This window comes from Rheinheimera riviphila (genome assembly GCF_004005945.1).
Classification (GTDB): domain Bacteria; phylum Pseudomonadota; class Gammaproteobacteria; order Enterobacterales; family Alteromonadaceae; genus Pararheinheimera; species Pararheinheimera riviphila.
On the sequence record NZ_SACS01000005.1, the window covers coordinates 115,344 to 173,014 of the forward strand.

A 57,671-nucleotide genomic window follows, 5' to 3' on the forward strand; every position below is an offset into this window, starting at 1 on the left:
TCGCCATGCCCGGCTGCTGCAGCCAATATTGCTCGGTGATCAGCAATTGCAGCAATTCAGGTTGTAATTGCCACTCTTGCAAGTGATGCAGTAAATAGGGCAATAAATCAGGTTGTTGTAGTTGCAGCGTCGACAATTCCAGCCGGAATGTCGGCAGCTGACAGCCTTGTTGCCGCCATTGCCAGATCTGCTGACAAAGTTGCGAAAAGCGCCAGCGCTCCAGACCCAACAACAAATGGCTTTGTTCGGCAGCCGCTTTAAACTGCGGCAGCCACAGTAAACCTCTGCCTGGCGAGTGCCAGGCCAATTGCACATCGACTGCCAGTAGTTGTTTGTCCTGTAACTGGTAACAGCCCTGAAAATACAGTTCAAATTGATATTGCTTCAGGCCGTACTGTAGTTCTTCGGCTAAGGTCGCATCGGCGACGTTGGCCATTCCCGATTGCTGCCATAAGCAAATTGATTGCTGCTGCAACAAACTTTGTTGCAGCGCCCAGTCGGCATGTTGCAGTAAAGTCTCTACATCTTCGCCACCTTGTGGAAACAGCGCCACGCCAATGGCGCATTGGCCGATTAAATCAAAATCATCCAGCGGGCAAGGGCCGTGCACCGCCAGTTGCAACTGCCGGGCAATCTGCAGGCTGGCCTGTTCCGGTGCTTGCTGGCAATGCTGCGCCGTTAATAACACCGCAAAACGGCGATCGGTAAACTGGCCCAGACTGGCACCTGCCGGTAAATGGTGCTGCAGTTGTTGTGCTATCCATTGCTCAAACTGCCGGGCTTTGCTGATGCCGAATTGCTGGCGGATTTGTTCCAGTTCCGTCAGTTCCAGCAGCAAAATGGCAAAATGTTGTTGGGCATTACGGCATTGCAGCAAAACAGGCTCAAGCTGCGCCAGCCACAAGGTCCGGTTCGACACACCGGTGAGTGCGTCGTGCGTACTGAGTTGTTGTAACTCAGATTGTTGTTGCTGCTGCTCGCTGATGTCCTGTTGCACAATCAGGTAATAGCCAGGTTGGCGACGGGTTAGTGGGGTAATAGTTAATTGCAGCGCACGGGGCAGTGTTGCGGTCGGCATCCAGACCACACCTTGCCAGCTTTGATTCTGTTGCAGTTCAGCCTGAATATCGGGCCATGCGCTTTGCAAACATTGGCGACTGCTGAATAACTGCGGCCGCAGCCCGGTTGGCCACTGAAAATTGGCCATCGCTTGATTGCTCTGGCGTAATTGAAAATGCTCATCTGCAAACCAGGCCGGGCACGCTAACCGCTGAAAAAATACATCCAGACTGAGCGTATGTGGTGTTGGTTGTAATTGCCGCTGGCGATACCACCAGACGCTGGCCAACAAAGGTAATAGCCATAAACCGTAGGTTGTTGTCAGAAGCCAGAGCCAGCCGCCGAATGTTTCCATCTGAAGTCCTGCATTCCGTTGCCAATGGGTTGTCCCGAAATTATAGGCTGGACATCAAAAACCGCCAGTTTATGGCGAAAGTGATGTGCAGAAAAAACCTGACCCACTGCGCCTACTGCCACTTTTCGATATACTGCGCCTTCCCGTGAATATTCTGAATCGAGCTTATGTTTCACATTGCCTTGTTCGAACCCAAAATTGCGCCAAATTGTGGCAATATTATTCGCCTCGCCGCCAATAATGGCTGCAGCCTGCATTTAATTGAGCCCTTGGGTTTTGATTTCGAAGAGAAAAAGCTGCGCCGCGCCGGGCTTGATTATCATGATTTAGCCAACGTCACCCGTCATGCCAATTACGCGGCGTTTGAGCTGGCGATGGCGGGGCGGCGGATTATCGCCTGTACCACAAAAGGCAGTCGGCCGCATACTGATGTGCTGTATTTACCAGATGATGTACTGTTGTTTGGCTCCGAAACTCACGGTTTGCCGGACGCAGTGCGCGATGCGATAGCAAGTGAGTTGAAAATCCGTATCCCGATGATGCCGGATGCAAGAAGTTTAAATCTGGCCAATGCGGTGGCCATCATTAGCTATGAAGCCTGGCGTCAGCAAGGGTTTGCCGGCGCCGTTTAACGTCAACCAATTCAAGGAAGTCTCATGCCAAAGCAACAACTGCCAGTCACCGACACTGCCCACGCGGATTATGCCAAATGGGTTCGGCGCTCTGGCTTTCTGACGCTTGGCGTCGCGGTGCTGATTGTGCTGCTGAAACTGACGGCGGCGGTGATGACCAACGCCGCTGCCGCGCTGGCGTCCTTTATGGATGCGCTGCTCGACGTATTGGTGTCGCTGTTAAATTTTGCCGCTTTACGGTATGCGCTCAAACCCGCCGATGCTGATCATCGCTTTGGTCACGGCAAAATGGAAGCGGTGATGGCGCTGTTTCAGGCGGCGTTTTTAACCGGCGCTGCGGTGTTGTTGTTCTATCAAGGGGTGAGTCGTTATCACAGTCCGGAGCCAATAGCCGCACTTTCCAGTGGGATCTGGCTCACGGTATTGTGTACCGCTTTAACTATCATGTTGGTGCTGGTGCAAAGATTGGTGATCAAACGAACCGGATCCTTAGCCGTCAAAGCCGATTCAGCGCACTATCGCGGTGATATTCTGATGAATGCAGCAGTGATTTTGGCGCTGTTTTTAGTGGCTAATAGTGTGTTGTGGGCCGATGCGGTGATGGCGGCGCTGATTGCACTGTATTTATTCTGGAATGCCGTGCAGTTGGCGCGGGAAAGTCTGAAACATTTGTTAGATCAGGAATTAACCACAGCGCAGCGGCAGTTGATTGTGGATACGCTACAGCCGTTGCCACAGGTGCTGGCGGTGGATCAGCTGCGCACCCGTCAGGCAGGCCCGAAAGTTTTTGTGCAATTGCGGTTAGTGCTGCCGGACGAGTTATCGCTGGTGCTGGCGCACGATATCGTCGATGACGCTGAGCTCAAGATTGCCGCCTTGTTTAGCGACGCCGAAGTGATTATTCATGCTGATCCGGCATCAGCGGTGACGCAGGCGGAATATCCGCTGCTGGCGACGCAAGCTGTTTCTGGTTAAACCCAGTCAGCTGCCAGTAACCGGCAACGTCTGTAAAAACTGATTGATCTTTGACAGGGCAAGTCCGCGAATCTTATCCGTTTCAAAGAGGATTTCATGTCGTGCATCGGCCAGCAGATGCTGCGCTGATAAGGCTGACCAACCGGAGCTTTGACTAAAACGCTGCCACAGCTTTGTTTGCGCGGCATTATCCACCACCTGATCCGCACCTGCTTGCAACAATAAACAAGGTAGTTGTGGGGCAGGGTCTTTTTGCATCTGCTGGCAAGCCGCCAACGCCTGAGCCAGCCAGCGCCAGCTGATGCCGCCGAGCTGATACGCCGGAAACTGCTGATATAACGATCGAAACCACTGATACCGTTCAACACACTGACTTAAATCATTGTCGAGAAATGGCCGGTTTTGATAAGGGCCTTGTCCTGGAATGTACCAACTTTGCTGACTACACAGCTGATTGAGCTGACTTACCACACGACTCAGCGGCAAAGCCAAGACGTGTGGTAAAGGATGGGTTGGAATACCCCACATCGGTGAACAAAAGATGGCGGCAGCTAAACCATGATGTGGCTGTTGTGGTATCTGTTGTTGCTTCTTTTGCTGCATCTCTAGCTGCAGCTCTTGTTGCCGCTCTTGCTGCAAGTACCGACACAAAATCCCACCGCCCATCGAGTGGGCCAACGCCAGCAGCGGTAGTTTGGTTTTTGGCTTGATGATTTGCTGAATAAAGTTCGCCAGATCAGCGACATAATCATCAAAATCCCGCACATCACCAATCTGGCTTTGGTCATCAAGCCGACCTGAAGCACCTTGCCCCTGATGATCCAGCACATAGACCTGATAACCGGCGTGCAGCGCTTCGTTGATCAGTTCCAGATACTTATGGCCCGCTTCAATCCGCCCCGGGATTAGCACTAAAGCTGCGGTAGCGCCTGCGGGTTGCCAATAGCTGAAATGCAGTTGCAGCTGGTTTGGTGCAGCGCTGTGGTTATTAAGTTTGCTAACACTATCAAAAGTGCCGTGTGTTGCCTGTTGCCAGCGCTTAGCCAGCGCCAGGGTGGCGCGGGTGCTGTGATCATCGGAGCTGGCAAAATCGCCACTAGACAACTGCGCTTTAAATTCAGGCCATTGCATCATGTAATCGCAGTCCGGGGCGGTAAGGTTAGGGTGATACAAAGCCCACCGGCAGGCGGTAAGCTAGCGGCAATCTGGCCACCATGTTGCCGCACCACTTGCGCTGCAATCGCCAGCCCAAGCCCAGTGCCGCCAGTTTGGCTGTTGCGACTGTCCGATACCCGGTAAAAGGGCGCAAAGATTTGCTCCAGACTATCGGTCGGAATACCTGGCCCCTGATCCGCAATTGCAAGCGTGGTGGTGGTCGCCGTTTGCGATAGCACAAAGCTAATTTGCGCCCGGTCGGGGCTGTATTTAATCGCGTTACGCAGCACGTTTTCAATGGCACGAGCCAGTAATTTGGGTTCAATCAAGAGCGGGCAGGGGTTTGGCCCCTGTAAGCTAACCTGCAACTGCTTTTGATCCGCTTCCAGTTGATTGACGGCAATAATTTCTTCAATCAGTTCATATAAATCAACATCCTGGCACTGTAATTGGTATTGGCCAGCATCTAAACGGCTGAAGGTTAACAGCTCGCCAAGTAGTTGATCGACGCGCTCCAGTTCCTGCTGCAACCGTGGTAATTGGGCGCCACCGCCCTGACGTTGCTCCAGCGCAATCGCCAGTTGGGCGCGGGTCAGCGGTGAGCGCAATTCATGCGACACATCACGTAACAGCCGTTGTTGGTTTTGCAGCAAATCGCCGATTTTCGCCGCCATCAGGTTAAAACCACGGCTCAGTTCGCCTATTTCATCATTGCGCCTGGCTGGCGCGTCGGCTCTTGCCGTTAAATCTCCGGCGGCAAAATCGAGATTTTTTTGCTGCAACAGTCGCAATGGTTTGGTGATGGTTAAAGCCAGAATAAAACTGGCAAGGGCTGACACCAACACCAACAAAGCGGGAAGCAGATAATCAGGTAATGACATTAAGTCGAGCCCAGGCGATTGTGGTCTGGGCCGCAGTTGATAAAGCGCCAGGTGTTGACCTTTGAAATGGACTAAAAAAGGCCCGGCCAACACGGTTTTACGGTGAATGAGTAAGCGTGGCCGATTGAGTTGTGACAGCTCGGTCAGCCATTGTTGGTTAAAATTTCTCGGCAAGATGTCGCTATTCAGTACCTGATTTTGTTCAGGCTCGACAATCAACCAGCGATTGCGATCGCGGCGGTTGATCCGTGCCGCCAGCTCTTCAATTGAATCGGCTTTGTGCAGCGATTTCAGCAAAGGTTCGAGCTGTTCGGCGATACCGTGGGGCAGCCGGCGGATTTCGGTGTCGTCGCTTAAGCCGCGCGCCAGCAACCAGGCGCCGCCGAGTGTCAGCAATAACACCAGCCAGAACCAGGCGAAAATCCGAAAGGCCAACAAGCGAAACGGGTTCAGACCGCTAAACTTCATGCCTGCTCCAAAAATAAATAACCGCTACCGCGCAAGGTTTGAATTTTTTCAGTGGGATCACAACTGGCCAGTTTTTTACGGATATTGCTAATATGCATATCCAGACTGCGATCATATTGCTGTAAGGCGCGGCCGAGCACGGCTTTGCTTAAGTCTTCTTTGGTAATCACCTGACCGGCATGACTCATCAGATAATCCAGAATTTGAAATTCGGTGGCGGTCAGCACCACTTGTTGTCCCTGGCACCAGACCTGACGATTTTGCCGGTTCAGTTGTACCTGATTTAATTCCAACAGCGGCGCTGCGACCGGGTTGGCGCTTTGCTGTTGTGCCAGTTCAACGCGACGTAGAATCGCCCGTACCCGGGCGCTAAGTTCACGTGGATTAAAAGGTTTCGCCAGATAATCATCGGCGCCAAGTTCCAGCCCGACAATCCGGTCAATGTCATCACCCCGGGCGGTTAACATCAGCACCGGGCAATAGCTTGACTGTCTTAGTTGCCGCAGCAAGGACAGACCATCGAGACCGGGCAACATCACGTCCAGCAAAATCAGCTGATACAAACCACTTTGCGCCCGTTGCAAGCCGCTTACACCATCGGAGGCAACGTCCAGACTAAAGCCATCCAGTGTCAGATAATCGCTGACCAGCTGGCTTAACTCGACATCATCATCGATTAACAGGATCCTTTGACTACTCACTTCTGATCTCCGGCGGTAGGTTTTGCGTCAGTGTAAATCGGCGACACATTGCGACAAGGCTCTTTACACAACCTTTACCCGTGCTTGGCGTTGCTTTGCATTGCACAGAGTATGCTTGGTTCATCGCTGTTTCGTCCAGCCGGACAAACGGTTTGTGTTTCACAACCTAAGGTAACGATGATGAAAAAATTTAATCTGATGGCGGCAATTTTAAGTTCGGTATTAATGGTCAGCGCGGCGATGCCTTCCTTTGCTGGGGAAGGCGCTGGTGACAGGGAAGGGCATAAACATGGTATGCATCACCAGCATGGCATGAAAATGTTTAAAGGGTTGGATTTAACCGATGCGCAAAAAGCGCAAATTGAACAGCTCACCGCAGCGCATCGTCAGACCATGCCGGATAAGGCAGTCGTTGCAGAAAGTCGCGAAGAGTTACGCACTTTATTGCAGGCGCCTACTTTTGATGAAGCCGGAGTGCGGGTGTTACTGGAAAAACAACAAGCCAAACGGCTGGAAATGGAAGTGGCGCAGTTGAAATTTCAGCACCAGTTACGTGCAGTATTAACGCCAGAGCAGCAAGCCAAACTGGATGAACGTAAAGCGAAAATGCGCCACAAAATACGTGAAAAGGCCGCCTCATCTGAATAATTTGCGAGCTCTGGCTGGTTATTAAAATGTTCATCCTGACTGGCGCTTTGACCTTTGTGGTCAAGCGCCTTTTTTTATCCGGTTTTTGAGTGAGATGATTGAGTATGATGGTTAGCTGCAACCGCTTTGTACAACTAATTTAACCCTTCTCTAAAATAATCTGAGCAAATACTTTAAACCTTATATGACCACTTGATTGTGCCAGCTGTTGCTGCGGATCACGCTGATTTATGCTGTTGAAGTGATATTTATGTATGGAAATTGCCCTTTATTTCAAACAAACAGCCGCTGAAGCCGGCTTTAATTTAACATTTGTTCCCCAAAATGACGATTGTGATTGTATTGAACTGCTCTATCTTAGAAATCGGATCTGTCAGCTGTCTGTTCCGTAAAACTAAAAAGCCAATCAAAATAAAATCAAATCCAGACAAGGGGATCGTAGATGAAAATAACAGCAATGCTGCTGGCCGCAGTATTTTGCAGTATCAATGTCAGTGCTGCAGTGGGCGGCTATCCGGTGGTGTTAATCCACGGTTTTCAGCCCGATAATTTAAAAGATAAACCCAACGCCAGTCAGGTCAAAGTGAATGGCCAGGAATATTGGCAAGACTATTGGGCCAGCCGCGCCGATTTACGGATTGACTGGCCCTCACAAGAGCGGATCAGCGTGAAAATCGCCAGTGACTATGTCTGGCCACAGCTGAAAAAGTTGGCAATAGACGGCACCTGCGCGCGAGGCTGCATTTTCGTTAATCACTCCACCGGCGACTTAATAACCCGTTACATCCTTGATAACCAAGCATTATGGCTAAAAAATGCCGGTTTAACACCGCTGAATATCGTGGCTACTTTTGACTTTTCCGGCGCCGGTGGTGGTTCTGAACTCGCCGATTTAGCGGTGAATGTGGCGACTGGTGGCGGTTTGATTGATGGCGCGCTGAAGTTTGCGGTGTCGTTATGGCTGGGTGAAACGCCATCCGCCGGTAATGTTGGTGTATTACTTGATTTGCGGGTGAATACGGCCAGGCAGTTAGCGCCACAGCCCCTGAGTAAAGTACCAAGACTGCGTTTTGTCGGTGGTGCTTCGGATTACCTTGGCGTGACCAGCCCATTTTTACCCGGCGATGATGACGGAGTGGTCTCCCCGCATTCAAGTTGTGGCGCTTCGCAGGCTGCAGCCTTTGATAGCTGCTCGGCCAGTATTGCGCTCGATGGTAAGTTGGAAAGCCAGTCGGCCGGTGTCCGCAACTTTATGCCTTATCATTACCCATTGCTGATGAGTGATAGTTACAGTCACAACGCCACTATTGGCCTGCAACGGCAAGGGCAAGTGACAGCTGCGCGGAGCCAGGGGAACTATCTTGATCAGCGCGCCCTGAAATTTACGACTTATCAGGAAAATCGCGGCTGGTGGGTCTTCAGTTCGAAGTATCAGTTAGTCACTGGCTCGGACCAGTTCAGCATGACTGATCTGGTGTTTCGTGCTGCGAACTAACCCAAGTTGAACCTGGCAGGCAGTGGGCAAAAGTGTGTTTGGCCGCTGCCGGATCACCGGAGTAAATATGCAACAAAAATCCTGGCTGTTGGCGGTGCTGCTTGCGCTGTTCGCAGTCGTTTGGTGGCAGTGGCCCACCGATCAGCCTGTGTCAACATTGATGAAAAAAGCTGAACCCACAACTACAGTGGTTGCCGAAACTAAACAAGTCACCACTGTGACAACGCAGGCTCCGTCAAAACCAGAACAATTGCCACAAACGATGCAACAAAGTTTCGCACTGGTGGCAACAGCCTATGCCGAAGAACTGCAACTGCCGGATTATGTCAGGCCGCTGACTCTTGCCGATACGCAGTTGCTGGCACCTAATCAGTTTATTGCGCAGCAGTTGCCGCTTGAGGGCGGTGCCAGCGTCAGTATTGAAGCCGACAAATACCGGTTCAGTGCACCTGAACCGGTGGTGGTTCGCTTAAAAGCGCAGAATATCGAGCTATCGCAAGTGCAGGTGCTCCTCAAGAACGAACTCAGCGGTGAGCTGCTGGTTACAGAAACTCTTTCAGGTAGTCGCGGCGAGTATGTTGCAACGTTGCCAGCCGAAAAACATTGGGATGGCCCGTTGATTGTCGAATTCCAGTTTAGCGGGGCAGGGCAAACCCAGAGTGTGCAGACCGGTATTGAATATAGTCAGCCGGTTGCGATCATCACCGCCGTGAAGCCGCTGTTGGCTCGGGGCAGCGATATGGTGATCCCGGTGCAAATTCAGGTGGAATTGGCCGGCACGTATCGGCTGCGGGCAAACTTAATGACCGCGGACGGTCAGCCTGTGGCGCAGCTGACGGCAAGTGCAGACCTGGCAGAAGGCACACAAACACTGGATTTAAAGGCGCATAAACTGGTCTTACAAGGCGCGCCACGTGATTCAACAAGCACCAGGCAGGATGCATTTCATTCGGACCCGGCGGATCACTATCTGTTAACGACTTTCCAGTTAGAACGACGTTCGCCATCGCCGTTTGAACCGGCGCGTTATGGTCGTAGCGCGCAACCTGAATTCGCCTTAGGGGATTTTGACCCGGCACAGCTGACCGATGCTGTAGCCGAGCCAAGCGCTGAGGATCGACAGCGCTTAGAGTTTTTACAAAAAATGGCGGGCAGTGAATAACGGTTTAATGAAGACGTGATGTTGGGTTGCGCTATAACTGCGACAACCCAAACCTTTATTCCATATCCAGTTCTTTTAACTTCCGGGTCAGGGTATTTCGTCCCCAGCCTAACCGTTTTGCCGCATCCTGTTTATGACCATGGGTAAATTGCAGCGCCTGTTTCAGCACAATGCGCTCAAACTCCGGGCCTGCTTCGGACAAAATATCTTCTTCACCGGCAGTCAGTTTTTGCTGTACCCAGGCGGCCAGTAAATCTTGCCAGCTGTGATGCTGTTCACCGCCAAGCGGGCTGAACACTTTTGGTGCAGCGGTCAGTTCCGGCGGTAAATCCGACAGCAATACTTGTTTGCCGCTGGCCATCACCGTTAACCAACGACAGGTATTTTCCAGCTGCCGTACGTTGCCGGGCCAGTCCAGTTGCGCCAGATACTTTTCAGTATCCAAAGCTAAACTTTTCGCTTCAACATTCAGCTCTTTCGCTGCTTGTTGCAGGAAATGCTGCGCCAGTTTTGGAATATCCTGTTTGCGATCTTTCAGCGCCGGAATATGAATGCGAATGACGTTTAAGCGGTGGAATAAGTCTTCGCGGAATTTACCTTCCGCTACCAGTTGTTCCAGGTTTTGATGCGTCGCTGCGATGATCCGCACATCAACGTTCACACCCTGATGGCCACCAACCCGGTAAAACTGGCCGTCGGCGAGCACGCGCAGCAACCGGGTTTGCACATCGAGCGGCATATCGCCAATTTCATCCAGAAATAAAGTGCCGCCATCGGCCTGCTCAAAACGGCCTTTACGCAAATTTGCCGCGCCGGTAAATGCGCCTTTTTCGTGGCCAAACAGTTCAGATTCAATCAAATCTTTTGGTATTGCCGCCATGTTCAAAGCGATAAACGGCTGTTCAGAACGCGGGCTGTGTTTATGCAGCGCCTGCGCCACCAGCTCTTTACCGGTACCGCTTTGACCGTTAATCAGCACACTGATACTGGAACGTGATAAACGACCAATGGCGCGAAACACTTCTTGCATCGCCGGTGCTTCACCAATAATTTCAGTCAGTTGTGACGTGGGTGCTGGCTGCGCTTTGGGCTTTTTCGCCATCGCGTGTTCCAGCGCGCGGCTAATTAGGCCAACCGCTTCATTGATATCAAAAGGTTTGGGTAAATACTCAAAAGCGCCGCGTTTAAAGGCGTTCACCGCACTGTCTAAGTCTGAGTGCGCGGTCATGATAATCACCGGTAGTTCCGGCGCCAGTTCCTGTAATTTCGATAACAACGCCATGCCATCGGTGCCGGGCATCCTAATATCAGAAACCACTACCGCAGGTTGGTCGTATTCCAGCCGCTGCAGCATTAAATCGGCGGAGGCGTAACTTTCACAGACAATACCAGCGCGTGATAACGCTTTTTCTAACACCCAGCGGATGGAGTTGTCATCATCAATAATCCAGACATCCTGATGCATGCTTAAGCCCCTTGCGAGTTGATGGGTAAATACAGAGTAAATTCGGTACGGCCGGGCCAACTTTCACAGTCAATCCAGCCATCGTGTTGATGGATAAGGGTTTGTGCAATCGATAAACCCAGGCCAGTGCCACCAGGTTTACCGCTGACCATCGGGTAAAACAAAGTGTCTTTGATATCCGCCGGAATGCCGGGACCGTTATCAATCACTTTGATGGTTGCTACTAAACGGTGGCGACGACCATGAATGGTGTGCTGATGTAAAATTCGGCTTTGCAATACAATCTGGCCACCGTTTGGTAACACTTGCTGGGCGTTGCGGACTATATTCAACAGCGACTGTTCAATCAGCTCCGGGTCGAGTAAAAAGTCCGGAATGCTCGGGTCATAATCCCGCACAAACTGCACGCCGGAAGGGTTATCCATTTGTGCTAGTTGGCTGACCCGTTCGATGATCTGGTGCATGTTGGACACCAGCCGCTGCGGTGGTTTGTAAGGACCGAGTAACCGGTCGACCAGATTTCGCAGCCGATCGGCCTGGGCGATAATCAGCTGGGTATATTCTTTTTGCTCTTCATTCAGCGTTTCTTCCAGCAATTGTGCTGCACCACGCAAGCCACCCAGGGGGTTTTTAATTTCATGCGCCAGACCACGAATAAGTTCACGCGCCGCCAAATGCTGATGTTGCTGCAGGCTTTCCATACTGATTTTACGTTGCTGGTCGACCTGGCGTAGTTCAATCAATAATGCCGGTAATTCGGTTTCCAGGGCGCTGGCGGTAATGTCGATCAGAATATGGCGGCCATCCGGCAGCACACAATTGACATCGCTGACGCCAAACCCCTGCTTCGTCGTGAGGGTGCTGACGAGATGGCTGGCATGTAAATCGCTGAATTGGAACAGAGCTGGAAAGTAATGATTTTGCAGGCGTTTTTCGCCGATGCTTAATAAAGCACAACAGGCGGTATTAAAATGCTGTACCTGTAGTTGTGCATCCAACACCATGATGGCTGTGGTCAGGTGATTGGCGTAGTCGATGCCGGTTAAATCCAGCGACTTTGGGGTCTGCGTCACAGTGTTGATTCCTCTGCACCACTTTAGTGCATCCTAATCTCCAGTGTAACTGGTGATGGCTGAGAATTCAGCCGCGATGCACTATTTTGGTGAAATAGCCGAAGCTCTATGCAAATAGAAGGTCGTTACCGGACTGGTTGCAATAATCTTGCCGCTTTGATCAAGCAGTTCGAGGGTCAGTTGATGTTCGCCGCGATCGACGTTGTGGAGGATAAAATTGGCGTTACCGGTCGGGCCGGCCACTTGTTTGCCATCGAGATACAGTTTCACCCGCAGGCCTTGGGCGAACATGGGTTTAATTTGGCCAGACACATAGACGGTGCCGCTGTTTTCACGGACAGTGCCTTGTTGTTCAGGTTTGGAGATGGCGACTTCGAATTTAGTACTTTCCTGCACCACTGACGTTGACACACCAGGTGTCGTAGGAACCATTTGCGTCGCAGTATCTTTCACGGTGACTTGGGTAGCGCCAGGGCTTGGGCTGTCAGAAAACACCAGATTGTTATTTTTGTCGACGGTGACAAAAACTTTCTTATCGTCTGCTGCTGTTGCAGCAAGGCATGTGAGTAATAACAACCACAGTGCTTTTTTCATTGGATACCTATTTTCACAACAATAGCTGTTTGGTAATTATTTGTTTACTCTATCGCGCTTTGTTTGATTTGACCAGAACAAAAAGCCCGCAGTTGCGGGCTTTTTCACTAAAAAGTTATATGTTTGAAAATCAATTGATTAACGCTGGTTTTAGCAGCCTAATCTGTTCAAACGCTGTTGTTTATACGCTGTAATACAGATCGTATTCCAGTGGGTGAACAGCCATCGAAACTTTTTTCGCTTCAGCACGTTTCAGTGCGATATAAGCATCGATCATTTCGTCTGACATCACGCCGCCTTTGGTGAAGATAGCGCGAGATTTGTCCAGGTTGTCCAGTGCTTCATCTAAAGAACCACAGACCTGAGGGATCAACGCTTCTTCTTCTGGTGGCAGATCGTACAAGTCTTTATCCATCGCATCGCCTGGGTGGATCTTGTTCTGGATACCATCCAGACCAGCCATCATCTGCGCCACGAATGCCAGATACGGGTTCGCCGCTGGATCCGGGAAACGCACTTCGATCCGACGTGCTTTTGCACTTGGTACCAGTGGAATACGCACAGAAGCAGAACGGTTACGGGCTGAATAAGCCAGCATCACCGGCGCTTCATAATGTGGCACCAGACGCTTGTACGAGTTGGTTGACGGGTTGGTGAAAGCGTTGATGGCTTTCGCATGCTTGATGATACCGCCGATGTAATACAAAGCCAGTTCTGACAGGCCAGCGTACTTGTCGCCGGCAAACAGGTTGACGCCGTCTTTGGCTAACGACTGGTGACAGTGCATACCTGAACCGTTGTCACCAACGATTGGTTTTGGCATGAAAGTCGCAGTTTTGCCGTACATGTGCGCCACATTGTGGACCACATATTTCAGGATCTGTGTTTCGTCAGCTTTTAAGGTTAAAGTGTTGAAACGAGTAGCGATTTCGTTCTGACCTGCAGTCGCAACTTCATGGTGATGCGCTTCAACGGTCTGACCCATTTCTTCCAGCACCATACACATAGCGCTACGGATATCGTGGTGTTGATCTACTGGTGGTACCGGGAAATAACCACCTTTTACGCCAGGACGGTGGCCTTTGTTGCCGCCTTCATAGACAGCGTCTGAGTTCCAGGCCGCTTCTTCTGAGTTTAATTTGTAGAATGAACCTGACATGTCAGTTTTGAAACGGACTTCATCAAACATGAACCATTCTGGCTCAGGTCCGAATAAGACGGTGTCAGCGATGCCGGTTGATTTTAAGTATTCTTCCGCACGTTTAGCGATAGAACGTGGGCAACGATCGTAACCTTGCATTGTGCTTGGTTCGATGACATCACAAGTGATATTTAACGTGGTTTCTTCGAAGAATGGATCCAGTTTCATCGACGCTGGTTCAGGCATTAAAATCATGTCTGAATCGTTGATGCCTTTCCAGCCAGCGATTGAAGAACCGTCAAACATTTTACCGTTTTCAAAGAAATCTTCATTGATCTGGTTGGCAGGGATAGTCACATGTTGCTCTTTACCCTTGGTATCAGTAAAACGTAAATCAACAAACTTCACGTCGTTTTCTTTCATAAAGCTCAGAACGTTCGATGCAGACATGCAATCCTCCGGATTATTCCTGTTAATACTCAAACTGTACTTGAAGATATCGGTTCAACCGACAAGTTGCGCTTACTAAGCTAATAGTATGCCAATTATATAAGTTGTTGATTTTAATTGATTCAGCCAACAAACCTTCCACACACCCTCAGTGCCGTGCATCAATTTGGTGCGCGAACGCCTTGTTATGGTGCGTTGCAGCCTACTGTTGCACCACTTTGGATGCAGCGCTAACCATAGCAAGTTTTTGGGTGATGTTGCGCAGACCGTGCAATTTTTTCACTGGATTGTGTCAGGTGACAGGTCGCTACGAAAAAAATCGATCAATAGCGTGGAATAAGAGGCAGAAAATAGCGAATTCAGTTGCAGCTGAAAAATGCTGCAAACAGATAAATTTCCCTCCGACCCACAAAGCAGGTAAAATGCGCGCACGAATTTTTCGGGTACTTGCTGTGATTTGATACATGCGGGTACACATTAACACTTCACTAAGCGAGCACCACATACATGTCTTATGATCTCAGCAAGTTGCGCAATATAGCCATCATCGCGCACGTTGACCACGGTAAAACTACACTTGTTGACAAATTACTGCAACAATCCGGCACTTTCGATGCCCGCGCGAAGTTACAAGAACGGATGATGGATTCAAATGCGCAGGAGTCTGAGCGCGGAATTACCATCCTGGCCAAAAACACTTCAGTTCGCTGGAACGGTTACCACATCAACATCCTGGACACACCAGGCCACGCCGATTTCGGTGGTGAAGTTGAGCGCGTACTGTCAATGGCAGACTCAGTATTACTGTTAGTTGACGCTGTTGAAGGCCCAATGCCACAAACACGTTTCGTGACGCAAAAAGCGTTCGCCCACGGTTTAAAACCAATCGTTGTCGTGAACAAAATTGACCGTCCAGGCGCACGTCCGGATTGGGTTATTGACCAGGTATTCGACCTGTTTGACAACTTAGGCGCGACTGACGAGCAGTTAGATTTCCCAATCGTTTACGCATCAGCCATCAACGGCTGGGCGACACTTGATTACAACGAACCAAAAACTGACATCAACGACCTGTTCGCAGCGATTGTGGAGCACGTTGCACCACCAAAAGTTGAACTGAACGGCGACACGCAGATCCAGGTTTCTCAGTTAGATTATTCCAGCTACCTTGGCATCATCGGTATCGGCCGCATCAAACGTGGTTCGTTAAAAGTGAACCAGCAAGTTACTGTATTAGGTGCTGATGGTTCAAAACGTAACGGTAAAGTGGGTCAGGTCTTCAGCTATTTAGGTCTGGAGCGGATTGAAACTCAAGAAGCAAACGCTGGTGACATCATTGCATTCACTGGTTTAGGCGAACTGAAAATTTCTGACACTATTTGTGCCACCACCAACCTTGAAGCCTTACCACCATTACAAGTAGATGAGCCAACAGTGACCATGACCTTCCAGGTCAACACTTCGCCATTTGCTGGTAAAGAAGGTAAGTACGTGACTTCACGTCAGATTTTAGAGCGTTTAACCAACGAGCTGAAACACAACGTGGCACTGCGTGTTGAAGAAACTGAAGACGGTGACAAGTTCAAAGTGTCTGGCCGTGGTGAATTGCACTTAGGCGTTTTGATCGAAAACATGCGCCGTGAAGGTTTTGAACTGGCTGTTTCTCGTCCGGAAGTGATCATGAAAGTGGTTGACGGCGCGAAAATGGAACCCATCGAAAACGTCACCATTGACGTGGAAGAGCAGCACCAGGGCTCGATCATGGAGAAAATGGGCGAGCGTAAAGCTGAAATGACCAACATGCAGCCAGACGGTAAAGGCCGTATCCGGATGGATTTCCAGATGCCAAGCCGTGGTCTGATTGGTTTCCGTACTGAGTTTATGACGTTAACTTCAGGCACCGGCCTGATGTACAACAGCTTCGACCACTACGGCCCGTACAAAGGCGGTTCAATCGGTCTGCGGATGAACGGCGTGCTGATTTCTAACGCCATGGGTAAAGCCGCTGGTTACGCGATTTTCTCTTTGCAGGAACGTGGTCGTATGTTCATCGGTCATGCTGATGAAGTGTATGAAGGTCAGGTTATCGGTATTCACAGCCGTAGCAACGACTTAACTGTAAACTGCTTAAAAGGCAAACAGTTAACCAACGTCCGTGCATCAGGTACCGATGAAGCGATCAACTTAGTGCCGCCAATCCGCTACACGCTGGAACAGGCACTGGAGTTTATCGACGACGACGAACTGGTAGAAGTAACACCACTGTCAATCCGTATTCGTAAACGTCACCTGACAGAAAACGACCGTAAACGCGCCAGCCGTAGCTAATAGCTCAGCGATACCCCGAATCTTCAAGGATGAAGGGTATCAGCGATTTCGGAAGTTTAACCAAAGGTCAGCAGCTGCTGGCCTTTTGCATTTATGGTTCTGATGTCGCAGGCCGTCCGCTTAAATCAACGATAGGGGCACGAATCAAGTGGTTGTTGCTGCTGTTGTAATGCGGTTAATTGCTCGCTGATCGCCGTGAGTTGAGGTTGTAGTTGCTGCTGCTGTGCAATGGCGGCATGGATCGCGGCGACTGACTGATGGGTGTGTTGCACAAACTGCTGACATTGATTGTACAGACGTTGTGGTGCGGCGATGATCTGCTGAACTTCAGCTTGCCAAGCCAGTTTAGGGCCAAAATGTTGCTGCACAAAATCGTCGGTACATTGCAGAGCATTTTCCAGTTTGACGGCATAACCAACGCCTTTGAGCACGATCCCAAAGAATTGTTCAAACCCCGATTCACTTTGGATCATCTGATTCGCGATATCGTCGGCATAGCCCGCCAGTGCATCGACGACGGCTTGATCCAGTTGATATTTTTCACCCGCCAATTCGGCGGCCATGGCAGAACAGCCCGGATTTGATAGCAACCCAGGAATTTGCAGTTGCTGAGCGGCAATACCACAACCTTCGTTTCCTAACAGTAGACTGAAACAGATAGCGCCCCCTTCACTGCGGCATTCCGGTTCGGATTGACATTTGGTGAACGGCTCCGCCGGTAATACTTGCTGTGGCGGTACCTGGCAGCTGTTTTCGGCGAATGCCGGGTGCTGTGCTAATGCCTGCATCGTGTTGGTATGAAACTGTCGCGAGTGAAGTTCGGCGTCAATCGCCGCTTGTAGCTCCTGTTCTACCTGCATTCTACGCATCGACAAATCGCGGTATTGTGCCACCAGCGACAGCATGAAATACGGTGGTTCGGCCAGTGACTGTTGTTGCTGCAAGCTCTGCACACTAAAACACTGATCGACAACCAGCTGCGGCGGTAACGCAAAGATCAATTGGTCGCCCGATACGGTGGCCTGGCTAACCAGTTGATCCATCTGATCAACGAGCACATAACTGTCTTGCGGTGTTCCGGACATAGTAACGCGCACACTTTGGTAATCTTGTTGCAGAGTCAGCGGACGTACAGAGCAACCGCTCAGAATGACGACGGACAACAGCAGTAGCGGGAATATCCATTTCATTGAAGATCCTTGTTCAATTATTGGCCATTGACACCCTTCATCGCAGCTGAGGTAGGGCTGATGCAGACTGACATCGAGGCTAGGTTAAGGCGGTACGACGTCCTGATGACTCAGACGGTGCCGCAAAATAAGCATGGTCCAGAAAATGAAAATTGTAAAAATTATGGCCAGCAGCAGCAGAGCTGTGTATTGTTCCGCTGTCTGAATTAACGGGAAGAATGGTAGTGCAGGAGCAGGCATGACATCGCGACGCGCATTCTACAAAACTAAAACCGTGCTCGTGGTTGATGATTCTGATCAAATTCGCAGCTACCTGAAAAGTATGTTGCTGCTGATTGGTTTTGATGACGCGATATTGGCTCGTGATGCCGAGATGGCGCTGGGTCATTGTCGCCGGATGCCGTTTGATTTTGTGTTGTGCGATTTTCATTTAGGCCAGGGCCGTGATGGCTATCAGCTGTTTGAAGTGCTGCGCAGTGAGCAACTGCTCAAGCCCGACTGTTGTTTTCTGGTGATCAGCGCCGAACGCCAACGTCAGGCCGTGCACGGCATGGTCGAATTCCAACCTGCTGACTATTTACTAAAACCCTTCAGTTATGCCGAACTGGAACGCCGGATATCCCGTGCTTACCATATCCGTCAGGCGTTGCAGCTGGCCTATCAGGCGATCAATCGTAAAAATTACGAAGAAGCGGTGCAGGCTTGCGACCATATTGTTGATCACAAAAGCCAGTACGCCATGCATGCGACGCGCTTAAAAGCCGAATTGTTGATTAAACTCGACCGTTATGACGAAGCAGAGCATTTATATACCTGGGCGCTCACCGTACGGGAGTTCGGCTGGGCTCGGCTTGGCCTGGCAGTGACTTACGGTTATCAGGGGCGGCAGGATGAAGCGGAAGCGTTATTGCAGGAGCTTTCTGGTATTGCTGAAACCAAGACCGAAGCTTTAGATTGGTTGACCCGGTTGTACATCAGTCAGAACCGGCCGGCTGAAGCACTCACCGCCGTGGAACAAGTGGCGCGGCATTCCCCGAAAAATTATCTGCGTCAGCATGTATTGGCAACATTATCCACCATCGACAATCAAAAGCAGCAGGCGGTACAGGTGTATCAGCGGCTGCTAACCGCGTCGCGTTATTCGATGTATGACACCGCCGACAATATGCTGAATTACGCCAGAGCCATGGTCGAAGTGGCCAAAGATCAGCAAGAAAAAGATCGCAATGACACTTTTACCCGCATCGACGCCTTTGTCACCACCATCAAAAAACGGTTTCATCCGGCGAGCTTTGAGCATGATCGGATGGTGCTGGATGCCCGGATCTTATTACTGCAGGGCAAAACCGCAAAGGCGTTGGAGCTGCTACAAAACAGTGAAGAGCTGACCCTGGAAAAACCGCTGTCGCCATCCGGCATGCTGGACCGCGCCCGCGCCTATTATGAAGCCGGTAATTTACCGATGTGTGATCACTATATGGCGGCGCTGAGTACCGTGGCGCAGGATGATGATTTGTACTGCAGCGCGCTGAATCTGATGATGCAGCACGAGCAGGTGAAACATCAGCAATTGCGGCAACAGCTGATGCAGCAAAATGCGGCCGGGATGGATGCTTTTGGTAGTGGTCAGTATTCAATTGCGATTGAGTATTTTCGTAAAGCGCTGGAAACCATGCCGGCCAACGTTAATATTGCGTTGAATTTGCTGCAGGCGATTAGTATGCGTGAACGTCTGACCGTCGATTTACGGGCTTTGGCGCAACATTGTGTTGAGGTGATCACCGAAGGACGTTTGCCGATGGAGCAGGAAAAACGTTACCAAGTGATCCTCGGACATCTTGATTTGTAAACAAACCGAAGGTAAATCATTGTTCGGTCGTGATTTTTTTGAAGTGCGTTGTCACTTAGACGTGCTGGTGAAAATCAGCGGGGTAGTTTACTGGCAATTGTGGCGGGGCTTTTGTAAACTGCCGCAGAGTTAAATACGGGGGATTTCAATGATGTGGGCTATTTCAAAGCGGTTGACTACCGTGTTGTGTTGTTGTGCCATTGGTGTTGGCTGCACCCCAGCCGATCCGTTAAAGAAGTTCAGTGGCCCGGCGCAGGGTGCAACTTACAATATCAGTTACTGGAGCGATCAACCTGTTGATCAGGCCGCCTTGCAGCAACAAATCACCGCCGAGCTGGAACGGATTGATCTGGCAATGTCGAATTACCGTCCCGATTCCACCATAGAAAAATTTAATCAGTTGCAGACGATGGAGCCGGTGGAAGTTGGCACTGAACTGGTGCAACTGGTGGCGCAAGCCCGTTTTGTCTCATCGCAAAGCCAGGGTTGTTATGATTTGACCGTCAAACCGTTGTTTGATTTATGGGGCTTTAAAGCCGATCAGTTTCATCACCCGACACCAGAGCAACTGGAGCAGACCATGCAGTCCATCGGGATGGCGAAAATTCATGAATCCGGCGCCGGGATGTTAGCAAAACAGTTGCCACAGTTGCGTCTTGATGTATCTTCGATCGCACAAGGCTGGACCGTTGGCCAGTTGGCGAAAATTGTCGAACAAGCGGGCATTGAAAATTATCTGGTCGAAGTCGGTGGTGAATTGTTAGTTCGCGGGAAAAAACCGGAACAACAGGATTGGCGCGTAGCGATAGAGAAACCGCTGCCAGGAGCCCAAACCTTGCAAAAAATAATTACCGTCAAACAAAATGAACCTCTCGCGGTAATGACGTCCGGCACCTATCGCCATTATTTTGATGCGGATGGTGTGCGCTACAGTCATGTACTGGACGCCCGTACCGGTTCACCGGTGAAACATCAAACAGTCTCCACCACGGTATTGATTGAAGATCCTACGTTGGGTGATGCCTGGTCGACCGCCTTTTTATGTTTAGGCAGTAAAGATGGTAAACCGGTCGCCGATCGGTTGGGTCTCAAAGTGTTATTTATTGATCAACAGGCCGACGAGCTGATTGAAATCAGCAGCGATGCACTGCATAAAAGTCAGGCAGTGTCATTGCAATAACTGGTTGCAACGGTGTCAGACGGAAGATGCCGTCTTGCTTCGCTGGTTGTTGATAGCAGGTAGCAGGTAGCAGGTAGTAGGTCGCAGGTCGCTTGTTAACCAGAGCAGGGAACAGCATTGATGGAACGATATTGTGGTTAAAACCTTAGAATGGCTAAAGCAACAGCTGCAACACGGACTGCAGATCACCAGTTTGTATTTGCAGCGCTGTCAGCGCGATCAGGTCGGCATGATCAGCGGTTACCTGGCCTATATCTCGTTACTGTCGCTGGTGCCGCTGGTGGCCGTGGCGTTTTCAGTACTGAATGCTTTTCCGATGTTTTCCAGTCTGCGACAGGATATCGAAGCTTTTGTGTATGCCAATGTGGTGCCATCGCGTGGTGATGAGCTGCAAACTTATATCAATGGTTTTGTTGAAAATATCGGCCAAATGACCACAGTCGGCGTGCTGTTTTTGCTGGTGGTGGCATTGATGCTGATGCACAACATCGACAAAACGCTGAATAAAATCTGGCGGGTGCAAAAGCGTCCCCGATTAATGATTTCGTTATCTATTTATTGGATGATCTTAACGCTCGGCCCAATTTTACTCGGCGCCTCGATTGCGATGACTTCCTATCTGGCGGCGTTAACCCATCTCGCGGACAGTTACACCCCGATTTTATCGACGCTGTTTCTGACCGTCGCGCCTTATGTGGTGAGCCTGCTGGCATTCTTTATTTTGTATCAGCTGGTGCCCAATACCAGGGTGCGCTATCGCTACGCCTTTTGGGGCGCGTTATTCAGCTCGGTGTTGTTTGAAATGCTGAAACAAGCCTTTGCCCTTTATATTCACCATTTTCCGACTTATCAGGCGATTTACGGTGCACTGGCATTGGTACCGATTTTGTTTGTTTGGGTGTATTTATGCTGGGTTGTGGTATTGCTGGGTGCTGAATTAACGGCTTTGCTGCAGGAACTACATCAGCGTCAGCTTGAAGTTGAAGCTGAAACAGCAGCTGAAGCTGCCAAAGCGGAGGCACTGGATGTATCACCCTGAACCGGTCGAAAGTTACCAGACGTTGATGCTGGATCGCCCGCATCAACAGCAGATTTACGTTGAGCAAAGTGGCAACCCAGCCGGGATCCCCGTGCTGATGTGCCATGGTGGTCCAGGCGGCGGCAGTTCACCGTTTCAGCGCACTTTATTTGATGCCAAACGCTATCGGATTATTTTGTTTGATCAACGCGGCTGTGGGCATTCCACGCCTTTTGCCAGCCTGGACCACAACAATACCGCACAGCTGTTGGCTGATATGGAAGCGATTCGCCAGCAGTTGCAGATTGAGCAATGGGTGGTTGCCGGTGGTTCCTGGGGCAGCACGCTGGCGCTGGCATATGCACAAATGTATCCGGATCGTTGTCTGGGTCTGATTTTGCGTGGCATTTTCCTGGCCCGGCCGGAAGATATTGATTGGCTATACCGGCCCGGCGGCGGTGCCAGTCAGTTGTTTCCGGACTATTTTGCTGACTTTTTAGCGCCGATTGCTGCGATGCCGGGAGTCGACGTGCTGGTGGCTTATCAGCAGTTATTGCAGCATGTTGATTTGCAAGTTCAAACGGTCGCAGCGCAGGCCTGGAGCCTGTGGGAAGCAAGGGTTGCCAGCTTATTACCCAATCCGGCGATGCGCCAAGGCGCAGTGGAGCCTGAATCGGCGCTGCCGTTGGCGCGGATTGAAAATCACTATTTCCTGCATCATTGTTTTCTGGCACCTCAGCAACTGTTACGGGATTTGCATAAAGTACAGCATCTGCCTTGTTACATCGTGCATGGTCGTTATGACATTGTTTGTAAAATGGAAAACGCCTGGACCTTGGCTCAGCAGTGGCCAGGCGCTGTGCTGAAAATCGTCAACGATGCCGGTCATTCGGCCAGTGAAACTGGCATCAGCCGCGGTTTGTATGAGATGTCGGTGCTGTTGGCGGATCGGCTGTTGGCGGATCAGTTAAGCTCAGCGGGGAATACCGCGTGATTGCGTTATTACAGCGGGTACGCCGTGCAGAAGTGCAGGTCGACGATCAGGTGGTCGGCAAAATCGGACCCGGGCTGTTGGTATTGCTTGGGGTGGAAGCCACTGATCAACCGGCGATGCTGAAAAAGCTGGCCGACAAAGTACTGAATTATCGGCTGTTTAACGACGAAAACGGCAAAATGAACCTGAATTTACAGCAAGTTGGCGGTGAGCTGTTGGTGGTGTCGCAATTTACGCTGGCGGCGGATACCAATTCCGGTTTACGACCAAGCTTTACCCCAGCGGCGTTACCGGCGGTGGCTGAGCCTTTGTATCAGCAATTTGTGCAGTATTGCAAAACACAGGGCGTGGCCGTGGCGACCGGGCAATTTGGTGCCGATATGCAAGTCAGTCTGGTCAACGATGGGCCTGTGACTTTTTGGCTGCAGGTCTGAGTTTTTTTCGGATATTTACCCGCCAAGCCATAACTGATTCAGGTAACCTGGCACCTTGTAACAGACCAGTTTAACTGGCTGCTGCTGCCAGAATTGTTGCCATTGCGCTGGCGGTTCGCCCGGCAGATTGATACAAAACCAACCCTTTTCAGCCCGCAGTTGCAGGAGCGCCAGCATCAGCGCTTGCCAGTTTTCCGGCCATGGATAAATATCGACAAAAATCACTTCAAATCGCTCTGGTTTAACCAGTGCGTCGCAGGCAAAACTCGCGGCGTCGGCGCAGATTAAGCTTTCGTTCGGATGCGGCTGTGGCCGGAAAAATTGCTGATAAGCCTCGATGATCAGTGGCTGTTGTTCCACAGTCACCACCTGACGCTCTGGCCAGCGCGCCGCCAACACCCGATTAAATTCACCGCCGCCTAAGCCAATCTGCAATAAACGTTGCCAGGGTTTGTCGGCCAGCCAGTCCAGTAACTGCAGCAAATGCGGGTAGCTCGGACTTGCCGGTTGGTGTAGCTGCATCTGACTTTGCCGCTGGCCATTGAGCACCAAATACCGCCGCTGTTCGTCCTGCTCCACGCGCAAGTCAACCGTTGCTGTGCGTTGCCAGCTGAGAATGGCTTGAGTTCTGTTGTCGCTTTGTTCCACAATGCCCTCAATTTTTATCGCTGCTGCAATCCATACTGCAGTGCTGAACCCAAGGATCAACGATGAAGTGGCAGCTTATTACGCCTTCAACAGAAGCTCAATGGCAGGGCTATTATCAACTTCGCTATCAAGTGTTACGGGCACCGTGGCAACAACCACCCGGATCTGAGCGTGATGAGCTCGAAGCAGAGGCGCAGCATCGGATGATCGTGGATGCGGCAGGCGAAGTACTGGCGGTTGGCCGCTTGCATTTAGTGGATGCGGACACCGCGCAAGTACGATATATGGCGGTAGCCGAGGCCGCTCGGGGCACTGGTTTAGGCGCAGTAATGCTACAGGCGCTAGAGGAACAGGCCGTGATCATTGGTGCAAAGCGCGTCATTTTAAATGCCCGCGACAGCGCAGTGGTTTTTTACAAAAAGTCCGGTTATCAGCTGGGTGCCGAACAATCGCCGCTATTTGGTATTGCACACTGGCAAATGCATAAAGCCCTGTATCTGGCAGGTTCTGCTGCAGAAAGGCAAAGCTGGGTGCAGGCATTAACGCTGACCTGGCAACAAGGCATTCCACTTTCTGAGTTTATGCAGTTACAGGTGCAGAGTTTTGATGGCCATCAGCTGCAATGTAAAGCGCCGCTGGCACCGAATAAAAACCCACATCAAACCATGTTTGCCGGCAGTATTTACAGCATGGCGACCTTAACCGGTTGGGGCATGGTGTTTCTGCAAATGAAAGCTCTGGGATTACAAGGGGATATCGTGCTGGCGGATGCGCAGATCCGTTATCTGGCACCGCTGCAGCAGACACCCTCCGCCAAAGTCGACTTGCTGCAACTCAAAGGTGATTTAACGCCGCTGGCGCGTGGCCTCAAAGTGCGGCAGCACCTTAAAGTACAGATTATGGATGGCGACAATCAAGTGGCTGAATTTGAAGGGCGTTTTGTGGTGTTGCCACTACAGCCAGCACAAGGACATGGACATTGATGCAAAAGATTCAAAACACGCAAAAAGTGGTGATTATTGGTTGCGGCTGGTTAGGGCAGCAGCTTGGAACTTTGTTGGCGGCACAAGGTTTTTTGGTGTATGGCAGTCGGCAAAGTAGTGCTGGCCTGGCGGAGTTACCCGCTGAAATTCAGCCGTTATTATTGCAGTTACCACTGCATGTGCTGGAACTTGAACTGACGGGCATATTAAAAGACAGTTGGCTGATTTGTGCCATTCCACCTGCGGCGCGCCAGCAAAGCGCCGCAGATTATGCGCAGCAGCTACAAAGTCTGGTCGAAGTGGCGACCGTTGCCGGCGTACGTGGTGCGATCCATTGCTCCAGTACCGGGGTTTATCAGGGGCTGTCTGGCGATGTTGATGAACAAAGCTTGCTGCCAAATTTGGAGCAAAGCGAGCTGCAAAGTATGGAACAAAGCCCTGCAGGGAACACAAAACCCCAGAACTGCCGAGCCGCCGCACTGCTCGAAGCTGAGCAGATCCTGCAACAAATCCCGAACTGCTTTACATTAAGGCTGGCCGGACTAATTGGCCCGGGTCGCAATCCGGCGCGGTTTGGCCAGGGGCGAACCTTATCCGGACCCCAACTGCCGGTGAATCTGGTGCATGCTGCTGATATTGGTCGCTTTGTGCTGAATTTACTGACCACGACAGTGGCGCCACACCATCAGCTGTTTAATTTGTGTTGTCCGGAGCATCCGCTCAAAGCCGATTTTTACCATACAGCAGCGGTACAAGCTGGGTTACCGCCAGTGAGTTTCAGTGCAGCGGATGAACCAGCGCGGCGGATTTTATCGCGACGTAGTCAACAACAACCTGGTTTTGAGTATCAGTTTCTATCACCATTACAGGCATTAACGTCCTGTTAAATGAGCAGATCCTGCACCGGGATTTATCAGATTTTTATCACAGCTCAATTAAGTTTCGAAATCCGAACCGGCAGATAATCTGCGGCAACTTCACACAAGGTTGCCGTATGACAAACAAATGGATCCTGGGTTCAGCTTTAAGTACTTTGGCTGGTATTGTAGCGGCAGCAGTTTATCTGGTGTTGCTGCAGCCGATACATGAGCCTCGCGAACTGCCGAATTATCATGCGGAATGGTTGTTGTGGTTTTTTCTGGCGATGGTGCTGGTGTCGATGCTGGTCAATTTGTCGGTGTTGATTGCGCCCCCAGCCAGCTGGCTGAAGTTGTTGCCAAGGATAGCTTCGAATCAGCACAGTCATAAACAGCAATTAAATCAATATCAACAGCAGCTGCAATTGTTTTTGCAGCTGCACCAGTCCCAGCTGCAACGGTTAACCAGTCAGGCAGATATTTATTTGTGGGGGTTGCCACCGCAGCCGGTGTTATTACAAATTGCCGTGAACGGAACACAGCAGGCGGGTATAGAAGAAATGCGACAGTTGTTTCGCTGGATGTTGACCCATCAATGCCGGCAAGGATTTTATCTGTCGCCCCAACCCCCCGATCTGCAAGCCGAAATTTTCGCCAGAGAAGCCGGCATCGACATCGTTGATCTGCAGACACTGCAAAAACTGCATTTAGCAGTGAATGGATAAATTCCTTCGCAAATCAATGATAATATCAAGTTTTCATAAGGTTTTTCTTGTCTCTGTTTTGGCAATATGGAATGGCTTTAACTGAGAAAGGAACAACATAAATCCAAGGTTGGATACCAAACGCTCCCTGCCTGGCTGGACTTAGTCCAGCCTTTTTCTTATACCCGTCATCCTTGAAGATTCGGGGTTGTTGCCTTCGCTCGCCTCAGTCACATAGGACAACTATGCTCCTGAGGTCTCGCTCGTTCGTCGCCTACCCGAATCATCAATGATTTTGGGTATGGACTGGTAACCTATCGAAAGTGAGCTAGCGAAAAATGTGGGGATGCTAAACCTTAAACATATGAATTGATTGCTGCAGCTGCTCGGCACTTTGTGCCACGGCATCGCTATGTTGCAGGGTACGGCTGGCTTTGTCGCTGCTTTGCTCGGCCAGTGTCACCATTGTGCTCATATTTTCGGTAATCGCCTGACCCAGACCCAACTGGTTCTGCGTGGCATCGGCGATGGCGGCGCTAATCTGCTGCATCTGGCTAATCGCCTGATTGATATTGCCAAGCGACTGCACCAGTTCAGCGGTGTGGCCAACACAGGTATCGGCATCGGCTTTACCGCGGGTGATAGCGCTGACGGCGGCGGTACTTTGCTGCTGCAGATTTTGGATCATCTGGCGGATTTCATCGGTGGCACTTTGACTGCGCACGGCCAGCGAACGCACCTCGTCAGCGACCACTGCAAAACCCCGGCCTTGTTCGCCCGCCCGTGCTGCTTCGATTGCTGCGTTTAACGCCAGTAAATTGGTTTGTTCGGCGATACCACGAATGGTCGCCAGAATGCTGCCGATGTTGTTCGATTGGTCATTTACTTTCAGCATAATCTCGGCGGTGCTGCTGAGCTGACTGGCCAAACCGGTAATCAGCAGATTGTTTTCGTTCGAGATGGTATCAATTTGCTCACTTTGCGTGCGGGCATGGTTCATTTCGTTTACTGCCTGATGGGCCTGCCCGGCAATCAGATTGGTATTTTCGGCCAGTTGGACTGTGGTGTCGTTGACCGCCGCAATTTGTTGCTGTTGTTGCTCCAGTGCCCGGTTAATTTCACCCACTTCGCCGCGTGAAAACTCGGCGCTTTGTTGCAGTTCAGTGGCGTTTTCGGCGATACCGCGAATGAGTTGGCTGAGCGCCTGGATCAGACTATTCACTTTGGCCGACAGTGCGCCAAATTCGTCATCATTTTCAATAATAAGCTGCCGGCTCAGATCGCCGGCGGCGACTTGTCCCAGCACTTTGTTGATACTGCCAAGTGGCCGTAACATAGCGTTGATGGTGAAATAGGCCGCACCACCAGCTAAAGCAATTAACACCAACATCAGGATGAACGTGCGGACAGTGCCAAAACTTAAGGTATCCGACATGTCATTTTGCAAACTGGAAAACTGTTGATCGGCACCGCTAACGACTGAATCTAAAGCGGTGACGGCCTGCGAAATGGCCTGCTCTGATGCGGTTAATTGCTGCCGGGCCTGCTGCAGCGCAGTCAGTTGTTGTAGTTTTTTCGCGACCAGGCCATTTTGATCGGCCACTTTTGCCTTCAGTGCAGCGAGCTGTTCATTAAAAGATGCCCACAAATCTTCTGCCCCAACTTCCGGCACCAGATTACCGACGTAATCGAGGTTACCTTGCATGTCGCTCAATGCAAATTCGATATTTTGCTGACTTTCCGTCAGTTGACTGACGTCGGTAAATGCGCCGGTTTCCCGCACCGTCTGCATCATTGCCAATAACTGGCCATCCACGCGACCGGCAGCACCCGCTATCAGCTCAAGCTGTTGTTGTTTGCCCGGAGTTTCCAGATAAGAAATATCGACAAGCGTCGCACCGGCATCGTCGATTAATTGCACCAGGGTCGTCAGTTCGGTTGCGGCAGCTGCGCCAGCAGTTACTGTGGTCAGTTTTGCTTCAAACATAGCCTTTACGGCAGTGACATAATCCTGATAGTGCTTAGCAGCTTCTTTTAATGGTTTATTTAAGGTGGTGTCGGCGGAGAGCAGCGCTTGTAATTGCTGCATATTTTGCTGATACAAAGCTTCGGCGCTGGCAAAATCGGTTTGATATTGCTGAATATCTTTGGTTTGTTCGGCGGTGAAACCTAAAGCCGATAATTTAGCCAGTTTCAGTAATTGAATTTGCGCTTTGTTGCTTTGTTGCTGCGCCGGTACTGCAACTTCGTTCACTCTGTTACTAGAGTCGGAAACGACGGCAAAACTCCACAAGGAGGATAGGCTGGCGATCAGCAGCAAAATTGCGATAAAGCCAAAGCCGATGATCACTTTGTGAGCAACAGTTAATTTCATGTCTAACCCTATTGTCGGTTGTCTTGTATGCAGAAGTCATTGCAACTGCTGTAGTTATTATTGACACTCCTGTTCGAAGGTCAAAGACCTGCACGAAGTTAGCAGAGTTCAAATGGCTGGTCTAGCCAGTTGTTCAGAAATAATGCAATTACGAAGACGGAAGCGAATTTCGGGGAACAGACGGGAAAAGTGGCAGAACCGTTGAGATAAATAGAACACAAAGTGTCAAACACTGCTGCCGCCGCGATGAAACCGGCGACAGCAGTGGCTGATCAATTAGTTTTGGCTTGGCAACATCGCTGCAGGCAACAACGCCGTTAACCTGCCATCGCGCAGCAGGTTGGCTGCGTCTTCGATATCCGGCGCAAAATAACGATCTTCCGCATAAAACGGCACTTGCGCGCGCAAAATGGCTTTCGCTTGTTCCACTTTGGCTGAAGCTTTTAATGGTGCACGGAAGTCGAGGCCTTGTACCGAAGCCAGATATTCCACTGCCAATACGCCTAAGGTATTTTCGGCCATTTCAGCTAAACGACGGGCGGCAAAAGTGGCCATTGATACATGGTCTTCCTGGTTGGCAGAGGTTGGCAGACTATCCACCGAAGCAGGATGCGCCAGTGATTTATTCTCAGAAGCAAGGGCTGCCGCTGTCACTTGCGCAATCATAAAGCCTGAATTGACGCCGCCATTGTTGACTAAAAATGCCGGTAATTTCGACAGGTGCGAGTCAATCAACAGCGCCATCCGACGTTCTGACAAAGAGCCAATTTCCGCAATCGCTAATGCCAGATTGTCCGCCGCCATTGCCACCGGCTCTGCGTGGAAATTACCACCAGAAATAATGTCGTTTTCGGCGGCAAATACTAATGGATTGTCGGTGACGCCATTGGCTTCAATCAGTAACGTCACTGCTGAGTTACGAATTTGGGTTAAACAGGCGCCCATCACTTGTGGTTGGCAACGCAAGCTGTATGGGTCTTGCACTTTTTCACAGTTTTTATGCGAATCAGCGATTTCTGACGAATCCTCTAACAATGCGCGATAAATCACCGCGGCATCAATCTGACCTGGTTGACCGCGTACCGCATGAATACGCGCATCAAACGGCGAGCGGCTGCCCATCGCAGCTTCAACGCTAATGGCACCAATGACTGAAGCAGCAGCATATAAATCTTCTGCGCGGAACAAGCCTTCCAGCGCCAGCGCAGTCGAAGCTTGGGTGCCGTTAAGCAGCGCCAGACCTTCTTTGGCGGCCAGTACAATAGGCGCTAAACCGGCAATGGCTAAACCTTCTTTGGCGCTGTAAATCTGACCTGCGATGGTCACTTCACCTTCACCAATCAGCGGCAGCACCATATGCGATAACGGCGCTAAGTCGCCGGAAGCGCCGACTGAGCCTTTTTTCGGAATACATGGATAAACTTCGGCGTTCACCAGTGCGATCAAAGCGTTAATGACTAAAGGCCGCACACCAGAATAACCACGGGCCAAGCTATTGATTTTTAATACCATCATCAGGCGAACTGTGCTGTCGTCCATCAAGTCGCCAAAACCGGCGGCGTGCGATAACACGATCGAGCGCTGCAATAATTCCAGCTGATCTTTATTAATTTTGGTGTTAGCCAACAAGCCAAAACCAGTGTTGATACCATAGACGGTGCGATCTTCAGCGATAATATTGGCAACCGTTTGCGCTGAAGCTTCGATACCTGGTAAGGCGGATGCATCGAGCGTCAGCTGCACTGCGCCTTGTTGCACTTGACGCAGTTGGGGCAGGGTTAATTCACCTGGCACGATATTCAATTGATAAGTCATTTATTACCCTTATTTGTTTGGATCGGCCGCTGGCAATGGCGGCCTATCGGAATTTTTGGCAGCGGTGGTTTGCCGCACGCCAGCTGTTGGTTGTGTCCGTTATTTTTTACCGTTGGCGCCCGGCACCATTGGTAAATCCAGCCCTTGTGCCACAGCGCAATTTTTGGCGATATCGTAACCAGCGTCGGCGTGACGCATCACACCAGTGCCCGGGTCATTCCACAGCACGCGGCCTAAACGTGCGGCTGCGGCATCGGTACCGTCGGCTAAAATCACCACACCAGAATGCTGGCTGTAACCCATGCCGACGCCACCACCATGGTGCAGCGACACCCAGGTCGCGCCACCGGCGGTATTGAGCAAGGCGTTCAGCAGTGGCCAGTCAGAAACAGCGTCTGAACCATCCAGCATCGCTTCGGTTTCGCGGTTTGGCGAAGCGACTGAGCCAGAATCTAAATGGTCACGGCCGATAATAATTGGCGCGGACAACTCGCCATTTTTCACCATTTCGTTAAAGGCCAAAGCAATCCGGGCACGGTCTTTTAAGCCGATCCAGCAAATCCGTGCCGGTAAACCCTGGAATTTAATCCGCTCACGCGCCATATCGAGCCAGTTATGCAGGTGAGGATTGTCCGGGATCAGCTCTTTGACTTTGGCGTCCGTTTTATAGATATCTTCCGGGTCACCCGACAGCGCCACCCAGCGGAACGGGCCAATACCTTCACAGAACAGCGGACGGATATAAGCTGGTACAAAACCAGGGTAATCAAAGGCGTTTTCCACGCCAACGTCTTTCGCCATCTGGCGGATGTTGTTGCCATAATCGACAGCAACGGCGCCACGGGTTTGCATTTCAAGCGTTGCCAGTACCTGCACTGCCATGGCTTTTTTCGCTTCGGTCACCACATGGGCTTCGTCTTTTAAGCGCTCAGCTTTGGCTTGTTCCATGCTCCAGCCTTGTGGCAGGTAGCCGTTGAGTGGATCGTGGGCCGAAGTCTGGTCAGTGACGACATCCGGGATAATATTGCGTGCGACGAGCTCGGCGAAAATATCGGCCGCATTGCCGAGCAGGCCAATCGACGTTGGTTTGCCAGCAGCTTTGGCAGCTTCGAGCTGCGCTAATGCTTCGTCGAGTGAAAAGGCTTTTTGGTCGACATAACCGGTGCGCAGGCGAAAATCGATACGAGACTCATCGACTTCACAGGCAATCATATGGAAACCAGCCATGGTGCCAGCGAGTGGCTGCGCGCCACCCATGCCACCTAAACCGCCGGTTAAAATCCACTTACCGGCCGGTTTACCATCAAAATGTTGTTTGGCGATGGCGACAAAAGTCTCGTAAGTGCCTTGCACAATGCCCTGGGTACCGATGTAAATCCAGGAGCCGGCAGTCATCTGGCCGTACATCGCCAGGCCTTGTTTATCGAGCTCGTTAAAATGCTCCCAGGTCGCCCAGTGTGGCACTAAGTTCGAGTTCGCCAGTAACACCCGTGGTGCGTCCGGATGGGTTGGAAACACGCCAACCGGTTTACCGCTTTGAATAAGCAACGTCTGGTTGTCTTCTAACCGGTCCAGCACTTCAACAATTTTGTCGTAGCTCGCCCAATCGCGCGCGGCACGGCCGATGCCGCCGTACACCACTAAGGAAGTTGGGTGTTCGGCCACGTCCGGATCGAGGTTGTTCATCAACATCCGTTTGGCGGCTTCGGTCTGCCAACTCTTGGCGGTGATTTGGCTGCCGCGGGCGGCGCGGATCACCCGGCTAGGGTCAAGTCTGGAATTGTTGTTGCTCATAGGATTCTCACTTTTTGCTCGAGGTGTTGATATTCAGATGACCGCCAAGCCGGTAGCGGCTGCCAGCGGAAGTTAAATAGGCAAAACTGACGGCGCCTTCGCGGCTAAAAGTACGGCGGGTTAACCGCAGGCAAGGCTCGGTTTTATTAATTTTCAGATATTTACAGGTAAATTCGTCCGGCAGAATGGCTTCCACCACGTGGTCGGCTTCGGTTAACGGCGCCACTGCACTTAAATATTCATGAGGAGTTTGCTGCACAAAATCCTGCTGCAAATAAGCCGGAATTTGTTTTGGATTGACAAAACGGGCTTCGAGTTGCAGCGGTTGTTGATTGTCGTAATGCACGATGAGCGAAAAAAACACCGGTTCATTACGCTGTAAACCCAAAGCGCCGGCCACGATTGTCGGGCAGGGCAACTCAGTCAGCTGCACCAGTTCGGCCGAATGAAAATGGCCCCGCGCCTGAATTTCATCGGCGATATTGCGAATTTCCAGCAGCGCAGATTGCGACTTGGCGCTCGCGACAAAACTGCCGACACCTTGGGTGCGATACAACACACCTTGTTCGGTCAGCTCTTGCAGCGCACGGCGGGCGGTCATCCGGCTAACGGCAAATTGCTCGCACAATTCATTTTCTGACGGCACCCGGCTATGTTCGGGCCAATTGCCAGATTCAATCTGACTGAAAATAAATTCTTTAATGGCGGCAAATTTGGGGGTGCTGCTGGTCATGGGACAATCCAAAAGCTGTGATGGCGGAAAAATAGCTGAATCTGGTTGTATATACAAGCGGATCAAGTAGAATTATTTACAGCGCCGACCAGTGTGAATTGACGCAAATTGGCAACTCCACTGGCCAGTTTGCTCTGGTGTTGGTGCTAACATATTCATCATGCTGTTGTTTTTGGTTTGGCTGTTTTTGATTTAGTTGTTTTTCAGCTTTGGAGCTTTCATGTCTACGATCCAGCAATTCGACGCCATTTGGCACAATGTTCACTTGGCGACGATGACCAATAATGGCCAGCCGTATGGCGCTATCCGCGATGGTGCGCTGGCGGTGAAAGACGGCTTGATTGCCTGGTGTGGCCCCAAAGCGGAACTGCCGCCTTGTGATTTATTAGCGACCCCTTTGTTTGACGGTCAGGGCCAGTGGTTAATCCCGGGCCTGATCGACTGCCACACCCACCTGGTGTATGCCGGTAGTCGCGCCAATGAATTCGAAATGCGCTTAAATGGCGCCAGTTATCAGGATATCGCGGCGGCTGGCGGTGGTATAAAATCGACCGTCGCGGCCACCCGCGCAGCTTCGCATGAAGAGTTATTTGTACTGGGCAAAGACCGCTTAAATGCGCTGCTCAGCCAGGGTGTGACCACAGTGGAGATTAAATCCGGTTATGGTCTGAACCTGGAAACCGAGCAAAAAATTCTGGAAGTGGCAAAAATCCTCGACGAAAACCATCCCATTCAGATCGAAAAAACCTTTTTAGGTGCCCATGCTTTGCCAGCTGAATTCGCTAACGACAGCGAGGGTTATATTGACTTGGTCGTGGACACCATGTTGCCAGCCTTGCATGCCCAAGGTCTGGTCGATGCGGTGGATGTATTTTGTGAAGGCATTGGTTTTTCAGTGGCACAAAGCCGGCGCTTGTTTGAAAAAGCCCGCGCACTGGGCTTGCCGGTGAAAGCTCATGCCGAGCAATTATCGGCGCTGGGTGGTGCTTCGCTGGTGGCGGAATTTGGCGGTTTGTCGGCCGATCATATTGAATATCTGACCGAAACCGATGTGCAGGCGATGGCAAAAGCGGGTACTGTCGCAGTGCTGTTGCCGGGCGCTTATTACTTTTTACGCGAAACCAAAATGCCGCCAATCGATTTATTGCGCCAATATCAGGTGCCCATCGCGGTATCCACCGACTTAAACCCAGGGACTTCGCCGCTCTGTAATCTGCCATTGATGCTGAATATGGCTTGTACCTTGTTCCGCTTAACGCCGGAAGAAGCTTTGCAAGGTGTGACCATCAACGCTGCCAAAGCGCTGGGTAAAACCGACCGCGGTAGCTTGCAGGCCGGTCACCGAGCCGATTTTGGCTTGTATGCCATCAGCCAACCGGCCGAGCTTTGTTATCAGTTTGGGGTTAGTCAGCTTAAGCAATTGATAATTAATGGAAAAGAAGTGAATGTTCGCCGCTGAGGCTGACTTTACAAAATAATGAAAAAGAGTAAGCTCAGCAGTATCTGTCCAAAGCCGGATTACAGCAGTGAAAAAAGTAGTTTTGCTGATCAGCGTCAGCGCTTGGCCTGTCTATGCTTTGTCGCATTTAGTGGAGCAAGCCAATTGGTTGCTGCCGTTGTTGTTGATTGGTGTGCTGGTGGTGGCTGGCTTGTGGCAACGCTCCGAGCGGCAACGCCAGAAGCTGCAACAACAACTGGATTTACAACCGCTGACGCCGGACAGTTTTCGGTTATTGCACGACGAAATTACCGGTTATCCCAACAAATTGGCGCTGGAACAGCAGCTTGAAGTGCTGCTGCGGCGTCAGCCTTCGCAGCATTTTTCGCTATTGCTGCTGAAAATCAAAGACTTCGAACAAATCAATAAAGTGCTGGGTCACAGCAACAGCAACTTATTGCTGACGCAAATCGCCTCCCGGATTAATCAGCATTTAATCAGCGAACCCGATGTGCTGCAGCTGGAATGGCAAGGGCAATACGCCTCCGTGGTGCATTTGGGCGGTGTCGATTTTGCCGCCTGGGTCAATGCCAGTCGTAAACAGCATCTGGCCGAATATCTGGCGCAGCGCATTGAGCATGAAGTGCCGGAACCTTTGTTAATCCATGGTTGTGGTATTGAATACCGTATCGCCAGTGGTGTGGCGCATTATCCGCAGCACGGTACTTTACTCAATGACTTACTGGATAAAGCCCATCAGGCGCTGCAACAACATTTGTGGCGTTATAGCGATACCCAGGTATTTTCCGAAGAGATGCAAAGCTACACCGACGACAAGCTGACGATGATGTCGCAGCTGAGCGTCGCCATTTCACAGCGGCAGTTGCAACTGGACGTGCAGCCGCAGATCCAGCTGCTTGACCAGCAAGTGCTGGCGGCCGAAGTGCTGCTACGTTGGCAACATCCAGAGCGGGGTTTATTGGCACCCAAAGATTTTCTGCCGCTGGCGGAATCCATCGGCATGATTTATCCGCTGACACAGTGGGTGCTGCAACAAAGCATTCAGATCATGCAGCAGTTAAAACAAGATGGCTTTTCGATTGCGCTGGCGGTGAATCTGGCTAGCCGTGATTTGATGCAGGTTGAATTGGTCGAGCAATTACAACAAATGCTGGAAGACGCTGATGTTGACCCTAAGTTACTGATCCTGGAAATCAAAGAAGATGCCTTGCTGATTGAACCTGGCAAAGCACTGAATGTGTTGAACCGGCTCAATCAGCTCGGCGTGCAGCTTGCGCTGGATGATTTTGGCACCGGCTTTTCGTCGTTAGGTTATCTGCGTCAATTGCCCATTCAGCAAGTGAAAGTGGATTGCTCTTTTATCGCCGGTTTACATCGGTCAGATACGCAGGCGGCAGTCACCGGCGCTATTTTGGATGTGGCGCGAAACTTACAGCTTACTGTGGTTGCCGAGGGGATTGAAGAGCAGGCCGTGGCCGACAAATTAAAACTCATGGGTTGCCATCGTGGCCAGGGTTTTTTGTATTCCAGACCTTTTGCGCTGCATGGTTTACCGGCCTGGATTAAACAGTATCAGTATCATCAAAAGCGTTAAACATGACACCTTGCTGCCAACATCTGGCGACAAGGTGCTGTATTTGAACGTCAAAGTGTTTAATCGCTAACCCGCAGTTTTAGCCTGAATAAACGCCAATACCAATGCAGTTAATACCTGACCAGCTTCCGACATCCCCGCCGCTAAACCGGCCGGATGTTGCGACGGCGCCGCTTCGGCCAGATGCAAATAACGGCTTTGTGGCAAGCTGGCAAAATAGTACACATAACGCTCAGCGCTTGCGACAGTCACCCCACAATTGGTAAAAGCACTAACCGGCATCATGCTGATACTGTCGGTATCAAGCTCAATGCCCAGTGGGGTTGAAGAGTTGTGTGTTGGAATGCTGGGTTTTGAACCGTTTGGCTGGTCAGCTTCGAAATAATCCCATGCTAACTGCAGCGACTGTTCAAAACTGTAGTGTTGTCGCAAATACATATCCTGATAACTGCAAAATCCAACTCCTGCCTGCTGCATCTGTACCAAGGCAGCCGCTGAATTTTTCAGCTCGTGCAAGCCGACCACAAAATAACGGTCCAGCCACTGCTGCGCCTTGGCGTAACTAAAGCCATTACCGCTGTGGCGTCCTTCTAACAATCGAAAATCACAATGCGGGTCGAGATTAACAGCGTTCACCGCAGCACCGGTCTGCTTTGCCAGCGCCTGTAAAATGGGCAGTGCATTGTTGTGGCCACCGCCAATCACAATCGGTAATAGCCCGGCGGCGAAAATGGCCTGCACCACCGGTGTTACACGCTCGTCGACTTGTGCACAAAGCGCCCGTAATAAAGTCAGCTGCGCCGGGTCTTTTACCTCCAGACTCTGACTTTGTTGTTGCAAATCAGCGCAGTGGATTTCGCCAGCAATCCAGATTTTTGCACCATCCACAAAAGGATTGGCTTGTAAGTTCAGGAAACGTTTTAAAAAAGCCAGAAAACCAAGATCAGCGCCACCGTTGCCAAGATTGGCTCTGGGGCCGATATCTTCCGGAATGCCGAGGATCACAAAACGCACACCAGCGGTTTTAGCTTGTTGCAGGGCAGGGGTGAAATCGCTATCAGACTCAGGCCAGAACAAGGTTTCACCCAGTCTGGTTTCGCCGCTGCGCAGTTGTTGAAAGGCCGCCAAAGTGGCGGCCTGATAAGATTGAATCTGATGCATAGAGTTGCGTGTTATCAGTTGGTTAAAATAGTTGGTTTATTCAATATCCAGCGCATCGGCAGATAAAATAATGCCGGTGCTGTCGGCATATAAATGATCGTCAGGCAGGAAAGTCACACCGGCAAAACAAACCGGCACATCCGTTTCGCCAAAGCCTTGATCATCAGCGCCAACCGGAATGGCGTTAACCGCCTGAATACCAATATCAAAGTCTTCCAGCGTATCCACATCACGCACACTGCCGTAAACCACAATGCCTTCCCAGCCATTCTCGGCCGCCATGGTTGCAAGCTCGGCGTCGATTAAGGCACGACGGGCAGAACCACCACCATCAATCAACAACACTTTACCAACGCCCGGCTCAGCCAGCATTTGCCGTACCAGGCCATTGTCTTCAAAACATTTAACGGTATGGATTTTGCCCCCGAAAGAGCGACGACCACCATAATTGGCAAACAGTGGCTCCACCACATCGATCATGTCTGCATACAAATCACATAATTCAGAAGTATTGTATTGCATCTGTCAGTCCACCTGATAAGTCATTGATCCAGAGCACAGTATAAACTTATCCTCGTTAAGCTCAAGCTGGGTTTTTCGAAGGTCAATTTAGCGGGGCAAAGTGCAAATATCTGATGAGTGTGTTAATTTTTACATTCATCCCTTCTTAATTTAGGAAAAGTTGCTTGACTACAGAACTCATCCTGGCCCGATTGTCTTTGTTCCTGATCCAAGCTGGGCTGGCCTTAGTGTTGAGTCTGGTGTTATGGCACTTTTACCGAATTTATCAACGTCATTATTTAAAATCCTGGTCAGTAGCCTTTTTGGTGTTTGCTGCGTACGTGATTTGTCTGACCGGCTACAGTACGATTGGCAGCAATAATCAGGATTGGCGCGTGCTGCGGCTGGCCTTTGAATTCAGTTATATTTTCAGTTGTTATGCCTTTGCTATCTGGGTGCTGGTCGGGGTGCGGGAGGCGGTGACGACCGAGCGGATCCCATCAAGAACCGTCAATCAACTGCTGTGGCTGGTGGGTTTGATTGCGTTGTTTTCAGTGGCAGTGTTTGCTTTTGACAGCCAGGAAAATCCGTGGAAACTCTATCTGCAAATTAACCTACGGCTGTTGTTTATCGGCTCCGCTTTATTGGTCGCCGGGATCTGGTTGTTTTCGCTACAGAATAAAATTTTTGTCACCAAACTAGTTGCGAGCAGCGTGCTGCTGTGGGGCGCGCAATTTATCCTGGTGGCGCTGGTCTCGGTGTGGCTTGGCACGGGTGAAACCTTTGATCGGGTGGTGATTGTCAGCAAACATCTGGAACTGTTCTGCCAAACGATTCTTGGCTTGGGGTTGATCATCTGGCTGCAGGAAGATGAGCGTACTGCCAACATGCAGCTAACCGCCAAAACCCGTTATCTGGACAGCCACGACCATCTCACCGGTGCACTGAACCGGGATGCCTTGTTGCAGGATTTGAATCAGTTGATGTTGCATCATCCAGAGCCTTTGCTATTGATCATGATCGGGCTCGACCGCTTTAAAACCATTAACGAATCGGTCGGTTTAAAGCAAGGCGACCGTATTTTGCGGGAAGTTACCCGGCGGTTTGAAGCCAGTATCTTAAAACCAATTTTTATCGCCCGTACCGGCGGTGATATTTTTGCGTTGGTGCTGTCGGATGTCCAAACCGACAAACAACGGCAATTCAGCCTGCAACATATTGAACAACAAATAGAAAAACCTTTTAGTTTTGAATCGTCATTGCTGAAGCTGACGGCCAGCATGGGCGTGGCGATGAGCCCGGAACACGCCAACAATGCCGAAACTTTATTGCAAAAAGCCAATATCGCCTTTCATCAGGCCAAACGGCAGCAGCAACGCTGGGTGCAGTATCACAGCGGCATGGAAGAAGAATCAGCGCGGCTGTTGTTACTGGAAAAAGAGCTGATTACCGCCATCGAACAGGATCAGTTTGTGCTGTATTTCCAGCCGCAATTTAATCTGCGGGAACAGCGGATTGATGCCTTTGAAGCCTTGGTGCGCTGGCAACATCCACAACGCGGGCTGCAAATGCCGGGGCAATTTTTACCGGCAGTGGCGCAGCTTGGATTGAGTCAAAGGTTGGATCTGGCAATTCTGGATAAAGCGGTGGCCACTTTAGGACGCTGGAAAAGCCAGAATATTCTGACGCCGGTCGCGGTGAATATGTCACCGATCCATTTTGAACAAGATGGCCTGAAACAGAATATTCAAATGCTGCTGCAGAAATATCAGGTGCCTTCCACCATGCTCGAACTGGAAATTACTGAAAATACCGCGATGGGCGATATGGAAAAAGGCAGCAACTTTGTCACCGAATTGCAGCAGATGGGGATCCGGGTGTCGATTGACGATTTTGGCACCGGCTATTCGTCGTTGGGTTATTTGCGCAAAATGCCGATTGATAAAATTAAAATTGACCGCAGTTTTATCACCGATATGGCCAGCAGCGATTCCGATATGATGATTGTCAAAACCATGATTACGCTGGCGCATGGCCTTGGCAAACGTATTCTGGCCGAAGGGGTGGAAGATGAAAATCAGCTGGGCTTGCTGCGGCATATGGCCTGTGATGCGGTGCAAGGTTATCTGATCGCCAGACCAGTGCCGGAATTACAGGCTTTAGCACTGCTAAAGAATAATTAGCTGGATTAGACTGAGTTCCCTGGATCGGGAATTCAGACTATCGAAGGTATTTTCACAGCGCTCTGTTCGCCATTTCATTATTTATTTCCTATGCTTAACGCTCATATCGGTTAATTGGGCTTGGTTATGTTACGAAATTTTTCCATCAAACAGCGGCTGTTAATTAATGCCATTGCGGTTGGGGTGGCGATGTTGATCATGTTGTTGCTGCTGATTTACCAAAGCAGTCAACAAAGCAGTTTATCGGCGCTTCGCCTAGATATAGCAGCTCTGCAAACCGATGTCCTTACCCTGCGACGCCACGAAAAAGACTTTTTGATGCGCCGCGAATTGTCCTACCAGGAAAAGTACCACCAGGTATTTAAAGAATTACAAAGCCATATCAGTCACTTAAAACAAGGTTTGCAAGACGCTGATATCGATACCACGCCGCTGGACGATTTCGCCCGGCAAACCGAAGTGTATCAGCAGCAGTTTGATCAGGCTGTCAGCCTGTGGCAACAAGTTGGGCTGGATCCGCAATCTGGCCTGTATGGTGGTTTACGCAAGGCTGCACACGAGCTGGAACAACAATTTAAGCAGGTGCAAAATGACGCCATGATGGTGAGTTTGCTGCAACTGCGCCGCGCCGAAAAAGATTTTATGTTGCGGCTCGACTTAAAATACCTTGATGCCTCTCAGGAAGAATTCTCCCGCTTTCATGGCATGCTAGAGCAAGGTGCGTTGCAGCAAGCCGCCACGTCCTATCAGCAGGCTTTTGTCGCATTGGTGCAAGGGCAGCAGGCGATAGGGCTGACACAGGAACAAGGCGTGATGAAGCAAATGCGCGCTGCCATTCATGAAACTGAGCAAAGTATGCAGCGGATGGCAAAAGACGCTGAACAAGCGGTTGATAGTGCGGCACAAATGACCCAAAACATCGCCTTTGCTTTATTTGTGCTGGTACTAGTGTCGGTCCTGATCCTGGTGATGCTAACCAGTCGCAGTATCGTGCAGCCCATTGCCAATGTTTGTCGGACCATTGGTTTGATCCGCGCCGACAACGATTTCCGGCAAAGAGTGGACGTGCAGGGCAATGATGAAATGACCGCCCTTGCCACCGATTTTAACTATATGCTCAGTGACTTTCAGGATTTAGTCAGAAGCGTCAATCAGGCGCTGGAAATGCTGGATGTGGCTACGGCTGAACTTGCAAAATCGACAGCTGATACCAGCCGCGGCATGGGTCAACAACAAATGGAAAGTGATATGGTGGCGACGGCGGTGACCGAAATGGGTGCCACCATCGACGAAATTGCCAATAATACTGAAAACACCGCCAACAAAGCCGAAGCGACCAATCGCAATGCCACTCATGGCATGAAAGAAGTTGAGCAAACGGTGGCCAGGATCAGTAGTTTATCCAATGACTTACAACAAGCCGCTTTGGTGATGGGAGAGCTGGAAAAAGACAGCACCACCATCGGCTCGGTGCTGGATGTGATTCGCGGTATCGCCGAACAAACCAACTTACTGGCCCTGAATGCCGCAATCGAAGCAGCGCGGGCCGGTGAACAAGGCCGGGGTTTTGCGGTGGTGGCCGACGAAGTGCGGAGTCTGGCACAGCGCACCGCTGAATCAACGCGGCAGATTGAACAAATCATTACCGGCTTACAAAGTCGTACCAAAGCCATAGTGCAGTCGATGAATAGCTGCCGTGAACAAGGGACCAGCAGTGTCGAACAGGCCGGCATGGCCAGTAAATTGTTGTCAGCGATTACGCTCGATGTCAGCACTATTATGGATATGACCACGCAAATTGCGACGGCAATTGAAGAGCAAAGCCATGTTGCTTCTGAAGTAAATAAAAACGTAGTGCGTATCCGCGATATTTCGCAGGAGTCGTTAGTGATTGCGCAGCACAATGCGCAAATCAGCGAAGAAGTGGCTGCGCAGGCAGCGCGGTTACATCACACTGTGGATCGGTTTAAGGCTTAATCTAAAACCTTTATCCGGCTACGCATATGAAACAAAAAGCCCCGCTACGTTGCGGGGCTTTTAGCTTTTTAAAGCTGCTTAAAACTCAAAGTCGCTTCGCGATTGCTGTTAGCCGCTTGCAGCCGCTCCAGATAATCCTGCCATAAGGTTTCCCGGTTTTCATGCAACTGGCGTAAATAGGGCCAACTGTAAATGCCGGTATTGTGGCCATCATCAAACACCAGTTTCACCGCATATAAACCCACCGGCAAAATCTGTTTGATGCCAACATCACGTTTATGGCTGACCAGCACCGGTTTGCCATGGCCGCGCACTTCTGCTGATGGCGACAACACCCTGAGTATTTCGGCACTAAAACTGGCGCTGATGTCATCGTTAAACAGCACATCCAGCAGTTTGGATTTTTGGTGGTAATGCAGTTTGGTAACCTGATGCATCAGCTTAATCCTTGTAGTTGTACTTTTAAGCAGAATGCCGGATCACAGAATAAACCGGCTTAGATCTTCATCCTGCACCAGTGCATCCAGATGACTGTCGACATAGTCAGCATCAACCACCACCTGTTGACCAGCGTGATCCGAAGCTTCAAACGACACTTGCTCCAGTAACCGTTCCATCACCGTATATAAACGCCGGGCGCCGATATTTTCAGTTTTTTCATTCACTTGCCAGGCGGCGCGGGCAATCCGCGAAATACCATCGGCGGTAAAAGACAACACCACGCCTTCGGTGGCCAGCAAGGCACGGGTTTGTTCAGTCAACGATGCTTTTGGCTCGGTTAAAATCCGTTCAAAATCAGCGGCGGTCAGCGCCTGCAGTTCGACGCGGATCGGCAAGCGGCCTTGCAGCTCCGGCACTAAATCTGATGGTTTTGACATCTGAAAAGCACCGGATGCAATAAACAAAATATGGTCGGTTTTCACCATGCCGTGTTTGGTACTCACGGTACAACCTTCAATCAGCGGCAGTAAGTCACGTTGTACGCCTTCGCGCGACACGTCCGGGCCTGAGGTTTCGCCACGTTTACAGATTTTGTCGATTTCATCGATAAACACGATGCCATTTTGCTCGACGGCTTCCAGCGCTTTGGCTTTCAGCTCTTCCGGATTGACCAGCTTACCGGCTTCTTCGTCCACCAATTGCTTCAGTGCATCTTTGATTTTCAGTTTGCGCTTTTTGGTCTTTTCCGAGCCCATGTTCTGAAACATGCTTTGCAGCTGCTGGGTCATTTCTTCCATGCCCGGCGGCGCCATAATTTCGACGCCCATCGCCTGCATGGCTAAATCGAGTTCGATTTCTTTGTCATCAAGCTGACCTTCGCGTAATTTTTTACGGAAAATCTGCCGGGTGTGGTTGTCGGTGTCGGAAGTCTCGCTTTCGCCCCAGCTGTTTTTAGCACGTGGCAACAGCACGTCTAAAATGCGTTCTTCAGCGGCTTCTTCCGCGCGAAAACGGTTTTTCGCCACTTCAGTTTCGCGCACCATTTTCACCGCGCTGTCGGTTAAGTCGCGGATAATACTTTCCACTTCCTTGCCGACATAACCCACTTCTGTGAACTTGGTGGCTTCCACTTTAATAAAAGGTGCATGGGCCAGTTTTGCTAAACGGCGGGCAATTTCAGTTTTGCCAACACCGGTCGGGCCAATCATCAGAATATTTTTTGGGGTGACTTCCTGGCGTAAGGCCGGATCGAGCTGCATCCGGCGCCAGCGGTTACGCAGCGCAATGGCCACCGCACGTTTGGCATCTTGCTGCCCGATAATATGGCGGTCCAGTTCGTGGACGATTTCTCTTGGCGTCATTTCAGACATAACGGACCTTCTTATAAATCTTCAATAGTGTGCTGTTGATTGGTGTAAATGCAGATATCACCAGCAATGGTTAAGCTTTTTTCGACAATGTCGCGCGCACTGAGTTCGGAGTTTTGCAACAGCGCCGTTGCTGCCGCCTGGGCAAAAGGGCCACCAGAGCCAATCGCGATTAAATCCTGCTCCGGCTGGATCACGTCGCCATTACCGGTAATGATCAGCGAACAATTGGCATCGGCGACAGCCAGCAAAGCTTCCAGTTTTCGAAGCATGCGGTCAGTGCGCCAGTCTTTGGCCAGTTCCACCGCGGCGCGCATCAAATGCCCCTGGTGTAATTCCAGCTTGGCTTCAAATCGTTCAAATAAGGTAAAAGCATCAGCGGTACCGCCGGCAAACCCGGCCAGTACTTTGCCGTGATACAAACGACGCACTTTGCGGGCATTGCCTTTCATCACGGTATTGCCAAGGGTGACCTGACCATCACCGCCTAAAGCGACATGGCCATTGCGGCGGACAGATACGATTGTAGTCATGACATCTCTTTATCAGAAAGCTTTATCAAAAAGCTCTATCAGAAAACGCCAGGCTGGCAATCCAGTTGGCGTATGCGGAACACTGCTATCTGAAATAAGGGTGCCGGGGAGGATTTTCAAGTTTGCGCGAGCGAATGACTTACAAAGGCATCCAACAATCAGCCACTTTGCTGCGTTTGAGCTTATTCCGATCATTCTGCGCCTGGCGTCGACTGGTGTAAGGCCCAACGACAACCCGGTGTTTGCCGGAAGACTCTTTGATGGTTGAGGTGATCCCGACAAAAGCAATTTTCGCTTTTAGCTGCTGGGCGCTGCTCAGATCTTTAAAAGCACCGCAGTACAAAGTTGCTGGCTTTTTCGCATCTAATTCGTCAGCGGTCACCTGAATTTCTTTGGTTTCCAGCTCTTTGATGTAGGTATAGGGCTCTTTTGAAGGTTTGTCTGGCAATGCATCTTGCACTGCTGCCGGCGCTGGTTGTGCCGCTTTGGCTTGTGCTGCTAAAGCTTCAGCACCTGGCTGATGGGAGATATGCCACAAGAAATAACCAAAAATGATCAGTAACACCGACACTGCAGCAATCAATAATTTCGGGATTGGCGCTGGTGCCTTGGCTTTGGTGCGGGAGCGGGGCGCCGGGCGGGCGGCTTTGACATAATCTTGCTGCGGCATAACGGAGTTTTAAATCACACTTTTTAACAGGTCATACCGCATTCTACTGAAAACTTCCCGAAATGACACCCTTAACCTTGGGCTAATTGCAGCGAAGGTGCGACCGAATTTGTAATTCAATCAGCTTAAATCAAGCGGATCCACATCCAGCTGCCATTTCACTTTACGGCTGAGCGCAGAACTCTGAATGAGCTGCATCAGCGCTGCTAATAACTGATGCAAGGCTTTGCGATCCGGACTAAATAGCTGTAGTTGCCAGCGAAACTTGCCAGCTTTTTTCTCCAGTGGCGCTTTGACTGGCCCCAGCCATTGCAGCGGTGCTTGTTGCGCCAGCAGCGCTGTGTGCTGTTGCAGTAACGCCAGCCACTGCTCACAGACGGCAGAATCCAGCGCTTCGGCGCGGAACATCGCCATATACTGATAAGGCGGCAAGCGGGTTTGCTGGCGCTCGAGTAAGGCACTTCTGGCAAAAGAGTGGTAACCGTTTTGGATCACGTCCTGCAGGAGCGGGTGACCCGGATAATGCGTTTGCAGCAACACTTTACCAGCGACATCGCCGCGGCCAGCTCTGCCCGAGACTTGAGTCAACAACTGCGCCAGTTGTTCCGATGCGCGAAAATCGCTGCTATATAAAGCGCCGTCGACATCGACCACCACCACTAAGCTCACCGCCGGAAAATGGTGCCCTTTGGCCAGCATTTGGGTGCCGATAATCAGTTGTGGCGTGCCACTGTGAATAGTTTCCAGATGCGCTTCCAGACTGCCTTTGCGCCTTGTGCTATCGCGGTCCAGGCGGGTAATTGGAAACTCTGGGATCAGTCGGCCCAGCTGTTCTTCTAACTGCTCGGTGCCCTGGCCAACCGGCGCCAGTTGGGTGCTGCCACAGTTGCCACATTGGTGTGGTACTGGTCTGGTGGCGGCGCAGTGGTGACAAATCAGCTGGCGGCTTTGTTTGTGGTAGGTGGTAAAAGCGCTGCAGTGCAGGCATTCGGTTAGCCAGCCGCATTCATGGCAAATCAGCGCCGGGGCAAAACCACGACGGTTGAGAAACAACATCACCTGCTGGCCGCGTTTTAAGGTCTGCCGAATTTGCGCCAAGGTACCGTCAGCCAGGCCGTTTTTCAGCACTTGCTGTTTCAAATCAAGCAGTTCAATTTTGGGTACTTGCTGACTGGTAGCGCGTTCCGGCAGCTGCAGATGGATAAATTTCTGTTGCTGTACGTTGTACAAAGACTCGAGACTGGGTGTGGCTGAGCCGAGCAAAATCGGGCACTGCTCTAAACTGGCGCGTTTTACTGCAAGGTCGCGCGCATGGTAACGAAAACCATCTTGTTGTTTCAGCGACTGATCATGCTCTTCATCAATAATCAGCAAGCCTAAATTGCGAAACGGCAAAAACAGTGCCGAGCGGGTGCCGATCACAATAGCCGCATCGCCGCTTTGGCTGCGTTGCCAGCAGCGTAACCGTTCATGGTCAGTCATATTGGAATGCCAGGTCAGCATTGGCACGGCAAAACGTTTTTCAAAACGGGCCAAGGTTTGTGGCGTCAGGCCGATTTCCGGCACCAGTACCAACACTTGTTGGCCTTTGGCCAGCACTGGCTGAATAGCCTGCAAATACACTTCAGTTTTGCCAGAGCCGGTCACACCTTCGAGTAAAAACCGTTCAAAACGCCCAAGCGCCTGCACCACAGCGGTCACCGACAGTGCTTGTGCCGGGTTTAATGGCAAAGGTTTTTGTTTTTCCGGCAGATATTCAAAAGGCGTAAAAGGTTGGCTGATGAGTTCGGCGATGCCTTTGTCGATCAGTTGTTGCATGGTCGCGCGACTAAATTCGCTGACAGCAACTGTTTCTGTGAATGCCGTTTGCTTTAGTTGTAGCCAGAGCGCGAGTTGTTTGGCTGAGCGTTTAAACAATATATCGCTACAAGATTGACCTTCAGCAGTTAATTGCAGCAGTTTTTGCTTCTCGTTATTGAGTAACCGGCCTTCCCGCAACAAGGCGGGCAGGGCGCTGGTTAGCACATCCCCGAGCGGATGATGGTAATAATCGGCGGCGAAGCTGAGTAAATCACGTAGCATCGGGCCTAATACCGGCACCGGGTCCAGCAATTGGGTGATGGGTTTCAGCACTGCATCGGTAAAACTGTCCGACGGGTCAATCTGCCAGACCACACCGACCAACTGTCGTTTACCAAAGGGCACTAGTACCCGCGAACCTATGCTGACGCTGATATTTTCATCAGTTTCCATTTGATAATCAAAATGTTGGCGCAAAGGCACTGGTAAGGCGACACGAAGAATTGGCACTGGTATATTCCGGCAGTAAACTGGCTTCAGTGTACAAATTCGATCCTGCAAAGAACAGGAGTATTTCCATCAAGGCTCAGGCGTTGCAGCGCTTTACTGGCTTGGCGATCTTTTTGTTGAATAAGCCAAACTTATCTATTAAACTTCGCGCCCTAAATTAACTGAAATACGTATGGTGTTTGACAGCAGGACTGATCAGATTGCGATACGGCCCAACGAGGTAAGCCATGAAACCAGGTATCCACCCGGAATACAAAGAAATCACTGCAACCTGTACTTGCGGTAATGCTTTCAAAACTAGTTCAGCACTGTGCAAAGACATCCACTTGGACGTATGCTCAGCTTGCCACCCGTTCTACACTGGTAAGCAAAAAGTTCTGGACGTAGGTGGTCGTGTTGACCGCTTCAAAAAACGTTTTGCAGTACTGGGCGCCAAATAATCCGGCTTCCGTCGTAAGACAGTTAAAAAGGCACCTTGGGTGCCTTTTTTGCATTCTGGCTTTACAAAATCTGCCGCTCGTCATGGTTCAAAATTGAAACTTATCGCTATCTGCTAAAATTATTTTCATTGCATAATCGCTTTTGTAGATATGCATTATTTTTACTGCCGTGTTGGGTCGATAACCACTTCATTCATATCACTTTTACCAAAACAACCTGCAATGCCCTGCTGCATAATTTCTTGTTTGAGCTGGCTGGATATCTAACCGGCTATTCAGTTTTATTGCATCATTATCAGCTAGCGGACTATCTGGTCTGATGAGTGGCGTGTTAGGGGATTGGCGCGCTGCAGAAAACTTGTTATAACAGGACTGCGCAAACTTCCACCAGCCGCTGCGGTGATGCCGCTTCGACACAGTGGTACGATCAGCAAGTTATTGATTTGCATAGCGCGCTCTGCTCTTTAGAATGAGCGGCTTTTCGCCCTACAGCGCAAAGATTGGCAAATACACCCCGAATCTTCAAGGATGAAGGGTACAACAAAAGCCCACAGGGCTCAGCGTCAGGACCTCTTACCATGTCAGATTTCAGAGAACAAGCACTGCGGTATCATGCCGAACCTAAGCCAGGCAAAATCAGTATTGAGATCAGTAAGCCCGCCGAAACCGTCAAAGACTTAGCGCTGGCGTACAGCCCTGGCGTGGCCGAGCCGGTGCGCGAAATTGCTGCCAATCCGGACGATGTTTACAAATACACCGCCAAAGGCAATTTGGTGGCGGTCATTACCAACGGTACCGCGATTTTAGGTTTGGGCAATTTAGGCCCTATGGCTTCTAAGCCGGTGATGGAAGGTAAGGCTTTGTTATTTAAACGCTTTGCCAATCTGGACTCGATTGATATTGAAGTCACCCATCGCACCACCGAAGATTTTATTAATACCGTCGCCAATATTGCAGACACTTTTGGCGGCATTAACCTCGAAGATATTAAATCGCCAGAATGTTTTGAAATTGAAAAAGAGCTGATTAAACGCTGCAATATTCCGGTATTTCACGACGACCAGCACGGTACAGCAATTGTCACTGCCGCGGGTCTTCTGAATGCTCTGGAAATTCAGGGCAAAGACATTGGTAAAGTCACCATCGTTTGTATGGGGGCGGGTGCTGCCGCTATTGCCTGTATGGAGCTGCTGATTAAATGTGGCGCCAAACGTGAATACATTTATATGCTTGATACCAAAGGCGTTATTCACACCCGTCGTGACGATTTAAACAAATACAAAACCTTATTCGCCAATAATACCGATAAACGCACCTTAGAAGATGCGCTGGATGGTGCCGATGTGTTTGTGGGGGTGTCCGGGCCTGATGTATTACCGCCGGAAGCTTTAAAGTTAATGGCTGATAAACCAGTGATTTTTGCCTGTTCTAACCCGGATCCGGAAATCAAACCTGCATTAGCGCATGCGGTACGTTCGGATTTAATCATGGCAACCGGCCGTTCGGATTATCCGAATCAGGTGAATAACGTGTTGTGTTTCCCGTTTATTTTCCGTGGTGCTTTAGATGTACGCGCCAGCGTGATCAACGACGAAATGAAAGTGGCTGCGGTACACGCCATTCGTAGCATCGCCAAAGAGCCAGTGCCGGAGTCAGTGCTTATTGCCTCTCAGGTTGCCAGTCTGGAATTTGGCAAAGAATACATTATTCCAAAACCTATGGATCCACGCTTGTTACCACGGGTCGCCAAAGCAGTGGCCGATGCGGCAGTAGCTTCGGGTGTAGCACGGATTGAAATGCCTGCGAATTACATGCAGTAGTTTTTATAGTTATACCCGCATCTTCAACGATGAAGGGATAATAAAAAAACCCGCCAATTGGCGGGTATTGCGTACTGTTGATTTGTCATTATTTTTTTAATAGAACTGACGCTTTAAATACAACATCTACTACTTTAAGTGCGACAGTTTACTCCTCGTCGGAGTCGGCTTCCTGGATCACTGGAATAGGTTTGCCCATGCTGGTCAGAATGTTACGTACTTCGACCGGGATTTGATGCGGGTTATCTTTACGCAAATCTTCATCGGCTGGCAGTGGCTGACCGGTAAATGCATGCAGGAAAGCTTCACATAATAATTCGCTGTTGGTGGCATGACGTAAGTTATTGACTTGACGACGAGTTCTTTCATCGGTCAGCACTTTTAATACATTCAGCGGGATAGAAACGGTGATTTTTTTCACCTGTTCTGATTTTTTGCCATGTTCTGCATACGGATGAACGTATTCACCATTCCACTTAGCCATAGTTGTACCTTGATTTGTTTTTAGTTGCGTAGCGCATTTTGGGCCGGAATTTTACTTCTTTATACGATGGGACACAAACAATGCGCAAGAAATAATCACTACAGACGTCTAAATGTTTTGACTTCTTATTTTTCGGAAGTATACTTTTAGACGTCTAAACGCCTATATAAGCCCGAGGTTAATTATGTCGACCCGCCATTCTGCCACTATTACTGCCCGCGCTGGCATTGCTCAGGACCCGGCCTATGGTTCGGTGACGCCACCTTTGTATTTAACTTCGACTTACGAACTGAAGGCTTTTAAGCAGCCCGGCAAATATGATTATTCGCGTTCGAATAACCCAACCCGTGATTTACTCGGTGATGCGTTAGCTGAATTAGAAGGCGGCGCCAAAGGTTTAGTCACCAGCACCGGCATGTCCGCTTGTGTGCTGGCGCTGCAACTATTAACACCAGCCGATACGCTGGTGATCCCACATGATTGTTATGGCGGCAGCTATCGGTTGTTCGTCAATCTGGCCAATCGCAAACAAGCTTTTAAAGTGGTCATCGTGAATTTTCAGCAAGATAACTGGGCGGAATTGGTCGCAAACGCCAAACCAAAAATGATCTGGCTGGAAACGCCAAGTAACCCGTTACTGCAAATTACTGATATCAAAGCAGTCTGTGAGTTGGCGAAAACATTGGCGGCGCTGGTCGTGGTCGACAACACCTTTTTATCGCCGGTACTGCAGCAACCGTTGCAGCTTGGTGCCGACATTGTGGTGCACTCCACTACTAAGTATTTGAATGGCCACAGCGATATCGTCGGCGGTGCTTTGATCACCAAAGATCAGGCCACCGGCGATGAACTGAAATGGTGGGCCAACTGTTTAGGCCTGACCGGCGGCGCTTTTGACGCGCATCTGGTGCTGCGCGGTATCCGCACTTTATTACCGCGGATGAGAGCGCATCTGGAAAACACCACGCTGATTGTGGATTTTTTACAGCAGCAAAAACTGGTGGCGAAAACTTATTATCCGGGGCTGAAAGATCACCCGGGTCATGCCATTGCGAAGGCGCAGCAAAACGGTTTTGGCGCTATGGTCAGCTTTGATTTAGCCGCTGACGAAGCTTATTTGCCGGTATTTTTTAATGCACTGCAATGTTTCACGCTGGCGCAATCTTTGGGCGGTATTGAAAGTCTTATTTGTCACCCTGGGACTATGACCCACGCCTCGATGGATGCAGCAGCGCAAAAAGCTGCTGGCATGGGGCCAACGCTTATTCGTTTATCGGTGGGCATTGAAGATAGTCGCGATTTGCTGGCGGACTTAGCCCAGGCTTTTGCGGCCGTTGAGCAGGCGATGTTGGCCGATGATGTGAAGCCGGTGTCCACGGCTCCTGAAGCTGTCGCTCCGGCAGCAACTTTCGTTCAGGAAGCAACTCGCGCTCCGGCCACGTCAAATAAGGTTGCTACGGACGCGCAGTCGCAACAAGAATTTCGTTTAAACCCGGCTTTAGCCGCTTTTTGGTGAGTGTGATGGCAGTACAATTTTCAACAGCTTTTAATGCAACGACCTTTTCTGCAACAACTGTGGCCTCTGCGCTGGTGGTGCATAAATTTGGTGGCAGCAGCTTAGCTTCGGCCGAACGTTTTCATGCAGTAGCGGATATTTTATTAGCGCAGCCGCAAGCTTCAGCCTGGGTCGTGGTGTCAGCACCAGGTGATACCACTGACGCGCTATTAGCCTTGCTGGATGCCGCCGCCGACCAAACCGCGCTGGAGCAACATTGGCAGGCACTGTCACAGCAATTGCGCTTGTTGGTGACCCGTACTTTATCAGTGGCGACAGCGCCTTTGGTGCTGAATCAACTGAACAGCTGGCTGGCCGATGTGCCGGTGGCAGCGCAGGCCGGTCGGCACAATGATGTGTTGGCGATTGGCGAAAAACTCTCAACGCTGCTGCTCAGTCATTTACTGCAGGATCGTGGTCAGCAGGCTACGGCGATTGATGCCCGTGATTTCCTGCGCCTCGATGGTCAGCAAGTGCAGTGGCAGCAATCAGCGGAGTTATTGCAGCAACTAGTACAGCCAGGTTTTAACGTGGTAACCGGTTTTATTGCCCGCACTGTTGATGGTAAAAGTATCACCCTTGGCCGCAATGGCAGCGACTACTCGGCGACCATTGTCGGCCGTTTGGTGCTGGCGCAAAGCATTAATATCTGGACTGATGTTGATGCCATTTACAGCGCCGACCCACGCAAGGTGCCGTCCGCCCGCGCTTATCGGCAAGTGCCGTTTGCACAGGCCCGCACTTTAGCGCAACTCGGAAATCCGGTATTACATGCCAAAACCTTAAGCCCGCTGGCAGATTTTAATGCCGAATTGGTGGTACGCAGCAGTTACGAGCCAGAGCAACCCGGTTGTCGGGTCAGCCGCCAGGCCGCAATTGAAGTGCAGTTTGTGACCGATTTAGCCGATGTGGTGCTGGTGACTTTCCCAAAAAGCCAGCAAGTAACGGCTGAACAAGCGGCGGCTGCGCTGCAAAGCACGGTGTTTGCCGTGCCGGGTGATGTCAAAAGCTGGGTGGTCGAGCAAAAAAATCTCGATGCACTGCTGAGCTTTTTAGGCCAACAACAGATTTACCCGCGCGTGAGTAGCGCCCAGTATCAGGCGATTGCCTGGGTCAAACCGGCCGCCAAACAACAGCAGCAATTATCGCTGCAGGCGGCGCATTGGCTGGAGCGACAACAACCGGCTTTTAGCTTTGAAAATGCTGAACTGGCGTTATGGCTCTTTCAGCCGCCGTTGTCAGCGCGCGAACTGACGGAATTCCATCAATTATTATTGCCATCACAAGTGCGGTTGAACGTAGTAGTGGCCGGTACCGGTAATGTCGGTTCAGAATTTCTGGCGCTACTTGGCAAGCAACAACAAGCTTTTACCGGGCAAATCGAGCTGAAACTGGCCGGGGTGTTTAATTCCCGCCAAGCCTGTTTTAGTGATGATTTAACGGTACAAAACTGGCCACAGCAGTTAGCGACAGCGCCGGCTTATCAGAAACAGGAACTCCTGGATTATTTAGCAGCGCTGCCAAGCCCGAAAGTGCTGGTGGATATCACGCCAAGCAAAGCTTTTGCTGAAGGGTATGGCGATTTTGTGCAAACCGGTTGTCACTTGATTAGCGCCAATAAACAAGGCGTGACCTTGCCGCTGGCGCAATATCAGCAAATCAGTGCTTTAGTGGCTGAGCAGCAAGTCAGCTGGCTGGCCAATACCACAGTTGGCGCCGGATTACCGGTACAACGGATTTTGCAGGAGCTGCAAAGCTCAGGCGATCATATTCAGCAAATCAGCGGTATTTTTTCCGGTACTTTGTCCTGGTTATTGTGTAAATACGACGGTAGTGCACCGTTTTCAGAATTTGTCACGAAGGCCCAGGCCGAAGGTTTGACTGAACCGGATCCACGTGATGATTTATCTGGTAAAGACGTGCAGCGTAAATTGCTGGTGTTAGCACGGGAACTTGGTTTAACCCTGGATATCAACGATATCGAATTGACGCCCTTATTGCCGGAAGGTCTGGAGCAGGGCAGCTGGGACGAGTTTTGGTTAAAACGCGATGAGCTGGACAGTGCAGTCGCAGCGACTTTTGCCACAGCTAAAGCCGCTGGGCAAGTGCTGCGTTATGTTGCGACTTTAACCGTGACTGCTGAAGGTCCAAAGGCCAATGTGCAGCTGTTAAGTGTGGCGCCGGATCATCCGCTGGCTGCAATTCAGGCCTGTGACAACGTGTTTGTGATTGAGTCTGACTGGTATCAGGCCAATCCGTTGGTGCTCAAAGGTCCTGGCGCAGGCCGGTTGGTGACGGCTGGTGGTATTCATGCGGATTTGGCTATTTTAGCCCGTCAACAAATGGCTGCTGCCAAAGCTGCTCGCCATTCACAAGCACAAGCTGCTGCCTGGGCCAACGAGCGCGCGTAATACCTCAAGGTCAGAGTCAATGCTTTAGCATTGGCTCTGACTTCGTACACCTGCGATCTTACCCCGAGCCTTGCTCTCAAAAGATTGACTCTCAAAAAATGAGCCTCAAAGCATATGCATCCAAAACATGTGCTTCCAAAGCATATGCTCCCAAAACATATGCTTCCAAAACACCGGCTGTCAAAAATTTGGCAGTTCGAACAGCTCGCGGTCCATCTCACGAAATACAAGGTCTTGACGCAAGATCGTCAGCAATCTGCGTTCCGATTGCCGCAACGACATTTTCTTCCGCTCGATCGGCAGATGCTTGCCGCCAGCACGAGATTTGGGGCGGCGCAAAGTACAGAGCTGTCGGCCTGAAATAGATGCTGCCGATGACGGCCAAAATATCTACGCCATTATATTTTCATATAATTCATATGGATAGTCAGAATTTCTTTGAGTGTTTCGACAAAGTGCGCCACGGATCCCAGGCGTAGCCTCCCAGCTATTTGTTGTTTTCAGGCATAAATGGCGGCCAAGAAATTGGCATTTATTGTTGGCCTGATAGTTGCTCTATCACATTGTAAGGATTACTGACCCTGCCTCAGGAACGGGCGCGATGTGATGACAATAAAAAAACAGACAAATAAACTTACAAATTAGGGATTTACTCATGAAGTTATTCAATGCACAATCGAACGATACACAAGTCAACCAGATCAAAGCCGCTGTTGCGACAATTGACACTTTAGAGTCTAAAGTGTTGGTATCAAAAGATTTATTAGCTACGGTTGCGGGTGGTGTTAATGAAGTTGTGCGCCCTTGGCCACCAACAGATCTGGGTTCAAACTTATAGGCAAGAGTGAACAGAGCAAAAAATACCGCTAAAGATTTATTGTGCCTGACAGTTTGTACATTGTCTTTGGCGGCTATTTTTTACTTCGGGAATACCTTATACAACTATCTTGCAACGACTATTGCCATCCTGACCGTTGGCTTTTTTAGTTTATCCCGCCGCGAAAATTTGCCGATCTTACTGTTTGTGATTGGCATACAGCTTCTTGAATTTACCCTGGGCACGATGTTAGAACGGGTCCAATTATTACAATTAACCGCCGCTTCATTGCTTGACCTCTTATTGGCATTTTGTATCGTGCACTACCATAACGACCCAGCACTTCGCAGACTATTTAAAATCAATGAACCGGTAAAACGAGTGCCGCAAGTGTATCTAATATCACTGGTGCTGGCATTTTCGTCGTTATTTTCGTTTTTGATGGCAGGCGAAGTGATGTTTTATTACATCGATAAGAACATCTTTAATGGTGAGGTGCCGCTTTTTTATAGCATCAGTGGTTCGGTAAAACTGACGATTAAAGTGTTGTTTGATTTAGCAATTTGGTCGTTGTTACTGACCCCGGGCCACTGGAAATTTTTACGTCGCATCGAACAGCGATTTGATCTGTAACCAACTTCGTTCATCGCAAACCGACTCGAATCGGTGGTGAATTCCACAGAAGCACGCCCTTTCTACGTTATGCTAACAATCTGAAATCCAAAGTCTTCCGGGAGTTGCATGTCTCATCGCGCTTATCTGTTTTCATTGCGGATTGCCCATGCCCTGCGGGAAACGGCCGCTGAAGGTTATCACCGGCAGCAACTCTATAAAGATGTGATGGCTGGGATCCGCGTGGGCATTATCGCCATTCCTTTGGCGATGGCGTTGGCGATTGCCAGTGGGGTGCCGCCGCAATATGGCTTGTACACTGCGATTATCGCCGGTTTTATCATTCCGTTGTGTGGTGGTTCCAGATACAGCGTGTCCGGCCCGACCGCCGCTTTTGTGGTGATTTTATATCCGGTGGCGCAAAAATATGGCCTCGGCGGTTTGTTACTGGCAACCATGCTGTCAGGTGGTTTGCTGGTGCTGATGGCCACTTTGCGACTTGGGCGCTTTATTGAATACATCCCGGAAGCCGTCACCTTAGGTTTCACTGCAGGTATTGCCGTGGTGATTGCCACTTTGCAAATCAAAGACTTATTTGGCTTACAGCTCGCCAATATGCCCGAGCATTACATCGAAAAACTGCATGCGCTGATGCTGGCGGCAGATACCGCTCACTGGCCTAGTCTGGTCGTTGCCGCTGTCACTTTGTTGACGATGCTGAAATGGCCGAAACTCAATACCGCTATTCCCGCCCATTTACCTGCGGTGTTAGCCGGTACGCTCGCGGCACTGCTGCTCGGCTGGTTTAATTTTCCGGTTGAAACCATTGGCAGTCGTTTTCAGTACACCGATCTCAACGGTGCGATAGCTGCTGGTATTCCCGATATGCTGCCTAGTTTTATCTGGCCCTGGCAGCAAGCTGGCGCCGATGGTGGTGCGCTGATCTGGAGTTCGCAGATGGTGAAAGACTTGTTAGCTGCGGCCTTTGCGATGGCGATGTTAGGCGCTATTGAATCTTTACTTTGCGCAGTGGTACTGGATGGCATGACTGGCCGCCGCCATAGTGCCAACAGTGAATTGCTGGGGCAGGGCATTGGCAATCTGCTGACGCCGTTTTTTGGCGGTATTACCGCAACGGCTGCGATTGCGCGTTCGTCCGCCAATGTGAAAGCTGGGGCGCAGTCGCCGTTGGCGGCGATGATCCATGCTTTGGTCGTATTGCTGGCGCTGTTGGTATTGTCAAAATGGCTGGCTTATTTGCCGATGGCAGCAATGGCAGCGCTGCTGTTAATGGTGGCGTGGAATATGAGTGATGCCGCTAAAGCGCTGCATCTCATCAATACTGCACCGCGCAGTGATATCTGGGTGTTTAGTGTATGTTTTTCTTTTACCGTGCTGTTTGACATGGTGGTGGCGATTACCTGCGGCATTATCTTTGCGGCCTTGTTGTTTGTGCGGGAAGTGGCTGAAATGACCAAGGTTTCCGATGTCACTGACAGCCCAAAGCTGGTACCGGATAAGCTGGCAGATGGGATTAAAGTATTTCGCATTAGTGGCCCATTGTTTTTTGCAGCGGCAGACCGGGTTTTTGCGGAACTGTTAGCACTTTGCAAAGGTCAGCATTCGGTAGTGCTGGTGATGGATGGTGTTTCAGTCCTGGATGCCGGTGGCTTAGTCGCTTTGGATAAATTTATCAGCGCTTGTGATCATGCCAACTGCCAGATCTTGCTCGCCGATTTGCAATTTCAGCCGCTGAAAACTTTGGCCAAAGCGAAAATCCGGCCGGTGGAAGGCTTGCTGGCGTTTTATCCGACGTTGACCGAAGCGCTGAAAGTTCTGCCGACCAAAGAGCAGCAATGGCAGGACGCTGAACAAAATACCTTACATGATTCCGGGCTTTAAGTAGCCTTTGCGACTCGTCAAGCGGCAAAGGCTATTAGCGAGCCAAACGAATCACTCTTTGTTACTTTTACTTCTGCATAGAGTCATCGAAAAAGTCACTGTTTTCGGCTAGCCTTAGCAGCAACGAAGCATGGATCATGTCCTATGTTGCATTTTGATGCGATAAGTATTAATTAATATTAATTCAAAAAAACAGCATAAAAATTCTTGAAAGTGCATGAGCTACCCATTACACTGGCCGCATCTGTTCTGGCGTGGCCATTTTGATTATTTGTTTTT

Annotated in this window: 47 protein-coding genes (1 of these 47 only partly in view); 25 read left to right on the forward strand and 22 right to left on the reverse strand. The window is 50.4% G+C overall.

Going from position 1 to position 57,671, the window contains the following annotated elements:
• Nucleotides 1-1,414: the 5' portion of a bifunctional diguanylate cyclase/phosphodiesterase gene (locus tag EOE67_RS06790; protein ID WP_127698281.1), read on the reverse strand. Its footprint begins 368 nt before the window's first position; only the first 1,414 of its 1,782 coding nucleotides appear in the window; the start codon lies at nucleotides 1,412-1,414; the stop codon falls past the left edge of the window.
• A gap of 167 nt (nucleotides 1,415-1,581) precedes the next feature.
• Between EOE67_RS06790 and EOE67_RS06795 the strand changes: the two genes are divergently transcribed.
• Both EOE67_RS06795 and EOE67_RS06800 read left to right on the forward strand, forming a co-directional pair.
• Nucleotides 1,582-2,046, forward strand: a complete 465-nt coding sequence (locus EOE67_RS06795) for a tRNA (cytidine(34)-2'-O)-methyltransferase (RefSeq protein WP_127698282.1) — start codon at nucleotides 1,582-1,584, stop codon at nucleotides 2,044-2,046.
• Nucleotides 2,047-2,070: 24 nt separating this feature from the next.
• Entirely contained in the window at nucleotides 2,071-3,021 is a 951-nt protein-coding gene (locus EOE67_RS06800) for a cation diffusion facilitator family transporter (protein WP_127698283.1), read from the forward strand.
• Between the two features lie 6 nt (nucleotides 3,022-3,027).
• Here the strand turns inward: EOE67_RS06800 and EOE67_RS06805 are convergent, their stop codons facing one another.
• The 3 genes from EOE67_RS06805 to EOE67_RS06815 are packed head-to-tail and all read right to left on the reverse strand — an operon-like array spanning nucleotide 3,028 to nucleotide 6,226.
• Nucleotides 3,028-4,155, reverse strand: coding sequence for an alpha/beta fold hydrolase (locus EOE67_RS06805; RefSeq protein WP_127698284.1), 1,128 nt, complete (start codon nucleotides 4,153-4,155; stop codon nucleotides 3,028-3,030).
• Nucleotides 4,152-5,525 (reverse strand): ATP-binding protein, encoded by a 1,374-nt coding sequence (locus tag EOE67_RS06810; RefSeq protein WP_127698285.1) that lies wholly within the window; start codon nucleotides 5,523-5,525, stop codon nucleotides 4,152-4,154. Before EOE67_RS06810 ends, EOE67_RS06805 begins: the two co-directional genes overlap by 4 nt.
• Entirely contained in the window at nucleotides 5,522-6,226 is a 705-nt protein-coding gene (locus EOE67_RS06815; protein WP_127698286.1) for a response regulator transcription factor, read from the reverse strand. The genes EOE67_RS06810 and EOE67_RS06815 overlap by 4 nt, the downstream gene beginning before the upstream one ends.
• Nucleotides 6,227-6,406: 180 nt before the next feature.
• Between EOE67_RS06815 and EOE67_RS06820 the strand changes: the two genes are divergently transcribed.
• The 3 genes from EOE67_RS06820 to EOE67_RS06830 all read left to right on the forward strand — a co-directional run bounded on the left by EOE67_RS06820 (nucleotide 6,407) and on the right by EOE67_RS06830 (nucleotide 9,531).
• Complete coding sequence (locus EOE67_RS06820) at nucleotides 6,407-6,874, forward strand: Spy/CpxP family protein refolding chaperone (protein ID WP_164852245.1); 468 nt, start codon at nucleotides 6,407-6,409, stop codon at nucleotides 6,872-6,874.
• Between the two features lie 442 nt (nucleotides 6,875-7,316).
• Complete coding sequence (locus EOE67_RS06825; protein ID WP_127698288.1) at nucleotides 7,317-8,369, forward strand: hypothetical protein; 1,053 nt, start codon at nucleotides 7,317-7,319, stop codon at nucleotides 8,367-8,369.
• 67 nt (nucleotides 8,370-8,436) lie between these two features.
• Nucleotides 8,437-9,531: a hypothetical protein gene (locus EOE67_RS06830; RefSeq protein ID WP_127698289.1), complete on the forward strand. Its 1,095-nt coding sequence runs from the start codon at nucleotides 8,437-8,439 to the stop codon at nucleotides 9,529-9,531.
• A gap of 55 nt (nucleotides 9,532-9,586) precedes the next feature.
• On the opposite strand, the gene glnG is transcribed toward EOE67_RS06830, so the two are convergent.
• From glnG to glnA, 4 genes are all read right to left on the reverse strand, one after another.
• The gene (gene glnG, locus EOE67_RS06835; protein WP_127698290.1) at nucleotides 9,587-10,996 is read right to left on the reverse strand and encodes a nitrogen regulation protein NR(I); all 1,410 of its coding nucleotides are present in this window, start codon (nucleotides 10,994-10,996) and stop codon (nucleotides 9,587-9,589) included.
• 2 nt (nucleotides 10,997-10,998) lie between these two features.
• Nucleotides 10,999-12,069: a nitrogen regulation protein NR(II) gene (gene glnL / locus EOE67_RS06840; protein ID WP_082971530.1), complete on the reverse strand. Its 1,071-nt coding sequence runs from the start codon at nucleotides 12,067-12,069 to the stop codon at nucleotides 10,999-11,001.
• Nucleotides 12,070-12,150: 81 nt separating this feature from the next.
• Nucleotides 12,151-12,663 (reverse strand): DUF4124 domain-containing protein, encoded by a 513-nt coding sequence (locus EOE67_RS06845; protein ID WP_127698291.1) that lies wholly within the window; start codon nucleotides 12,661-12,663, stop codon nucleotides 12,151-12,153.
• Between the two features lie 181 nt (nucleotides 12,664-12,844).
• On the reverse strand, nucleotides 12,845-14,254 hold the full coding sequence (glnA, locus tag EOE67_RS06850) for a glutamate--ammonia ligase (RefSeq protein ID WP_127698292.1): 1,410 nt from the start codon (nucleotides 14,252-14,254) through the stop codon (nucleotides 12,845-12,847).
• Between the two features lie 507 nt (nucleotides 14,255-14,761).
• Between glnA and typA the strand changes: the two genes are divergently transcribed.
• Nucleotides 14,762-16,582, forward strand: a complete 1,821-nt coding sequence (gene typA, locus EOE67_RS06855; protein ID WP_068061496.1) for a translational GTPase TypA — start codon at nucleotides 14,762-14,764, stop codon at nucleotides 16,580-16,582.
• 125 nt (nucleotides 16,583-16,707) lie between these two features.
• Here typA and EOE67_RS06860 read toward each other — a convergent pair whose 3' ends face one another.
• A complete protein-coding gene (locus EOE67_RS06860) occupies nucleotides 16,708-17,772 on the reverse strand; it encodes a hypothetical protein (RefSeq protein WP_127698293.1) in 1,065 nt (354 codons plus the stop codon).
• A 238-nt stretch (nucleotides 17,773-18,010) separates the two neighbouring features.
• Here EOE67_RS06860 and EOE67_RS06865 point away from each other — a divergent pair, with 238 nt between their 5' ends.
• From EOE67_RS06865 to dtd, 5 genes are all read left to right on the forward strand, one after another.
• Nucleotides 18,011-19,621: a tetratricopeptide repeat-containing response regulator gene (locus EOE67_RS06865; protein WP_127698294.1), complete on the forward strand. Its 1,611-nt coding sequence runs from the start codon at nucleotides 18,011-18,013 to the stop codon at nucleotides 19,619-19,621.
• Nucleotides 19,622-19,769: 148 nt separating this feature from the next.
• A complete protein-coding gene (locus EOE67_RS06870) occupies nucleotides 19,770-20,801 on the forward strand; it encodes an FAD:protein FMN transferase (RefSeq protein ID WP_240652737.1) in 1,032 nt (343 codons plus the stop codon).
• A gap of 133 nt (nucleotides 20,802-20,934) precedes the next feature.
• Entirely contained in the window at nucleotides 20,935-21,840 is a 906-nt protein-coding gene (locus EOE67_RS06875) for a virulence factor BrkB family protein (protein ID WP_240652738.1), read from the forward strand.
• On the forward strand, nucleotides 21,827-22,813 hold the full coding sequence (gene pip, locus EOE67_RS06880) for a prolyl aminopeptidase (protein WP_127698295.1): 987 nt from the start codon (nucleotides 21,827-21,829) through the stop codon (nucleotides 22,811-22,813). The genes EOE67_RS06875 and pip overlap by 14 nt, the downstream gene beginning before the upstream one ends.
• Entirely contained in the window at nucleotides 22,810-23,247 is a 438-nt protein-coding gene (gene dtd / locus EOE67_RS06885) for a D-aminoacyl-tRNA deacylase (RefSeq protein WP_127698296.1), read from the forward strand. Before pip ends, dtd begins: the two co-directional genes overlap by 4 nt.
• A 15-nt stretch (nucleotides 23,248-23,262) precedes the next feature.
• Here the strand turns inward: dtd and EOE67_RS06890 are convergent, their stop codons facing one another.
• Nucleotides 23,263-23,895, reverse strand: a complete 633-nt coding sequence (locus tag EOE67_RS06890; RefSeq protein ID WP_127698297.1) for a spermidine synthase — start codon at nucleotides 23,893-23,895, stop codon at nucleotides 23,263-23,265.
• 62 nt (nucleotides 23,896-23,957) lie between these two features.
• Here EOE67_RS06890 and EOE67_RS06895 point away from each other — a divergent pair, with 62 nt between their 5' ends.
• The 3 genes from EOE67_RS06895 (at nucleotide 23,958) to EOE67_RS06905 (ending at nucleotide 26,460) form a co-directional block, all read left to right on the forward strand.
• On the forward strand, nucleotides 23,958-24,878 hold the full coding sequence (locus tag EOE67_RS06895) for a bifunctional GNAT family N-acetyltransferase/hotdog fold thioesterase (protein ID WP_127698298.1): 921 nt from the start codon (nucleotides 23,958-23,960) through the stop codon (nucleotides 24,876-24,878).
• Nucleotides 24,878-25,765 (forward strand): Rossmann-fold NAD(P)-binding domain-containing protein, encoded by an 888-nt coding sequence (locus EOE67_RS06900; RefSeq protein ID WP_127698299.1) that lies wholly within the window; start codon nucleotides 24,878-24,880, stop codon nucleotides 25,763-25,765. Before EOE67_RS06895 ends, EOE67_RS06900 begins: the two co-directional genes overlap by 1 nt.
• A 107-nt stretch (nucleotides 25,766-25,872) precedes the next feature.
• Complete coding sequence (locus EOE67_RS06905) at nucleotides 25,873-26,460, forward strand: hypothetical protein (RefSeq protein ID WP_127698300.1); 588 nt, start codon at nucleotides 25,873-25,875, stop codon at nucleotides 26,458-26,460.
• A gap of 328 nt (nucleotides 26,461-26,788) precedes the next feature.
• Here the strand turns inward: EOE67_RS06905 and EOE67_RS06910 are convergent, their stop codons facing one another.
• From EOE67_RS06910 to hutC, 4 genes are all read right to left on the reverse strand, one after another.
• Nucleotides 26,789-28,813, reverse strand: coding sequence for a methyl-accepting chemotaxis protein (locus tag EOE67_RS06910; RefSeq protein WP_127698301.1), 2,025 nt, complete (start codon nucleotides 28,811-28,813; stop codon nucleotides 26,789-26,791).
• Nucleotides 28,814-29,089: 276 nt separating this feature from the next.
• Nucleotides 29,090-30,628, reverse strand: a complete 1,539-nt coding sequence (gene hutH, locus EOE67_RS06915) for a histidine ammonia-lyase (protein WP_127698302.1) — start codon at nucleotides 30,626-30,628, stop codon at nucleotides 29,090-29,092.
• A gap of 99 nt (nucleotides 30,629-30,727) precedes the next feature.
• Nucleotides 30,728-32,422: a urocanate hydratase gene (gene hutU / locus EOE67_RS06920; protein ID WP_127698303.1), complete on the reverse strand. Its 1,695-nt coding sequence runs from the start codon at nucleotides 32,420-32,422 to the stop codon at nucleotides 30,728-30,730.
• A 7-nt stretch (nucleotides 32,423-32,429) separates the two neighbouring features.
• Nucleotides 32,430-33,155 carry a histidine utilization repressor gene (gene hutC / locus EOE67_RS06925; protein ID WP_127698304.1) on the reverse strand — a complete coding sequence of 242 codons (726 nt, stop codon included), beginning with the start codon at nucleotides 33,153-33,155 and terminating at the stop codon, nucleotides 32,430-32,432.
• 220 nt (nucleotides 33,156-33,375) lie between these two features.
• On the opposite strand from hutC, the gene hutI reads away from it, so the two are divergent.
• Entirely contained in the window at nucleotides 33,376-34,614 is a 1,239-nt protein-coding gene (hutI, locus tag EOE67_RS06930; protein WP_127698305.1) for an imidazolonepropionase, read from the forward strand.
• Nucleotides 34,615-34,681: 67 nt separating this feature from the next.
• Nucleotides 34,682-36,208 carry a putative bifunctional diguanylate cyclase/phosphodiesterase gene (locus tag EOE67_RS06935; protein WP_127698306.1) on the forward strand — a complete coding sequence of 509 codons (1,527 nt, stop codon included), beginning with the start codon at nucleotides 34,682-34,684 and terminating at the stop codon, nucleotides 36,206-36,208.
• Nucleotides 36,209-36,274: 66 nt separating this feature from the next.
• Here the strand turns inward: EOE67_RS06935 and EOE67_RS06940 are convergent, their stop codons facing one another.
• Together EOE67_RS06940 and rraA are read right to left on the reverse strand one after the other, a co-directional pair.
• Nucleotides 36,275-37,369, reverse strand: a complete 1,095-nt coding sequence (locus tag EOE67_RS06940) for a formimidoylglutamase (RefSeq protein WP_127698307.1) — start codon at nucleotides 37,367-37,369, stop codon at nucleotides 36,275-36,277.
• Nucleotides 37,370-37,405: 36 nt separating this feature from the next.
• The gene (rraA, locus tag EOE67_RS06945; RefSeq protein WP_068061438.1) at nucleotides 37,406-37,891 is read right to left on the reverse strand and encodes a ribonuclease E activity regulator RraA; all 486 of its coding nucleotides are present in this window, start codon (nucleotides 37,889-37,891) and stop codon (nucleotides 37,406-37,408) included.
• 164 nt (nucleotides 37,892-38,055) lie between these two features.
• On the opposite strand from rraA, the gene EOE67_RS06950 reads away from it, so the two are divergent.
• Together EOE67_RS06950 and EOE67_RS06955 are read left to right on the forward strand one after the other, a co-directional pair.
• Nucleotides 38,056-40,053 (forward strand): putative bifunctional diguanylate cyclase/phosphodiesterase, encoded by a 1,998-nt coding sequence (locus tag EOE67_RS06950; RefSeq protein WP_127698308.1) that lies wholly within the window; start codon nucleotides 38,056-38,058, stop codon nucleotides 40,051-40,053.
• A gap of 126 nt (nucleotides 40,054-40,179) precedes the next feature.
• Nucleotides 40,180-42,030 carry a methyl-accepting chemotaxis protein gene (locus EOE67_RS06955; RefSeq protein ID WP_240652739.1) on the forward strand — a complete coding sequence of 617 codons (1,851 nt, stop codon included), beginning with the start codon at nucleotides 40,180-40,182 and terminating at the stop codon, nucleotides 42,028-42,030.
• 68 nt (nucleotides 42,031-42,098) lie between these two features.
• On the opposite strand, the gene EOE67_RS06960 is transcribed toward EOE67_RS06955, so the two are convergent.
• The 5 genes from EOE67_RS06960 to priA form a co-directional block, all read right to left on the reverse strand.
• Nucleotides 42,099-42,467, reverse strand: coding sequence for a gamma-butyrobetaine hydroxylase family protein (locus EOE67_RS06960; RefSeq protein ID WP_420849764.1), 369 nt, complete (start codon nucleotides 42,465-42,467; stop codon nucleotides 42,099-42,101).
• Nucleotides 42,468-42,509: 42 nt separating this feature from the next.
• On the reverse strand, nucleotides 42,510-43,841 hold the full coding sequence (gene hslU, locus EOE67_RS06965) for an HslU--HslV peptidase ATPase subunit (protein ID WP_127698311.1): 1,332 nt from the start codon (nucleotides 43,839-43,841) through the stop codon (nucleotides 42,510-42,512).
• Between the two features lie 11 nt (nucleotides 43,842-43,852).
• Nucleotides 43,853-44,371, reverse strand: coding sequence for an ATP-dependent protease subunit HslV (hslV, locus tag EOE67_RS06970; protein ID WP_127698312.1), 519 nt, complete (start codon nucleotides 44,369-44,371; stop codon nucleotides 43,853-43,855).
• A 139-nt stretch (nucleotides 44,372-44,510) separates the two neighbouring features.
• Nucleotides 44,511-45,041, reverse strand: coding sequence for an SPOR domain-containing protein (locus EOE67_RS06975; protein WP_127698313.1), 531 nt, complete (start codon nucleotides 45,039-45,041; stop codon nucleotides 44,511-44,513).
• Nucleotides 45,042-45,161: 120 nt separating this feature from the next.
• On the reverse strand, nucleotides 45,162-47,351 hold the full coding sequence (gene priA, locus EOE67_RS06980; RefSeq protein WP_127698314.1) for a primosomal protein N': 2,190 nt from the start codon (nucleotides 47,349-47,351) through the stop codon (nucleotides 45,162-45,164).
• A 227-nt stretch (nucleotides 47,352-47,578) separates the two neighbouring features.
• Here priA and rpmE point away from each other — a divergent pair, with 227 nt between their 5' ends.
• Together rpmE and EOE67_RS06990 are read left to right on the forward strand one after the other, a co-directional pair.
• Nucleotides 47,579-47,791, forward strand: coding sequence for a 50S ribosomal protein L31 (gene rpmE, locus EOE67_RS06985; protein ID WP_082971527.1), 213 nt, complete (start codon nucleotides 47,579-47,581; stop codon nucleotides 47,789-47,791).
• A 578-nt stretch (nucleotides 47,792-48,369) separates the two neighbouring features.
• Nucleotides 48,370-49,611 (forward strand): malic enzyme-like NAD(P)-binding protein, encoded by a 1,242-nt coding sequence (locus EOE67_RS06990; protein ID WP_127698315.1) that lies wholly within the window; start codon nucleotides 48,370-48,372, stop codon nucleotides 49,609-49,611.
• Nucleotides 49,612-49,759: 148 nt separating this feature from the next.
• Here the strand turns inward: EOE67_RS06990 and metJ are convergent, their stop codons facing one another.
• On the reverse strand, nucleotides 49,760-50,095 hold the full coding sequence (gene metJ / locus EOE67_RS06995; protein WP_008900448.1) for a met regulon transcriptional regulator MetJ: 336 nt from the start codon (nucleotides 50,093-50,095) through the stop codon (nucleotides 49,760-49,762).
• Between the two features lie 184 nt (nucleotides 50,096-50,279).
• Between metJ and metB the strand changes: the two genes are divergently transcribed.
• From metB to dauA, 5 genes are all read left to right on the forward strand, one after another.
• Nucleotides 50,280-51,611 carry a cystathionine gamma-synthase gene (gene metB / locus EOE67_RS07000; protein WP_127698316.1) on the forward strand — a complete coding sequence of 444 codons (1,332 nt, stop codon included), beginning with the start codon at nucleotides 50,280-50,282 and terminating at the stop codon, nucleotides 51,609-51,611.
• A 5-nt stretch (nucleotides 51,612-51,616) separates the two neighbouring features.
• Entirely contained in the window at nucleotides 51,617-54,061 is a 2,445-nt protein-coding gene (gene metL, locus EOE67_RS07005; protein WP_127698317.1) for a bifunctional aspartate kinase/homoserine dehydrogenase II, read from the forward strand.
• Between the two features lie 655 nt (nucleotides 54,062-54,716).
• Nucleotides 54,717-54,899: a hypothetical protein gene (locus EOE67_RS07010; RefSeq protein WP_127698318.1), complete on the forward strand. Its 183-nt coding sequence runs from the start codon at nucleotides 54,717-54,719 to the stop codon at nucleotides 54,897-54,899.
• Between the two features lie 6 nt (nucleotides 54,900-54,905).
• Entirely contained in the window at nucleotides 54,906-55,511 is a 606-nt protein-coding gene (locus EOE67_RS07015) for a hypothetical protein (RefSeq protein WP_127698319.1), read from the forward strand.
• 108 nt (nucleotides 55,512-55,619) lie between these two features.
• Complete coding sequence (dauA, locus tag EOE67_RS07020) at nucleotides 55,620-57,392, forward strand: C4-dicarboxylic acid transporter DauA (RefSeq protein ID WP_127698320.1); 1,773 nt, start codon at nucleotides 55,620-55,622, stop codon at nucleotides 57,390-57,392.
• Nucleotides 57,393-57,671 lie beyond the last annotated feature (279 nt).

Excerpts from the sequence above, each read along its gene's own strand:
- hutI (WP_127698305.1), top strand. The coding sequence starts at position 33,376 with ATGTCTACGATCCAGCAATTCGACGCCATTTGGCACAATGTTCACTTG.
- EOE67_RS06810 (WP_127698285.1), bottom strand. The coding sequence starts at position 5,525 with ATGAAGTTTAGCGGTCTGAACCCGTTTCGCTTGTTGGCCTTTCGGATT.
- EOE67_RS06960 (WP_420849764.1), bottom strand. The coding sequence starts at position 42,467 with ATGCATCAGGTTACCAAACTGCATTACCACCAAAAATCCAAACTGCTG.
- hutU (WP_127698303.1), bottom strand. The coding sequence starts at position 32,422 with ATGAGCAACAACAATTCCAGACTTGACCCTAGCCGGGTGATCCGCGCC.
- EOE67_RS06940 (WP_127698307.1), bottom strand. The coding sequence starts at position 37,369 with ATGCATCAGATTCAATCTTATCAGGCCGCCACTTTGGCGGCCTTTCAA.
- EOE67_RS06865 (WP_127698294.1), top strand. The coding sequence starts at position 18,011 with ATGACATCGCGACGCGCATTCTACAAAACTAAAACCGTGCTCGTGGTT.
- EOE67_RS06830 (WP_127698289.1), top strand. The coding sequence starts at position 8,437 with ATGCAACAAAAATCCTGGCTGTTGGCGGTGCTGCTTGCGCTGTTCGCA.
- hutH (WP_127698302.1), bottom strand. The coding sequence starts at position 30,628 with ATGACTTATCAATTGAATATCGTGCCAGGTGAATTAACCCTGCCCCAA.
- EOE67_RS06805 (WP_127698284.1), bottom strand. The coding sequence starts at position 4,155 with ATGATGCAATGGCCTGAATTTAAAGCGCAGTTGTCTAGTGGCGATTTT.
- hslV (WP_127698312.1), bottom strand. The coding sequence starts at position 44,371 with ATGACTACAATCGTATCTGTCCGCCGCAATGGCCATGTCGCTTTAGGC.
- EOE67_RS06895 (WP_127698298.1), top strand. The coding sequence starts at position 23,958 with ATGAAGTGGCAGCTTATTACGCCTTCAACAGAAGCTCAATGGCAGGGC.
- EOE67_RS06825 (WP_127698288.1), top strand. The coding sequence starts at position 7,317 with ATGAAAATAACAGCAATGCTGCTGGCCGCAGTATTTTGCAGTATCAAT.
- rpmE (WP_082971527.1), top strand. The coding sequence starts at position 47,579 with ATGAAACCAGGTATCCACCCGGAATACAAAGAAATCACTGCAACCTGT.
- hslU (WP_127698311.1), bottom strand. The coding sequence starts at position 43,841 with ATGTCTGAAATGACGCCAAGAGAAATCGTCCACGAACTGGACCGCCAT.
- EOE67_RS06800 (WP_127698283.1), top strand. The coding sequence starts at position 2,071 with ATGCCAAAGCAACAACTGCCAGTCACCGACACTGCCCACGCGGATTAT.
- EOE67_RS06860 (WP_127698293.1), bottom strand. The coding sequence starts at position 17,772 with ATGAAATGGATATTCCCGCTACTGCTGTTGTCCGTCGTCATTCTGAGC.
- dauA (WP_127698320.1), top strand. The coding sequence starts at position 55,620 with ATGTCTCATCGCGCTTATCTGTTTTCATTGCGGATTGCCCATGCCCTG.
- hutC (WP_127698304.1), bottom strand. The coding sequence starts at position 33,155 with ATGACCAGCAGCACCCCCAAATTTGCCGCCATTAAAGAATTTATTTTC.
- glnG (WP_127698290.1), bottom strand. The coding sequence starts at position 10,996 with ATGCATCAGGATGTCTGGATTATTGATGATGACAACTCCATCCGCTGG.
- EOE67_RS06845 (WP_127698291.1), bottom strand. The coding sequence starts at position 12,663 with ATGAAAAAAGCACTGTGGTTGTTATTACTCACATGCCTTGCTGCAACA.
- EOE67_RS06900 (WP_127698299.1), top strand. The coding sequence starts at position 24,878 with ATGCAAAAGATTCAAAACACGCAAAAAGTGGTGATTATTGGTTGCGGC.
- EOE67_RS06910 (WP_127698301.1), bottom strand. The coding sequence starts at position 28,813 with ATGAAATTAACTGTTGCTCACAAAGTGATCATCGGCTTTGGCTTTATC.
- metB (WP_127698316.1), top strand. The coding sequence starts at position 50,280 with ATGTCGACCCGCCATTCTGCCACTATTACTGCCCGCGCTGGCATTGCT.
- pip (WP_127698295.1), top strand. The coding sequence starts at position 21,827 with ATGTATCACCCTGAACCGGTCGAAAGTTACCAGACGTTGATGCTGGAT.
- typA (WP_068061496.1), top strand. The coding sequence starts at position 14,762 with ATGTCTTATGATCTCAGCAAGTTGCGCAATATAGCCATCATCGCGCAC.
- EOE67_RS07010 (WP_127698318.1), top strand. The coding sequence starts at position 54,717 with ATGAAGTTATTCAATGCACAATCGAACGATACACAAGTCAACCAGATC.
- rraA (WP_068061438.1), bottom strand. The coding sequence starts at position 37,891 with ATGCAATACAATACTTCTGAATTATGTGATTTGTATGCAGACATGATC.
- EOE67_RS06905 (WP_127698300.1), top strand. The coding sequence starts at position 25,873 with ATGACAAACAAATGGATCCTGGGTTCAGCTTTAAGTACTTTGGCTGGT.
- EOE67_RS06955 (WP_240652739.1), top strand. The coding sequence starts at position 40,180 with ATGTTACGAAATTTTTCCATCAAACAGCGGCTGTTAATTAATGCCATT.
- glnA (WP_127698292.1), bottom strand. The coding sequence starts at position 14,254 with ATGTCTGCATCGAACGTTCTGAGCTTTATGAAAGAAAACGACGTGAAG.
- EOE67_RS06990 (WP_127698315.1), top strand. The coding sequence starts at position 48,370 with ATGTCAGATTTCAGAGAACAAGCACTGCGGTATCATGCCGAACCTAAG.
- metJ (WP_008900448.1), bottom strand. The coding sequence starts at position 50,095 with ATGGCTAAGTGGAATGGTGAATACGTTCATCCGTATGCAGAACATGGC.
- metL (WP_127698317.1), top strand. The coding sequence starts at position 51,617 with ATGGCAGTACAATTTTCAACAGCTTTTAATGCAACGACCTTTTCTGCA.
- EOE67_RS06870 (WP_240652737.1), top strand. The coding sequence starts at position 19,770 with ATGATGTGGGCTATTTCAAAGCGGTTGACTACCGTGTTGTGTTGTTGT.
- EOE67_RS06975 (WP_127698313.1), bottom strand. The coding sequence starts at position 45,041 with ATGCCGCAGCAAGATTATGTCAAAGCCGCCCGCCCGGCGCCCCGCTCC.
- EOE67_RS06820 (WP_164852245.1), top strand. The coding sequence starts at position 6,407 with ATGAAAAAATTTAATCTGATGGCGGCAATTTTAAGTTCGGTATTAATG.
- EOE67_RS06795 (WP_127698282.1), top strand. The coding sequence starts at position 1,582 with ATGTTTCACATTGCCTTGTTCGAACCCAAAATTGCGCCAAATTGTGGC.